Annotated in this window: 46 protein-coding genes and 3 pseudogenes (2 of these 49 only partly in view); 22 read left to right on the top strand and 27 right to left on the bottom strand. The window is 71.4% G+C overall.

Annotated features, from left to right (window positions below; translation table 11 throughout):
• The 6 genes from N8I84_RS32755 to N8I84_RS32730 all read right to left on the bottom strand — a co-directional run.
• Window positions 1-868, bottom strand: the 5' portion of a protein-coding gene (locus N8I84_RS32755) for a sugar phosphate isomerase/epimerase family protein (protein ID WP_263233032.1). It extends 131 nt beyond the left edge of the window; the window shows 868 of its 999 coding nt (coding positions 1-868); it begins with the start codon at window positions 866-868; its stop codon lies beyond the left edge, outside the window.
• A gap of 13 nt (window positions 869-881) precedes the next feature.
• Window positions 882-2,120 carry a Gfo/Idh/MocA family protein gene (locus tag N8I84_RS32750; RefSeq protein WP_263233031.1) on the bottom strand — a complete coding sequence of 413 codons (1,239 nt, stop codon included), beginning with the start codon at window positions 2,118-2,120 and terminating at the stop codon, window positions 882-884.
• 56 nt (window positions 2,121-2,176) lie between these two features.
• Complete coding sequence (locus N8I84_RS32745; protein WP_263233030.1) at window positions 2,177-3,217, bottom strand: substrate-binding domain-containing protein; 1,041 nt, start codon at window positions 3,215-3,217, stop codon at window positions 2,177-2,179.
• Window positions 3,218-3,234: 17 nt separating this feature from the next.
• A complete protein-coding gene (locus tag N8I84_RS32740; RefSeq protein ID WP_263233029.1) occupies window positions 3,235-4,251 on the bottom strand; it encodes an ABC transporter permease in 1,017 nt (338 codons plus the stop codon).
• Complete coding sequence (locus tag N8I84_RS32735; RefSeq protein ID WP_263233028.1) at window positions 4,248-5,765, bottom strand: sugar ABC transporter ATP-binding protein; 1,518 nt, start codon at window positions 5,763-5,765, stop codon at window positions 4,248-4,250. Before N8I84_RS32735 ends, N8I84_RS32740 begins: the two co-directional genes overlap by 4 nt.
• A 121-nt stretch (window positions 5,766-5,886) precedes the next feature.
• Window positions 5,887-7,068 carry an ROK family transcriptional regulator gene (locus N8I84_RS32730; RefSeq protein WP_263234956.1) on the bottom strand — a complete coding sequence of 394 codons (1,182 nt, stop codon included), beginning with the start codon at window positions 7,066-7,068 and terminating at the stop codon, window positions 5,887-5,889.
• Window positions 7,069-7,338: 270 nt separating this feature from the next.
• On the opposite strand from N8I84_RS32730, the gene N8I84_RS32725 reads away from it, so the two are divergent.
• Entirely contained in the window at window positions 7,339-8,166 is an 828-nt protein-coding gene (locus N8I84_RS32725) for an NAD(P)H-binding protein (RefSeq protein ID WP_263233027.1), read from the top strand.
• A 47-nt stretch (window positions 8,167-8,213) separates the two neighbouring features.
• Here N8I84_RS32725 and N8I84_RS32720 read toward each other — a convergent pair whose 3' ends face one another.
• The 4 genes from N8I84_RS32720 to N8I84_RS32705 form a co-directional block, all read right to left on the bottom strand.
• Window positions 8,214-8,891, bottom strand: a complete 678-nt coding sequence (locus N8I84_RS32720; RefSeq protein ID WP_263233026.1) for a GntR family transcriptional regulator — start codon at window positions 8,889-8,891, stop codon at window positions 8,214-8,216.
• 157 nt (window positions 8,892-9,048) lie between these two features.
• Complete coding sequence (locus N8I84_RS32715; protein ID WP_263233024.1) at window positions 9,049-9,996, bottom strand: beta-ketoacyl-ACP synthase III; 948 nt, start codon at window positions 9,994-9,996, stop codon at window positions 9,049-9,051.
• Window positions 9,997-10,147: 151 nt separating this feature from the next.
• Window positions 10,148-10,276, bottom strand: a complete 129-nt coding sequence (locus tag N8I84_RS32710) for an MFS transporter small subunit (RefSeq protein ID WP_263233022.1) — start codon at window positions 10,274-10,276, stop codon at window positions 10,148-10,150.
• Window positions 10,251-11,582 (bottom strand): OFA family MFS transporter, encoded by a 1,332-nt coding sequence (locus N8I84_RS32705; RefSeq protein WP_263233021.1) that lies wholly within the window; start codon window positions 11,580-11,582, stop codon window positions 10,251-10,253. Before N8I84_RS32705 ends, N8I84_RS32710 begins: the two co-directional genes overlap by 26 nt.
• 236 nt (window positions 11,583-11,818) lie before the next feature.
• Between N8I84_RS32705 and N8I84_RS32700 the strand changes: the two genes are divergently transcribed.
• From N8I84_RS32700 to N8I84_RS32675, 6 genes and pseudogenes are all read left to right on the top strand, one after another.
• Window positions 11,819-12,790: a 2-dehydropantoate 2-reductase gene (locus N8I84_RS32700; protein ID WP_263233020.1), complete on the top strand. Its 972-nt coding sequence runs from the start codon at window positions 11,819-11,821 to the stop codon at window positions 12,788-12,790.
• Window positions 12,787-14,706 carry a molybdopterin oxidoreductase family protein gene (locus N8I84_RS32695; protein WP_263233018.1) on the top strand — a complete coding sequence of 640 codons (1,920 nt, stop codon included), beginning with the start codon at window positions 12,787-12,789 and terminating at the stop codon, window positions 14,704-14,706. The genes N8I84_RS32700 and N8I84_RS32695 overlap by 4 nt, the downstream gene beginning before the upstream one ends.
• Window positions 14,707-14,711: 5 nt before the next feature.
• Window positions 14,712-16,534, top strand: a pseudogene (locus tag N8I84_RS32690) (NADH-ubiquinone oxidoreductase-F iron-sulfur binding region domain-containing protein).
• A complete protein-coding gene (locus N8I84_RS32685; RefSeq protein ID WP_263233017.1) occupies window positions 16,531-17,391 on the top strand; it encodes a 2Fe-2S iron-sulfur cluster-binding protein in 861 nt (286 codons plus the stop codon). The pseudogene N8I84_RS32690 and the gene N8I84_RS32685 overlap by 4 nt, the downstream one beginning before the upstream one ends.
• Window positions 17,392-17,398: 7 nt before the next feature.
• Window positions 17,399-18,283 carry a formate dehydrogenase accessory sulfurtransferase FdhD gene (gene fdhD / locus N8I84_RS32680; RefSeq protein ID WP_263233015.1) on the top strand — a complete coding sequence of 295 codons (885 nt, stop codon included), beginning with the start codon at window positions 17,399-17,401 and terminating at the stop codon, window positions 18,281-18,283.
• 250 nt (window positions 18,284-18,533) lie between these two features.
• Window positions 18,534-19,253, top strand: a complete 720-nt coding sequence (locus tag N8I84_RS32675) for an SDR family oxidoreductase (RefSeq protein WP_263233013.1) — start codon at window positions 18,534-18,536, stop codon at window positions 19,251-19,253.
• Between the two features lie 26 nt (window positions 19,254-19,279).
• On the opposite strand, the gene N8I84_RS32670 is transcribed toward N8I84_RS32675, so the two are convergent.
• A complete protein-coding gene (locus N8I84_RS32670; RefSeq protein WP_263233011.1) occupies window positions 19,280-19,807 on the bottom strand; it encodes an isochorismatase family protein in 528 nt (175 codons plus the stop codon).
• Between the two features lie 19 nt (window positions 19,808-19,826).
• Window positions 19,827-20,264 (bottom strand): MarR family winged helix-turn-helix transcriptional regulator, encoded by a 438-nt coding sequence (locus N8I84_RS32665; protein WP_263233009.1) that lies wholly within the window; start codon window positions 20,262-20,264, stop codon window positions 19,827-19,829.
• Between the two features lie 83 nt (window positions 20,265-20,347).
• On the opposite strand from N8I84_RS32665, the pseudogene N8I84_RS32660 reads away from it, so the two are divergent.
• A pseudogene (locus N8I84_RS32660) lies at window positions 20,348-21,263 on the top strand (quinone oxidoreductase family protein).
• A gap of 136 nt (window positions 21,264-21,399) precedes the next feature.
• On the opposite strand, the gene N8I84_RS32655 reads toward N8I84_RS32660, so the two are convergent.
• Window positions 21,400-22,413, bottom strand: a complete 1,014-nt coding sequence (locus tag N8I84_RS32655) for a bile acid:sodium symporter family protein (protein WP_263233007.1) — start codon at window positions 22,411-22,413, stop codon at window positions 21,400-21,402.
• A gap of 186 nt (window positions 22,414-22,599) precedes the next feature.
• Between N8I84_RS32655 and N8I84_RS32650 the strand changes: the two genes are divergently transcribed.
• On the top strand, window positions 22,600-23,463 hold the full coding sequence (locus N8I84_RS32650) for a LysR substrate-binding domain-containing protein (protein ID WP_263233005.1): 864 nt from the start codon (window positions 22,600-22,602) through the stop codon (window positions 23,461-23,463).
• Here the strand turns inward: N8I84_RS32650 and N8I84_RS32645 are convergent, their stop codons facing one another.
• On the bottom strand, window positions 23,464-24,444 hold the full coding sequence (locus N8I84_RS32645) for an Lrp/AsnC family transcriptional regulator (protein ID WP_263234955.1): 981 nt from the start codon (window positions 24,442-24,444) through the stop codon (window positions 23,464-23,466). It abuts the gene before it with no gap.
• A gap of 112 nt (window positions 24,445-24,556) precedes the next feature.
• Between N8I84_RS32645 and N8I84_RS32640 the strand changes: the two genes are divergently transcribed.
• A complete protein-coding gene (locus tag N8I84_RS32640; RefSeq protein WP_263233003.1) occupies window positions 24,557-26,044 on the top strand; it encodes an MFS transporter in 1,488 nt (495 codons plus the stop codon).
• A gap of 329 nt (window positions 26,045-26,373) precedes the next feature.
• Window positions 26,374-28,200: an AMP-dependent synthetase/ligase gene (locus N8I84_RS32635; protein WP_263233002.1), complete on the top strand. Its 1,827-nt coding sequence runs from the start codon at window positions 26,374-26,376 to the stop codon at window positions 28,198-28,200.
• An 81-nt stretch (window positions 28,201-28,281) separates the two neighbouring features.
• Here the strand turns inward: N8I84_RS32635 and N8I84_RS32630 are convergent, their stop codons facing one another.
• Entirely contained in the window at window positions 28,282-29,067 is a 786-nt protein-coding gene (locus N8I84_RS32630; RefSeq protein WP_263233000.1) for a polysaccharide lyase, read from the bottom strand.
• Window positions 29,068-29,689: 622 nt separating this feature from the next.
• On the opposite strand from N8I84_RS32630, the gene N8I84_RS32625 reads away from it, so the two are divergent.
• Window positions 29,690-30,526 carry an aldo/keto reductase gene (locus N8I84_RS32625; protein ID WP_313884309.1) on the top strand — a complete coding sequence of 279 codons (837 nt, stop codon included), beginning with the start codon at window positions 29,690-29,692 and terminating at the stop codon, window positions 30,524-30,526.
• 172 nt (window positions 30,527-30,698) lie between these two features.
• Window positions 30,699-31,391 carry a glycoside hydrolase family 75 protein gene (locus N8I84_RS32620; protein ID WP_263232998.1) on the top strand — a complete coding sequence of 231 codons (693 nt, stop codon included), beginning with the start codon at window positions 30,699-30,701 and terminating at the stop codon, window positions 31,389-31,391.
• 82 nt (window positions 31,392-31,473) lie between these two features.
• Here the strand turns inward: N8I84_RS32620 and N8I84_RS32615 are convergent, their stop codons facing one another.
• Complete coding sequence (locus tag N8I84_RS32615; RefSeq protein WP_263232997.1) at window positions 31,474-32,346, bottom strand: class I SAM-dependent methyltransferase; 873 nt, start codon at window positions 32,344-32,346, stop codon at window positions 31,474-31,476.
• A gap of 123 nt (window positions 32,347-32,469) precedes the next feature.
• Here N8I84_RS32615 and N8I84_RS32610 point away from each other — a divergent pair, with 123 nt between their 5' ends.
• Window positions 32,470-33,246: a phytanoyl-CoA dioxygenase family protein gene (locus N8I84_RS32610; protein WP_263232996.1), complete on the top strand. Its 777-nt coding sequence runs from the start codon at window positions 32,470-32,472 to the stop codon at window positions 33,244-33,246.
• Between the two features lie 29 nt (window positions 33,247-33,275).
• Here the strand turns inward: N8I84_RS32610 and N8I84_RS32605 are convergent, their stop codons facing one another.
• Together N8I84_RS32605 and N8I84_RS32600 are read right to left on the bottom strand one after the other, a co-directional pair.
• Window positions 33,276-34,991, bottom strand: coding sequence for a glycoside hydrolase family 6 protein (locus N8I84_RS32605; protein ID WP_263232995.1), 1,716 nt, complete (start codon window positions 34,989-34,991; stop codon window positions 33,276-33,278).
• Window positions 34,992-35,043: 52 nt separating this feature from the next.
• Window positions 35,044-36,519, bottom strand: coding sequence for a cellulase family glycosylhydrolase (locus N8I84_RS32600; RefSeq protein ID WP_263232994.1), 1,476 nt, complete (start codon window positions 36,517-36,519; stop codon window positions 35,044-35,046).
• Window positions 36,520-36,788: 269 nt separating this feature from the next.
• On the opposite strand from N8I84_RS32600, the gene N8I84_RS32595 reads away from it, so the two are divergent.
• Both N8I84_RS32595 and N8I84_RS32590 read left to right on the top strand, forming a co-directional pair.
• Window positions 36,789-39,704, top strand: a complete 2,916-nt coding sequence (locus tag N8I84_RS32595; RefSeq protein WP_263232993.1) for a glycoside hydrolase family 48 protein — start codon at window positions 36,789-36,791, stop codon at window positions 39,702-39,704.
• 412 nt (window positions 39,705-40,116) lie between these two features.
• On the top strand, window positions 40,117-41,424 hold the full coding sequence (locus N8I84_RS32590) for a vanadium-dependent haloperoxidase (RefSeq protein WP_263232992.1): 1,308 nt from the start codon (window positions 40,117-40,119) through the stop codon (window positions 41,422-41,424).
• A gap of 67 nt (window positions 41,425-41,491) precedes the next feature.
• Here N8I84_RS32590 and N8I84_RS32585 read toward each other — a convergent pair whose 3' ends face one another.
• The gene (locus N8I84_RS32585) at window positions 41,492-42,598 is read right to left on the bottom strand and encodes a helix-turn-helix transcriptional regulator (RefSeq protein ID WP_263232991.1); all 1,107 of its coding nucleotides are present in this window, start codon (window positions 42,596-42,598) and stop codon (window positions 41,492-41,494) included.
• 40 nt (window positions 42,599-42,638) lie between these two features.
• Between N8I84_RS32585 and N8I84_RS32580 the strand changes: the two genes are divergently transcribed.
• Together N8I84_RS32580 and N8I84_RS32575 are read left to right on the top strand one after the other, a co-directional pair.
• The gene (locus tag N8I84_RS32580; RefSeq protein ID WP_263232990.1) at window positions 42,639-43,115 is read left to right on the top strand and encodes a hypothetical protein; all 477 of its coding nucleotides are present in this window, start codon (window positions 42,639-42,641) and stop codon (window positions 43,113-43,115) included.
• A complete protein-coding gene (locus N8I84_RS32575) occupies window positions 43,115-43,576 on the top strand; it encodes a hypothetical protein (RefSeq protein WP_263232988.1) in 462 nt (153 codons plus the stop codon). Before N8I84_RS32580 ends, N8I84_RS32575 begins: the two co-directional genes overlap by 1 nt.
• An 18-nt stretch (window positions 43,577-43,594) precedes the next feature.
• On the opposite strand, the pseudogene N8I84_RS32570 reads toward N8I84_RS32575, so the two are convergent.
• The 3 genes and pseudogenes from N8I84_RS32570 to N8I84_RS32560 all read right to left on the bottom strand — a co-directional run bounded on the left by N8I84_RS32570 (window position 43,595) and on the right by N8I84_RS32560 (window position 45,832).
• A pseudogene (locus N8I84_RS32570) lies at window positions 43,595-44,340 on the bottom strand (class I SAM-dependent methyltransferase).
• Between the two features lie 13 nt (window positions 44,341-44,353).
• Window positions 44,354-44,659 (bottom strand): 4a-hydroxytetrahydrobiopterin dehydratase, encoded by a 306-nt coding sequence (locus tag N8I84_RS32565; protein ID WP_263232987.1) that lies wholly within the window; start codon window positions 44,657-44,659, stop codon window positions 44,354-44,356.
• A 108-nt stretch (window positions 44,660-44,767) separates the two neighbouring features.
• A complete protein-coding gene (locus N8I84_RS32560) occupies window positions 44,768-45,832 on the bottom strand; it encodes an ADP-ribosylglycohydrolase family protein (RefSeq protein WP_263232986.1) in 1,065 nt (354 codons plus the stop codon).
• A 28-nt stretch (window positions 45,833-45,860) separates the two neighbouring features.
• On the opposite strand from N8I84_RS32560, the gene N8I84_RS32555 reads away from it, so the two are divergent.
• Both N8I84_RS32555 and N8I84_RS32550 read left to right on the top strand, forming a co-directional pair.
• Window positions 45,861-46,703, top strand: coding sequence for a helix-turn-helix domain-containing protein (locus N8I84_RS32555; RefSeq protein WP_263232985.1), 843 nt, complete (start codon window positions 45,861-45,863; stop codon window positions 46,701-46,703).
• Window positions 46,704-46,824: 121 nt separating this feature from the next.
• Window positions 46,825-47,688: a helix-turn-helix domain-containing protein gene (locus tag N8I84_RS32550; protein WP_263232984.1), complete on the top strand. Its 864-nt coding sequence runs from the start codon at window positions 46,825-46,827 to the stop codon at window positions 47,686-47,688.
• A 43-nt stretch (window positions 47,689-47,731) separates the two neighbouring features.
• Here N8I84_RS32550 and N8I84_RS32545 read toward each other — a convergent pair whose 3' ends face one another.
• From N8I84_RS32545 to N8I84_RS32525, 5 genes are all read right to left on the bottom strand, one after another.
• The gene (locus N8I84_RS32545) at window positions 47,732-50,449 is read right to left on the bottom strand and encodes a SpoIIE family protein phosphatase/ATP-binding protein (protein WP_263234953.1); all 2,718 of its coding nucleotides are present in this window, start codon (window positions 50,447-50,449) and stop codon (window positions 47,732-47,734) included.
• Window positions 50,450-50,802: 353 nt separating this feature from the next.
• Window positions 50,803-52,665: a molecular chaperone DnaK gene (gene dnaK / locus N8I84_RS32540; RefSeq protein ID WP_263232983.1), complete on the bottom strand. Its 1,863-nt coding sequence runs from the start codon at window positions 52,663-52,665 to the stop codon at window positions 50,803-50,805.
• 161 nt (window positions 52,666-52,826) lie between these two features.
• Window positions 52,827-53,252 carry an OsmC family protein gene (locus N8I84_RS32535; protein WP_263232982.1) on the bottom strand — a complete coding sequence of 142 codons (426 nt, stop codon included), beginning with the start codon at window positions 53,250-53,252 and terminating at the stop codon, window positions 52,827-52,829.
• Window positions 53,253-53,359: 107 nt separating this feature from the next.
• Entirely contained in the window at window positions 53,360-55,444 is a 2,085-nt protein-coding gene (locus N8I84_RS32530; RefSeq protein ID WP_263232980.1) for an alkaline phosphatase family protein, read from the bottom strand.
• Between the two features lie 78 nt (window positions 55,445-55,522).
• The gene (locus N8I84_RS32525; protein ID WP_263232979.1) at window positions 55,523-55,975 is read right to left on the bottom strand and encodes a hypothetical protein; all 453 of its coding nucleotides are present in this window, start codon (window positions 55,973-55,975) and stop codon (window positions 55,523-55,525) included.
• A gap of 85 nt (window positions 55,976-56,060) precedes the next feature.
• Between N8I84_RS32525 and N8I84_RS32520 the strand changes: the two genes are divergently transcribed.
• The gene (locus N8I84_RS32520; protein ID WP_263232978.1) at window positions 56,061-56,834 is read left to right on the top strand and encodes an MBL fold metallo-hydrolase; all 774 of its coding nucleotides are present in this window, start codon (window positions 56,061-56,063) and stop codon (window positions 56,832-56,834) included.
• On the top strand, window positions 56,834-56,990 hold the beginning of the coding sequence (locus tag N8I84_RS32515; protein ID WP_263232976.1) for a DedA family protein. Its footprint extends 467 nt past the window's final position; the window shows 157 of its 624 coding nt (coding positions 1-157); it begins with the start codon at window positions 56,834-56,836; its stop codon lies off the right edge, out of view. The genes N8I84_RS32520 and N8I84_RS32515 overlap by 1 nt, the downstream gene beginning before the upstream one ends.

Raw genomic sequence — 56,990 nt, 5'->3', positions numbered from 1 at the left:
CCTGGTAGTCGATGGAGCGCAGCATCCGGAAGACGTCCTCCCAGGGGACGTCGCCGTGCCCGGCGGACACGAAGTCCCAGCCGCGGCGCGGGTCGCCCCAGGGCAGGTGGGAGCCGAGGCGCCCGTTGCGCCCGTCGAGGCGCTTGCGGGCCTCCTTGCAGTCGACGTGGTAGATCCGGTCGCGGAAGTCCCACAGGAAGCCGACCGGGTCGAGGTCCTGCCACACGAAGTGGGAGGGGTCGAAGTTCAGGCCGAAGGCGGGGCGGTGGTCGACGGCGGCAAGGGCGCGCTGCGTCGTCCAGTAGTCGTAGGCGATCTCGCTCGGGTGGACCTCGTGCGCGAACCGGACGCCCTCCGCGTCGAACACGTCGAGGACCGGGTTCCACCGCTCGGCGAAGTCCTCGTATCCGCGTTCGATCATCGACTCGGGGGCGGGCGGGAACATGGCGACCAGGTGCCAGATGGCGGAGCCGGTGAAGCCGATGACGGTGTCGACGCCGAAGGCGGCAGCGGCACGCGCGGTGTCCGCGATCTCGGCGGCGGCCCGCTGCCGTACACCCTCGGGCTCGCCGTCGCCCCAGATGCGGGCGGGCAGGATGGCCCGGTGGCGTTCGTCGATGATGGCGTCGCACACCGCCTGGCCGACGAGGTGGTTGGAGATCGCCCAGCACTTCAGGCCGTACTTGTCGAGGAGCTGGTGGCGGGAGTCGACGTACGAGGGGTCGGCGAGGGCCTTGTCGACCTCGAAGTGGTCGCCCCAGCAGGCCAGTTCGAGTCCGTCGTAACCGAAGTCGCGGGCGAGGCGGCAGACCTCCTCCAGGGGCAGGTCGGCCCACTGGCCGGTGAACAGGGTGAAGGTGCGCGGCATACGGCAGTCCCCCTCAGACCGCTATGGGCGTGTAGACGGAGTTCTTCTCGGCGCTCTCCTCCACCGCGGCGAGGACCCGCTGGACCTGCAGCCCGTCGGTGAAGGAGGGGTCGGGCGTGGTGCCCTCGGCGATCGCGTGGACGAGGTCGCGGGCCTGGTGGACGAAGGTGTGCTCGTAGCCGAGGCCGTGGCCCGGCGGCCACCAGGCGTCCAGGTAGGGATGGTCGGGTTCGGTGACCAGGATGCGGCGGAAGCCGGCGTGCGCATCGGGCTCGGTGGCGTCGTGGTACGACAGTTCGTTGAGCCGCTCCAGGTCGAAGGCGAGGGAGCCGCGTTCGCCGTTGAGTTCGATGCGCAGGGCGTTCTTGCGGCCGGTGGCGTACCGGGTGGCCTCGAAGGAGGCGAGGGCGCCGGAGGCGAAGCGGCCGGTGAACAGGGCGGCGTCGTCCACGGTCACCTCGCCGGTGCCGTCGGCCGATGCGGCGCTGAGCCCGCTGGTCGGACCGTGGGGCAGGGGCCGTTGCCGGACGAAGGTCTCGGTGAGCGCCGACACGCCGGCCAGGCGCTCCCCCGCGAGGTACTGGGCGAGGTCGACGATGTGCGCGCCGAGGTCGCCGAGCGAGCCGGAGCCGGCCAGCTCCTTGCGCAGCCGCCAGGTCAGCGGGAAGGAAGGGTCGACCAGCCAGTCCTGGAGGTACGACACCCGCAGGTGCCGCAGGGTGCCGATCCGGCCCTCGGCGACCATGCGGCGGGCGAGCGCGGTGGCGGGGACGCGGCGGTAGTTGAAGCCGACCATCGCGCGCTGACCGCGTGCGTGGGCCGCTTCGGCCGCCGCGGCCATCGCCTCGGCCTCCTCCACGCTGTTCGCCAGCGGCTTCTCGCACAGCACGTGCTTGCCCGCCGCGAGCGCGGCCAGCGCGATCTCGGCGTGGCTGTCCCCCGGGGTGCAGATGTCGACGAGGTCGATGTCGTCCCGGGTGATCAGCGCCCGCCAGTCGGTCTCGGCCGCCGCCCAGCCGTGCCGGTCGGCCGCCGCGCGCACGGCGGCCGCATCGCGGCCGCAGACCGCGGCCATCACCGGGCGCAGGGGCAGGTCGAAGACACGGCCCACGGTGCGCCAGCCCTGGGAGTGGGCGGCGCCCATGAAGGCGTAGCCGACCATGCCGACGCGCAGGGGCGGCTTCCCGGCGCCGGTCCCGGCAGGTGCCGGTGTCTCGCTCTCCGCGCCTTCTGACTGCTGCGGCTGTCCCATACGGAAGGTCCTCCTCGTCCTGGTGGTGGTGCGCCGTGGGGGGTGCGGGTGGAGCGTCACCTGAAGCCGGTGGGCATGTAGCGGTCGACGTTGTCCTTGTCGACGACGGCCGAGTAGAGGGTGATGGAGGCCGGGATCTCGTACTCGGCGAGGCCGCCGACGCCCTTGCCCTGGCCGAGGGCGCGGGCGAGGTCGATCGCGGATGCGGCCATGGTCGGCGGGTACAGGACGGTCGCCTTCAGCACGCTGTTGTCCTGCTTGATGGCCTGGAACGCGGACAGCGCCCCGGCCCCGCCGACCATCAGGAAGTCGTCGCGCCCGGCCTGCTGGATGGCGCGCAGGGCGCCCACGCCCTGGTCGTCGTCGTGGTTCCAGAGGGCGTCGAACTCGGGCTGCGCCTGGAGCAGTTGGGCCATCTTGGCCTGCCCCGACTCGACCGTGAAGTCGGCGGCCTGGCGGGCGACCTTCTTGATGTTCGGATAGTTCTTCAGGGCGTCGTCGAAGCCCTGGGTGCGCTGCTTGGTCAGTTCCAGGTTGTCGAGTCCGGCGAGTTCGATGACGCGGGCGTTCGCCTTGCCCTTGAGCTTCTCGCCGATGTAGTGGCCGGCGTTGAGGCCCATGCCGTAGTTGTCACCGCCGATCCAGCAGCGGTAGGCCTGCGGGGTGTTGAAGACGCGGTCGAGGTTGACGACGGGGATGCCCGCGCGCATCGCCTTCAGCCCGACCTGGGTGAGTGCCTTGCCGTCGGCGGGCAGCACCACCAGCACGTCGACCTTCTTGTTGATCAGCGTCTCGATCTGGCCGATCTGCGCGGCCGTGTCGTTGGAGCCCTCGGTGATCTCCAGCGTCACATCGGAGTACTTCTTGGCGCGGCTCTCGGCGTTGTCGTTGATGGCGTTGAGCCAGCCGTGGTCGGCCTGCGGGCCGGCGAAGCCGATGGTGACGTGCTTGCCGGGCTTGTCGCCGGCGGCCGGTTGGTCGTTCGCGGCGGGCTTGTCGTCCTTGACCTCGTTACTCGTGCAACCCGCGAGGAAGGCACCGGCGGAGACGGCGGCGGTCCCGAAGAGCAGTCCTCTGCGACTGGTGTGTGGCGACATGGCGGTGAACCCTTTCCTCAGGTCGTGCTCGCGGTACGGCGCTGGACCAGCACGGCGGCGACGATGATCGCGCCCTTGGCGATCTGCTGGACGTCGCTCTGCAGGTTGTTCAGGGCGAAGATGTCGGTGATCGTGGTGAAGACCAGGACGCCGAGCACGGAGCCGGTGATGGTGCCGCGGCCGCCGGTGAGCAGGGTGCCGCCGATGATCGCGGCGGCGATGGCGTCGAGTTCGTACAGGTTGCCGTTGGTGTTCTGGCCCGAGCCGGACAGGATGATCAGCAGGAACGCGGCGATGCCGCAGCACAGCCCCGACAGCAGGTAGAGGTACAGCCGCTGGCGGCGTACGTCGATGCCGGCGAGGCGGGCCGCCTCCGCGTTGCCGCCGACGGCGACGGTGCGGCGGCCGAAGGTGGTGCGGTTGAGCAGCAGCCAGCCGATGACGGTGACGACGGCGAAGACCAGGACGAGCGGGGGGATGCCGAGCACGTAGGAGTCGCGTTCGCCGAGCTTGAGGATGCCGTCGACGGTGACGATCTGCGTCCTGCCGTCGGTGATCTGAAGGGCGAGGCCGCGCGCGGAGGCCAGCATGGCGAGCGTCGCGATGAACGGGACCATCCCGCCGTAGGCGATGAGCAGGCCGTTGACGAGTCCGCAGCCCACGCCGACGACGACCGCGGTGAAGAGGATGCCCGCAAAGCCGTACTCCTGGGTGGCGACCGTGGTCGCCCACACCGAGGCCAGCGCGACGATCGCGCCGACGGACAGGTCGATGCCGCCCGAGGTGATGACGAAGGTCATGCCGACGGTGACGACGCCGATCACGGAGGCCTGGGTGAGGACGAGCTGGAGGTTGCGGGTGTCGAGGAACTCGTCCGGTTTGGTGATCCCACCGATGAGGACGAGCGCGGCGAGCACACCGAGGAGGGACAGGGTGCGGACGTCGACGCGGCCCACGAGGGAGCGCCAGGCGGGGAGTTCGGCCGCGGGCACCTTGTCGGCGGTGTCCCGAGGCGGGGAGACGGGCTGCGTCATGACACCGGGCTTCCTTCCATGACGAGGTCGAGTACACGGTGTTCGTCCAGCTCACGGGCCGGCGCGGTATGGACGACGCGGCCCTCGCGCAGGACCAGGACGCGGTCGGCGAGACCCAGCACCTCGGGCACCTCGCTGGAGACCAGCAGCACCGCGAGGCCCTCGTCGGCCAGGCGCCGGACGACCGCGTACAGCTCGGCGCGGGCGCCGACGTCGACGCCTCGGGTCGGTTCGTCGAGCAGCAGCACACGGCAGCCGCGCAGCAGCCAGCGGGCGAGGACGGCTTTCTGCTGGTTGCCGCCGGAGAGGGTGCGGATCGGCACGGCCGGGTTGTCGGGCCGCAGGGACAGCTCGCGGGTAGTCGCGCGCGCCGCGCCCCGTTCCGCGCCCCGGTCGATCCAGCCGCCGCGCGAGAAGCGGGACAGGGAGGAGATCGAGACGTTGCGGGTGACGGACTCCAGCATCAGCAGGGCCTGCGCCTTGCGCTCCTCGGGTGCGAGGCCCAGCCCGGCGCGCACCGCGGCGCGCACGCTGCCCGGACGCAACGGGCGCCCGTCGACGAGGACCTGTCCCGCGGTGGGCCTGCGGGCTCCGTACAGGGTCTCCAGGATCTCGGAGCGCCCGGAACCGACGAGCCCGGCCAGGCCGACGATCTCCCCGGCGCGCACCTCGAGGTCGAGCGGCTCGAACTCGCCCTGCCGGGCCAGACCCCGGACTTCCAGTACGGGCGTGCCGTGCGGCGGGGACGCGGACCGCTCGGGGAAGACGTACTCGACGTTGCGTCCCGTCATCAGGGCGACGACGTCGTGGGTCGGTGTGGTCTTCGCCGGCAGTCCGCCCGCGACGGCCCGCCCGTCCTTGAGGACGGTCACCCGGTCGCCGATGCGGCGGATCTCCTCCAGGCGGTGTGAGATGTAGACGACGGCGACTCCGTCGGCGGTGAGATCGCCGACGATTCGGAACAGGTTGTCGACCTCGTCCGGGTCGAGCGCGGCGGACGGCTCGTCCATCACGATGAGCCGCACGTCGTGGGAGAGCGCCCGCGCCATGGACACGATCTGCTGCTGGGCCGCCGACAGCTCGCCCACGAGACGGGACGGGTCGATCTCCGGATGCCCGAGTCGGCGGAGGAGCCCGGCCGTTGACGTCAGCGCCGTCTTTCGCCGTACGACGAAGCCGGCGGCCGTGGGTTCGTGGCCCAGGTGGACGTTCTCGGCCACCGACAGGTGCTCCACCAGGTCGAGTTCCTGGTAGATGGTGGCGATGCCCAGGCGCATGGCCGCGATCGGCGAGCGCAGCGTGACGGGTTCCCCGCGCCAGTGGATGGTGCCGGTGTCGGGCTGGTGGGCGCCGGCGAGGACCTTGATGAGGGTGGACTTGCCGGCCCCGTTCTGGCCGAGCAGACAGTGCACTTCACCGGCGTGGACGTCGAGGTCGACGCCGTCGAGGGCCCGGACCCCGGGGAACGACTTGGTGATGCCGGACATGCTGAGCAGCGGTGGTTCTGGTGCCATGTGGGTTCCCCTCGGCGGACGTGCGGGCCGGTGTCAGGGCGTGCCGCCGGCGCTGGGCAGGCGGTTTCAGGGCAGGGCAGAGCAGGGCGCTGTGCTGGAGTTCCGTATATGCGGCGGTTGCTTACGCGGGTGAGAACAGGTGGTCGCTGATGAGCCGGGCCGCGCCGATGACGCCGGCGTTCTGGCCCAACTCGCCGAGGACGATGGGGAGATTGCCGGTCGCGAGCGGCAGCGACTGGCGGTAGACCTGGGTGCGGATCGCGGCGAGCAGGGTGTGGCCGAGGCCGGTCACCCCGCCGCCGATCACCACGAGGCCGGGGTTGAAGAAGCTGACCAGGCCGGCGATGACCTGGCCGGTGCGGGTGCCGCCCTCCCGGATGAGGTCGAGGGAGGTGGCGTCGCCCGCGGCGGCCGCGGCGGCGACGTCGACGGCGGTGAGGGTGCCGTTCGTCTCCAGGCGGGAGGCGAGTTCGGCCGAGAGTCCCTGGCGGGCGGCCTCCAGCGCGTCACGGGCGAGTGCCGCGCCGCTGAAGTGGGCCTCCAGGCAGCCCCGGTTGCCACAGGCGCACGGGCGTCCCTCGGGCACGGCCTGGATGTGCCCGATGTCGCCCGCGCTGCCCGTCGTGCCGCGGTAGACCTCACCGCCGACGACGATGCCGCAGCCGATGCCGGTGCCGATCTTGACGCAGAGGAAGTCGCCCACGGTGCGGGCGACGCCCGCGTGCTGCTCCCCCATCGCCATCAGGTTCACGTCGTTGTCGACCATGACCGGGCAGCCGAGTTCCTGGCTGAGGGCCTCCCGCACCGGGAAGCCGTCCCAGCCGGGCATGATCGGGGGTGCCACGGGGACGCCCTCGGGGAAGCGGACCGGTCCTGGGACGCCGATGCCGGCGCCGTCGAAGCCCTCGGCCAGGCCGGATGTCTTCAGCTTGGCCGCCATGGCGAGGACTTGCTCGAAGACCGCGACGGGGCCCTCGCGCACGTCCATGGGCTGGTTGAGGTGGCCGAGCACTTCCAGTTCGGCGTTGGTGACCGCGACGTCGACCGAGGTCGCGCCGATGTCGACGCCGAGGAAGCGCAGGTGCGGGTTGAGCCGGATGTTGTGGGAACGGCGGCCGCCGCGCGAGGCGGCGAGTCCGTCGGCCACGACCAGTCCCGTCTCCAACAGCCGGTCCACCTCCACGGCCAGCTTGGACCGCGAGAGGTCCACCTGGTCGCCGAGCTGGGCGCGGGAGTTGGGGCCGCCGTCGCGCAGCAGCTTCAGCAGCCGGGCCTGATGGGCGTTGGCGGGTCGAGCCGTCATCCGTCTCACGAGCCCCTCCCCGCCTCAATCGGCCTGTGCGCGCCGGTTTCCGGCCACTTCTGTGGCTTGCTTTCGGAGGGAACGTAGCAGCGGCTGCCGGGACTGGGAAGAAGTTGCACAGAGATTACCGCCAACTTTCTCCACTCACAGGACAAAGAACGGGGATGCGTAGACGGCGCACTGGTGCCGTCGCGCACCGGCCCGCAGGATGAGCACGCACCACATCGGGGTCGGGCCGTCCGTGGCCCGGCAAGGGGAGAGGGGGACCGTGTGATTCTGGTGACGGGTGCCACGGGGAACGTGGGTGCCGAACTCGTCCGCGTTCTGGCGGAGTCGGGGCAGTCGGTGCGGGCACTGAGCCGCGCCGGCCGGTCGGAGGGCCTGCCGCCGGGGGTGACGGCCGTGGCAGGCGACCTGAACCGGCCGGAGACGGTGCGGGAAACGCTCGACGGTGTACGGGCGATGTTCCTGATGCCGGGCTACGGGGGTCAGCGGCAGATCCTTGCGGATGCGCGGGCGGCAGGGGTGGAGCGGGTCGCCCTGCTGTCCGGGAGGTCGGCGGGCACGGGCGACACGGGCAACGCGGTCGCCGGCTACCTGATCGAGGCCGAGACTGCGGTGCGGAAGTCCGGGCTGGCGTGGACGTCACTGCGGTGCACGAGCTTCATGTCCAACGCGTTGCAGCTGGCGGACCAGATCCGCAAGGGCGACACCGTGCGGGTGCCGTTCCCGGACGCGTACACGACCGACGTCGATCCGTACGACATCTCGCGGGTCGCCGCGCGCGCCCTGCTGTCGGACGAGTGGGCGGGCCGAGCTCTCGAAGTGACGGGCCCCGAAGCGCTGTTGCCCGCCGATCGTGTGCGCATCCTGGGCGAGGTGCTCGGCCGGGACCTGCGGGCCGTCGGCCTCACGAACGAGGAGGCGCGCACCGAGCTGGAGTCCCGCATGCCCAAGCCGTACGTCGACGCCTTCTTCAGCTTCTTCGTGGACGGCACCCTGGACGAGTCACAGGTGCTGCCGACGGTGCGGGAGGTGACGGGCCGGGAGCCGCGCACGTTCCGGGAGTGGGCTCGGGCGCACGCGGACGCGTTCTGACGGCGTTACTCGGTGGGGCGGACGACGCAGAGACCGGCAGCGCCGGACTACGGCCTCGGTCGTTCGTGGTACGAGCGTCGGGTGTGCTCGGTGTGTTCGCGCATGAGCTGGGTCGCGCGCTGTTCGTCGCGGGCGGCGACCGCGGCGATCAGGTCGCGGTGTTCGATCCAGGACTGCTGCCCGCGCTGCCGGGCGACCGGGGTGTAGTACCAGCGCACGCGGCGGTCGACCTGGGCGGCCAGTTCGGCCAGGACGGCGTTGCCGGCCAGTTCCATGATCTTGGCGTGGAAGCGGGCGTTCATCGCGACGGCCCCGTCCACGTCGTCGGCGGCGACGGCCTTCTCGCCCTCCTCGCACAGCGCCTCGAGGGCCTTGATGCTCGCGGCGTTCGCGTTGGCCGCGGCGAGCCGGGCGGCCTCCGCCTCCAGCAGCGTACGGACGGTGAGGAGCTGGTCGGCCTCCTCCTCCGTGGGCTCGTGCACGAACGCCCCCTGGGCGGGCCGCAGATCGACCCACCCCTCGGTGTTCAGCCGCTGCAGCGCCTCGCGCACCGGCTGCCGGGAGACCCCGAGGTGCCCCGCGAGCTCGCTCTCGACGAGGTGCTGGCCCGGCTGGAGGGCACGCGTGGTGATGAGTTCGAGCAACGCCTCGTAGACACGGTCGCGCAACGGGCCCGGCCGCTCCAGCCTGGGCACCGCTCCCTGCGGCAGTCCTGTCGACAACATCGCGGTCCCCCTCCAGTGCAACGGCGGCGCGGTACCCGGAAAGCCAGTATGAATTGTCTTTCGTCTACAGTCTACGGCGCACAAGGGCGGGCCCTGCGGGGAGTTGGCCATGTCACACGGCCGTCCGACTGGCGGACGACGACCCACGAACGGCCGCTCACGGGCAGCGAATCACCTGTCCCGCGTACGAGAGGTTCCCGCCGAACCCGAACAGCAGCACGGGTTCACCGCTCGAGATCTCCCCGCGCTCCACGAGCTTCGAGAGGGCGAGCGGGATACTCGCCGCCGAGGTGTTCCCCGACTCGGTGACGTCACGCGCGACGACAGCGTTCACGGCGCCGAGCTTCTCCGCGAGCGGTTCGATGATGCGCAGGTTGGCCTGGTGCAGCACGACCGCGGCGAGCTCCTCGGGCGCGATCCCGGCCCGTTCGCACACCCGGCGCGCGACGGGCGGCAGCTGGGTCGTCGCCCACCGGTACACGCTCTGCCCTTCCTGCGCGAACCGCGCGGGCGTGCCCTCGATCCGCACCGCGTGCCCCATCTCGGGCACCGAGCCCCACAGCACGGGCCCGATCCCGGGCTCCTCACCGGCGGGGCACGCCTCGACCACGGCGGCTCCGGCACCGTCCCCGACCAGCACGCATGTCGTACGGTCCGTCCAGTCCGTGACATCCGACATCTTGTCGGCGCCGATGACGAGTGCCCTGCCCGCCGCGCCCGCGCGCACGGCGTGGTCGGCGGTGGCGAGCGCGTGGGTGAAACCGGCGCAGACGACGTTGACGTCCATCGCGGCGGGCTGCGGCATGCCGAGCCGGGCCGCGACGCGGGCCGCCGTGTTCGGGGAGCGGTCGACGGCGGTGGAGGTGGCGACCAGGACGAGGTCGATGTCGCCGGGCGCCAGGCCGGCCGCCGCCAGCGCCTTGGCGGCGGCGTGCGCGGCGAGCTCGTCGACGGGCTCGTCGGCTCCGGCGATGTGGCGCGTGTGGATGCCCACCCGGGTCCTGATCCACTCGTCGCTGGTGTCGACCATGCCCGCCAGGTCCTCGTTGGTGAGCACCTTGGCGGGCTGGTAGTGGCCGACGGCGGTTATGCGTGAGCCGTTCATGGGTGGTTCCCCCTCGTTGCCGTGGGTGTCGGGATCCACCAGTCTGATCAGTGACTCACGGGTAGGGCGGCAGGTGAAACGACAGGAATGGGGCGCCCGGCTTGTCGGCTTCCCGCAGTTCTTCGGACGCCCGAGGATGTGCCTCGCAGTGTCAGCCGGTGAAGAGCTGCTTGGCCTTCAGGACGAGCTCGTACAGGCCGTAGCCCAGCGGCGCCCCGACCCACACCCAGGCGAGGGCGATCAGGGGACGCCGGTCAGGCGGGCTGCTCTCGGCGGCCATCGGCGGCCTCCTTCGGTGCGGGGACGTGGTGGCGGGGGTGGACGGGCCGGACCAGCTCGTTGGCGGCGAAGCCGACGACGAGCAGCCCGATCATGATCATGAAGGACAGTCCGTAGAGGGACGACCCGTGCTTTCCGGCTTCCTTCTGGTGGTCTGCGATCCAGTTGACGATCAGCGGCCCGAGGACCCCGGCGGTCGACCAGGCGGTGAGCAGCCGGCCGTGGATCGCGCCGACCTGGTACGCGCCGAACAGGTCTTTCAGATAGGCGGGGATGGTCGCGAAGCCGCCGCCGTAGAAGGAGAGGATCACCAGCGCACAGAGGATGAACAGCGGCTTGGACGAGTCGCCGAACGACGCGATGAGCAGGTACATGATCGCGCCGGCGCCCAGATAGACGCGGTAGACGTTCTTGCGGCCGATCAGGTCGGAGGCCGACGACCAGCCGATCCGGCCCGCCATGTTGGCCGCCGACAGCAGGGCGACGAAGCCGGCCGCCGCGGAGGCCGAGACCGGGGTGGAGGTGTCCGCGAAGAAGTCCGTGATCATGGGGGCGGCCTTCTCGAGGATGCCGATGCCGGCGGTCACGTTCATGCAGAGCACGATCCACAGGCACCAGAACTGCGGGGTGCGCACGGCGCTCCGGGCGGAGACCTGCACCCCTTCGAAGGCGCTCGGCCCGGCGGCCGCGCCTTCACGGTCCTCGCTGCGCGGCACCCGTACCAGCAGGACGCCGAGCGACATGAAGACGGCGTACGACAGGCCGTGCACCAGGAAGGCGAGCGCGATCCCGGAGTGGTCGGAGCCGAAGGACTGGAGCATCTGCGCCGACCACGGTGAGGCGATGAGCGCGCCGCCGCCGAAGCCCATGATGGCGATGCCGGTGGCCATGCCGGGCCGGTCCGGGAACCACTTGATCAGGGTGGAGACGGGCGAGATGTAGCCGATGCCGAGGCCGATGCCGCCGACGAACCCGTAGCCGAGGACGATCAGCCAGTACTGCTGTGTCTGCGCGCCCAGCGCGGAGATCAGGAAGCCGGTGGAGAAGCAGACCAGGGCGACGGTCATGGCCCAGCGCGGGCCGTTGCGTTCGACGAGCGTGCCGCCGAACGCGGCCGACAGCCCGAGCATCACGATGGCGAGCTGGAAGGGCAGCGCGCTCTGGGTGCCGCTGAGGTGCAGGGCGGATTCGAGCGGCGGCTTGAACACGCTCCAGGCGTAGGCCTGGCCGATGGACAGGTGGACGGAGAGGGCGGCGGGCGGCACCAGCCAGCGGCTCCATCCCGGGGGTGCGACAGGAGGGCTCATGATCCCGAACAGTAGGAAGGCGGACGGGAGTTGAGAACCCTGCGGGTCGACCGTATGCGGTGAGCGGTATCCAGGATGCGCCGAACGGTCGTGCCGCCCGGTTTCCGGTGCTGCACGGACCCTTGCCGAGCCAACTTCCATACTGTAGACAATATTTCGTCGACATCCCGTATCGACCCCTCTCCGGCAGTTCTTGCCACCTCCGCGGTACTCCCTCGACCGAACGGAGTGTTCCTGTGAAAGTCGCAGTTCTCGGCGCCGGTGCGATCGGCGCCTACGTCGGCGCCGCGCTGCACCGTGCGGGCGCCGATGTGCACCTCATCGCCCGTGGACCGCATCTGGCGGCCATGAGGCGGCACGGAGTGCGGGTGCGCAGCCCGCGCGGCGACTTCACCGCGCACGCCCACGCCACCGACGACCCTGCCGAGATCGGCCCGGTCGACTATGTGTTCCTGGGACTGAAGGCCAACTCGTACGCGGCGTGCGGGCCGCTGATCGAGCCTCTCCTGCACAGCACGACGGCGGTCGTGGCCGCCCAGAACGGCATCCCCTGGTGGTACTTCCACCGCCACGGCGGCCCCTACGACGGCCGTCGCCTGGACAGCGTGGACCCCGACGGCGCGGTCAGTGCGGTGCTCGCGCCGGAACGGGCCATCGGCTGCGTGGTGTACGCGGCGACAGAACTCGAAGGCCCCGGTGTCGTACGGCACTTGGAAGGCACCCGGTTCTCCGTCGGCGAGCCGGACCGCAGCATCTCCGAGCGCTGTCTGGCCTTCGGTGAGGCGATGCGGGCGGGCGGCCTGAAGTGCCCGGTCGAGCCTGACCTGCGCAGCGACATCTGGGTCAAGCTGCTCGGCAACATCTCCTTCAACCCGATCAGCGCGCTGGCCCGCGCCACCATGCGGCAGATGTGCCTGCACGGCGGCACCCGCAGGGTCATCGAGATCATGATGCGCGAGACGCTCACGGTCGCCGAGGCCCTCGGCTGCACGGTCGGCGTCTCCATCGAACGGCGCCTCGCGGGCGCCGAGCGGGTCGGCGACCACCGCACCTCCACGCTCCAGGACCTGGAGCGCGGCAAACCGCTCGAACTCGACGTACTCCTCGCGGCCGTCGTCGAGCTGGCGGAGATCACCGGCGTCGAGGTGCCCACCCTGCGGACCGTGCACGCCATCTCGGACCTGCTCGCGCTGAGGAGCGCCGCATGAGGAAACGCGAACCGAAGACCTACACCCGGCTCACCCACCCGCTCGTCCGGGACTCCCGGGACGAGCCCTTCCGCCCGGCGACGTGGCAGGAGGCGCTGGACCGCACCGCCCGGGGCCTCACCCGCAACCGCGGCGCGTTCGGCATGTTCTCCTGCGCCCGCGCGACCAACGAGATGAACTACGTGGCGCAGAAGTTCGCGCGGGTGGTGATGGGCACCAACAACGTCGACTCCTGCAACCGCACCTGTCACGCCCCGAGCGTCGCGGGCCTGTCGGCGGCGTTCGGCTCGGGCGGCGGGACGTCGTCGTACGAGGAGGTCGAGCACACCGACGTCATCGTGATGTGGGGCTCCAACGCCCGCTTCGCGCACCCGATCTTCTTCCAGCACGTGCTGAAGGGCATCAGGAACGGCGCGCGGATGTACGCCGTCGACCCGCGTCGCACGTCCACCGCCGAGTGGGCGGAGAGCTGGCTCGGTCTCAACGTCGGCACGGACATCCCGATGGCGCACGCGATCGGCCGCGAGATCATCCACGCGGGCCTGGTCAACGAGGCGTTCGTGGCGCGGGCCACCACCGGCTTCGAGGAGTACGAGGCGCTGGTCGAGCCGTGGACGCTGTCGCTCGCCGAGAAGGTGACGGGCGTACCGGCCCGCGCCATCCGCGAGCTGGCCCACGCCTACGCCCGCGCCGAGCGCGCCCAGCTGTGCTGGACCCTCGGCATCACCGAACACCACAACGGCACCGACAACGTCCGCGCCCTGATCAACCTGTCGCTGCTCACCGGTCACGTGGGCCGCTACGGCTCCGGGCTGCAGCCTCTGCGCGGCCAGAACAACGTGCAGGGCGGCGGCGACATGGGGGCGATCCCGAACCGTCTGCCCGGCTTCCAGGACATCCTCGACCCCGAGGCGCGCCACCGGTTCGAGTCCGCCTGGGACACCGTCATCCAGCCGCACTACGGTCTGAACCTGACGGAGATGTTCGAGGCGATGGAGGAGGGCTCGCTCCGGGCGGTCTACTGCATCGGGGAGAACCCGGCGCAGTCGGAGGCGGACAGCGAGCAGGCCGTGCGGCGGCTGCGGCAGCTCGACTTCCTCGTCGTGCAGGACATCTTCCTGACGAAGACCGCCGAGCTGGCGGACGTGGTGCTGCCGGCGACGGCGGGCTGGGCGGAGACCGAGGGCACGACGACGAACAGCGAGCGCCGGGTGCAGCGGGTGCGGCGTGCGGTCACGCCGCCCGGTGAGGCGCGTGAGGACATCGACATCCTCTGCGACCTGGCGGCACGCCTCGGCCACGAGTGGAAGTACGCCGACGCGCAGGCCGTGTGGAACGAGCTGCGGTCGGTGTCGCCGGACCACTACGGGATGACGTACGCGCGCCTGGAGGAGCACCAGGGCATCCAGTGGCCGTGTCCGAGCACGGACCGGCTCGAACCCACCTACCTGCACGGTCGGTTGTGGGACACGGATCCGGAAAGGCGTGGCGCGCCCGCGCCGTTCGGGATCGTCCGGCACGACCCGCCCGTCGACCTCACCGACGAGCAGTACCCGATCCGGTTGACCACCGGGCGGCGGCTCGACTCGTACAACACCGGGGTGCAGAGCGGCGGTTACGCCTCCCCGCTCCGGCGCGGCGAGTACGTGGAGCTCTGCCCGGAGGACGCCGAGCGCTACGGGGTCGTCGTCGGCGAGGAGGTGCGGGTGGCCTCGCGGCGCGGGTCCGTGGTCGCCCCGGTGTGGGTCGACACCGGCCTCAGGCCCGGACTCGCCTTCATGACGATGCACTTCCCCGACGAGGTGGACACCAACCAGCTGACGATCGAGGCGAACTGCCCGATCGCGGGCACGGCGGAGTTCAAGGCGTCGGCGATCCGGATCGAGAAGCTGCCCGTCGCAACCATCGTGAGGTGACGCAAGTGGACCTGCACTTCGGTGACAGCAAGCCGACGGACGAGGAACGGGCGGCCGTCGACGCCCTGTTGGGCCCGCCGGAGTCCTCGTGGGAGGGCGCCGACCGTACGGACGCCGACCTGAGGTGGGCCCGCGGCGGGCGCGCGGCCCGGGACCGCCGCGACCTGCTGTTGCCGGGGCTGCACGCGCTCAACGACCGGGTCGGCTGGATCAGCGAGGGCGGCCTCGACTACCTGTGCCGGCGGCTGACCGTGCCGCCGGCCGAGGCGTACGGCGTGGCGACGTTCTACGCGATGTTCTCGGTCGGGCCCCGCCCGGCGACCGTGCTGCACGTCTGCACGGACCTGGCCTGCACGGCCGCCGGGGCGGGCGAGTTGTGCGCCGGTGTCGAGGCGCGGCTCGGCCCGGGCAGCGGAGTGAGCGTCGAGCGCAGCCCGTGCCTGGGTCTGTGCGAACGCGCCCCGGCGGCACTCGCGATCAGGGCGGGTGACCCGGTGCGTACGGCGGTGTCGGCGCCGGGGACGGTGGAGGGGCCGTCCTCGCCGCCACCGCGCCCGACTCGGCGCCGGAGGAGCCGGAGGCGGCGATGGCGGTGCCCCAGGCCGGAGACCCGTCGTTGAGGCTGCTGCACCGCGTCGGCGTCGTCGATCCGTCCTCCCTGGACGACTACCGCGCCCGCGGCGGCTACACCGCCCTGCGCCGGGCCTTCGCACTCGGCCCGGCCGGGGTGATCCGAGAGGTCACCGACTCCGGTCTGCTCGGGCGTGGCGGCGCGGCCTTCCCCACCGGCCGCAAGTGGCAGGCCACCGCGTCCCAGCCCGACCACCCGCACTATCTCGTGTGCAACGCCGACGAGTCGGAGCCGGGCACCTTCAAGGACCGCGTGCTGATGGAGGGCGACCCGTACGCGCTCGTCGAGGCGATGACGGTCGCGGGGTACGCGGTCGGAGCGCACCGGGGCTACCTGTATCTGCGCGGCGAGTACCCGCGGGCGCTGCTGCGCCTGGAGCACGCCCTGGCGCAGGCACGCGCGCGGGGCCTGCTCGGTGACGACGTCCTCGGCCAGGGATACGCCTTCGACATCGAGATCAGGCGCGGGGCGGGCGCCTACATCTGCGGGGAGGAGACGGCCCTGTTCAACTCCATCGAGGGGTACCGGGGCGAGCCGCGCTCCAAGCCGCCGTTCCCCGTGGAGAAGGGCCTGTTCGGCAAGCCGACGGTGGAGAACAACGTCGAGACCCTGGTCAATGTGCTGCCGATCCTCACGATGGGCGCGTCCGCGTACGCGGCGATCGGCACGGAGACGTCCACAGGGCCGAAGCTGTTCTGCGTGTCGGGCAGTGTGGAGCGGCCGGGCGTCTACGAGCTTCCGTTCGGCGCCACGCTCGGCGAACTGCTGACGCTCGCGGGTGCGCGGGAGCGGCTGCGCGCGGTGCTGCTGGGCGGTGCGGCCGGCGGTTTCGTACGCCCCGACGAGCTGGACATCCCGCTCACCTTCGAAGGCACGCGAGAGGCGGGCACGACGCTCGGCTCGGGCGTCGTCATGGCCTTCGACGACACGGTTCCCCTTCCTCGGCTGCTGCTGCGCATCGCGCAGTTCTTCCGCGACGAGTCGTGCGGGCAGTGCGTGCCGTGCCGGGTGGGGACCGTGCGCCAGCAGGAGGCGCTCCAGCGGATCGTGGAGCGTACGGGCGCCGACGCCGCCGACGACGTCGCCCTGCTCCGGGAGGTCGGCCGCGCGATGCGGGACGCCTCGATCTGCGGTCTCGGGCAGACCGCGTGGAACGCCGTGGAATCCGCCATCGACCGTCTGGGGGCGTACGCATGACCGCGATACCGCTGGGGGTGCCCCGCAGGCTCGTCGAGTTCACCCTCGACGGGCAGGAGGTCAGGGTGCCCGAGGGCTCGACGATCCTGGACGCGTGCCGTGCCGCCGGGAAGGACGTGCCGACCCTCTGCCAGGGCGACACGCTCACCCCGAAGAACGCCTGCCGCGTCTGCGTGGTCGAGGTGGAGGGGTCGAGGACCCTCGTCCCGGCCTGCTCGCGGAAGGCCGAGCCGGGCATGGAGGTGCGGACCGGCACCGAGCGCACCCGGCACAGCCGGAAGGTCGTGCTCGAACTGCTCGCGTCCTCGGTGGACCTGTCCACCACGCCCGGGGCCGCCGAGTGGATCAAGGAGTACGAGGCGAAGCCGGACCGCTTCGGCCCGGACGCGGCCCGCGTGGACGAGCAGCCGAGGATCGACAACGACCTGTACGTGCGCGACTACGGCAAGTGCATCCTCTGTTACAAGTGCGTGGACGCGTGCGGCGAGCAGTGGCAGAACACCTTCGCCATCTCCGTCGCCGGGCGCGGCTTCGACGCCCGGATCGCCGTGGAACACGACGCGCCGCTGACCGACTCGGCGTGTGTGTACTGCGGCAACTGCATCGAGGTGTGCCCGACGGGCGCGCTGTCGTTCCGGTCGGAGTTCGACATGCGCGCGGCGGGTACCTGGGACGAGTCGGAGCAGACCCGGACCACCACGGTCTGCGCCTACTGCGGTGTGGGCTGCAACCTCACGCTGCACGTGCAGGACAATGAGATCGTGAAGGTCACCTCCCCGCACGACAACCCGGTGACCCATGGCAATCTCTGCATCAAGGGCCGTTTCGGCTACCAGCACGTACAGAACCGGGGCTGATCAGGACATGGGACGAGTCACGGAACGACGCAAGGTGATCCGCATCCGGGACGGGGCGGTCTCCACCCGGCCGGACACGCTGGTCGCCGAGGAGCCGCTGGAGATCCGGCTCAACGGCAAGCCGCTGGCGATCACCATGCGCACACCCGGCGACGACTTCGCCCTCGCCGCCGGGTTCCTGGTCAGCGAGGGCGTGCTGGGCGACCACCGTGACCTGCAGAACATCGTCTACTGCGCGGGCGCCACGGGTGGGGGTACCTCCCGCTCGAGCGGAGTCGAGAGTGGGGGAGGCTCCAACACGTACAACGTGGTGGACGTGAAGACGGCGCCCGGTGTCGCGATCCCGGACATCACGCTGGAGCGCAACGTCTACACGACCTCCTCCTGCGGCCTGTGCGGCAAGGCCAGCCTGGACGCGGTCCGTACGACGGCGCGCTGGCCGATCGCGGACACGCCCCGGGTGCGGGTGGAGCCGGAACTGCTGGCGGGCCTCCCGGACCGGCTGCGCGCGGCCCAGCGGGTCTTCGACCGGACCGGGGGCCTGCACGCGGCGGCCCTGTTCGCCGAGGACGGCGAGCTGCTCGACGTACGGGAGGACGTGGGTCGGCACAACGCGGTGGACAAACTGGTCGGCCGCGCGCTGCAGAACGGGGACCTTCCGCTGTCCCGCGCGATCCTGCTGGTGTCGGGCCGGGCCTCCTTCGAGCTGGCGCAGAAGGCCGTGATGGCGGGCATCCCCGTCCTCGCCGCCGTGTCGGCGCCCTCCTCGCTGGCCGTGGACCTGGCCGCGGAGGCCGGGCTGACCCTGGTGGGCTTCCTGCGGGGCAGCTCCATGAACGTGTACGCGGGCGAGGACCGCATCGCCCTGCGGGCCACGGCCGCCCAGGGCTGACCGCCTCCCCGCGACACGGCGGCGGGGACCCCGGCCGGCGGGGAGCGCCCCCTGCGCCGCCGGGGCCCGCTGTGCCTTCGCGCCCGAAGCAGCGAACCTTTCGCAGGGCGGGATCTCGGGTCGCCCTTTCCGCCGTTCCGGTGGCGATGCCCTGCGGGTTTCGCCGCGTACGGAAGAGGTCTTGGACGGCGAGGTGCCGCCGGACGCAGGCTGAAACCCCCGTCGGACACAGAGGAAAGGGGCATCGGACATGGGCCTGCGAGGACAGCGGATCGTGGTCGTCGGCGGTACGTCGGGCATCGGTCTGGCGGTCGCGGAGGGGGCCGCCCGTGAGGGTGCGGAGGTGGTGGTCGCCTCCCGTCGGCAGGAGAGCGTCGACGCGGCGCTGGAGCGGCTGCCGCCGGGCGCCGAGGGGCGCACGCTCGACGCGACGGACGAGGCCGCTGTGCGCGCCTTCTTCGAGCGGATCGGCGGCTTCGACCACCTGGTCTACACGGCCGGTGAGTCGCTGCTGATGGAGAGCTTCCTGGGGTCCGACCTTCCGCGGGCCAGGCGGTTCCTGGACACCCGGCTGTGGGGCGCGTACACGGCCGTCAAGCACGGCGCGCCCTCGATCCGCAAGGGCGGCTCCGTGGTGCTGACCACCGGGATCGCGGGGCAGCGCCCGTTGCCGGGCACGACCGTCGCGGCGAGCCTGTGCGGGGCGATGGAGTCGCTCACCCGGGCACTGGCCCTGGAGCTCGCCCCGATCCGGGTCAACGTGGTCTCCCCCGGCGTGGTCCACACCGAGCTGTGGCGGGACATGACCGAGGAGGACCGGCGCGGCCTGTTCGAGTCGAGCGCGGCCGCGCTGCCCGTCGGCCGGGTGGGCATGCCGGAGGACGTCGCGGAGGCGTACCTGTATCTGATGCGCGGCAGCTACAGCACGGGCTCGGTGGTGGTCGTGGACGGCGGCGGGCTGCTGGTCTGAGAGCGTGGGGCACCGGCTCCGACGTGTCAGCCGGTCGTGAGCCGCACCTGCGAGGCGGCCACGACCGATCCGAGGCGCGGGAAGTCCAGCCCGACCGACGCCTGGTGCTCGGCGGCGGTGAAGGCGGCCATGGCGTCCTCGACGAAGACGAGGTCGTAACCGAGGTCGGCGGCGGCACGGGCGGTGGACTCCACGCCGAGGTTGGTGGCGATGCCGCCGAACACCACAGTGGTGACGCCCCGTTCGCGCAGGCGCTCGTCCAGGCCCGTGCCCTGGAAGCCGCCCATCGTCCGCTTCACCACCTCGAGGTCCCCGTCCCGGAGCAGGCCGGCCACCAGGCCGCTGCCGGGCGGCTGTTCGGCGACGCCGGGGCGCTCGACGCGGATGAGGACGACGGGAGCGCCGGCCGAGCGGAAGGCGTCCGCCAGCCCCTCGGCCGTGGCGAGGACGTCCGTGCCCTTGCGTGGCTCCAGAGGCAGGGCGACGATGCGGTCCATCAGGTCGACGAGCACGAGGGCCGTGCGCGCCGGATCAAGTGCGTCAGCTGCGGTCATGACGGAACGTTAGCCGCCGTCAGCCGTCCGTACCGGAAATACGGATCAACAAATCCATGAACCGGTCGCGTTCGGCCGGGGAGAGCGGCGCGAGCAGCGTGTCGTTCGCCTCGCGGGCCGCCTTCTCGCAGCGCTTCAGCAGTCGGGCGCCCTCCTCGGTGAGCGACACCGCGTTCTTGCGGCGGTCCCTGGGGTCGGGCTCGCGGAGGACCAGACCCGCCGCCTGCAGGTCGTTGAGGATGCCGACCAGGTCCTTCGGGTCGAGCGCGATGCCGCGGCCGAGGTCGGCCTGGGCGACCGGGGCGAGGTCGCGGACGGCGGAGAGCACCACGTGGTGCCACATCTTCATGCCCTCGGCGGCGAGGGCGTCGGCCACCAGGGCGCGACCGCGGGCGGCGGCGCGGCCGAGGAGCCAGCTCGGCAGGGAGCGGATCGCAGGGAGGGGAGCTTCGGCCATGGCCGAAGCTTAGCGAAAAAACCGTTGGGAACCCCCACGAGTTTGCGATACCGTTGGGACTCCCAACGATAGCTGGAGGTGCGATGCGTCGCGTCCGGTACGAGTCCACCGGCGGCCCCCTGTTCCTGGAGGAGGCACCCGTCCCGAAGGCGGGCCCCGGCGAACTCCTCGTGCGCTGCGAGGCCGTCGGGGTCACGCTGCCCGTCGTGCGCAAGGTCACCGAGGCCGCCGAGCCGATCGCGCTCGGCGGCGAGATCGCCGGCGAGGTGGTCGAGGTGGGCACCGGCGTCACCCGCTTCCGGACCGGCGACCGGGTGACGGGACTGTGCTTCGGACACGGTTATGCCGACTTCGCCGTCCTGCACGAGGCCATGGCCTCTCCGGTCCCCGGTACGGCGAGCGCCGTCGACGCCGTCGCGCTGGTCCGCAGCGGGCTGGTCGCGCTCGGCGCACTTCAGGCGGCACGCCCCGAGCCGGGCGAGTCGGCCCTGGTCACAGCGGCGGCGAGCGGCGTCGGCCATCTCGCCGTGCAGTTGGCCCGGGTGCACGGGGCGTCCCGTGTCGTGGGCGCCGTGTCCGGCGCCGGGAAGGCGGAGTTCGTGCGCGCGCTCGGCGCCGACGAGGTGGTCGCCTACGACACCCCCAGTGGGGTGATCCCGTCGACTACGCCCTCGACGTGGTGGGCGGCGACCTGCTCGGCCCGGCCGTCGCCGCGCTCGCGCCGGGCGGCGGCTCGTCGCGTACAGCTCGGGCGGCGGCACCGTTCAGGCGTACGACCTGCTGGTGGGCGCCAAATCCGTGATCGGCTTCCAGATGGCACGGATCGCCCGCGGGAAGCCCGAGCTGTACGAGCGGTGGCGGCAGGAACTGTGGCGGCTGTTCGCCGAGGGCGCGCTGAAGCCCGTCGTGCACGCCGAGTTCCCGCTGGAGGAGGCGGCGAAGGCGCACGCGGTCATCGAGTCGCGCGGCAACCTCGGCAAGGTGGTGTTGCGCCCCTGAGCCGCCGACGGCCGTCCGATGACGGTCCGGACGTGAGCAGGCCCGCCCGGGACCACCGCGTCTCGGGCACCGAGGGCCTCACGGACCACCGTGTCCCGGGCACCAAAGGCCTCACCGCGGTCGGCGCAGGCGAACCTCAGCCGGAACGTGTCGCCGTACCGACCGCGGTGCGTGACGCCGCGGCCGGCTCCGGGCCGACCGCCGGGCTGTCGGCGTCGTGGGCCCGGCGCTTGGCGATCACCGCGCAGACCATCAGCTGCATCTGATGGAAGAGCATCAGCGGGAGCACGGCGAGGGAGGCCTGCGCGCCGAACAGGACGCTCGCCATGGGCAGCCCGGAGGCGAGGGACTTCTTCGACCCGGCGAACTGGATCGCGATCCGGTCCTCCCGGCCGAAGCCGAGGGCACGGCCGCCGTACCAGGTCAGCGCCAGCATCACGGCGAGCACCGCGGCCTCGACGACGAGCAGGCCGCCGAGCCGGAGCGGGCTCACCTGGTGCCAGATGCCGCGCACCATGCCCTCGCTGAACGCGGTGTAGACGACCAGCAGGATCGAGCCGCGGTCGACGAGCCCGAGCACCTTCTTGTGCCGGGTGACGAACCCCCCGATCCAGCGCCGCAGGACCTGTCCCGCGAGGAACGGCACCAGCAGCTGCAAGACGATCTCGACGAGCGAGTCCGCCGAGAATCCGCCGCCGCTGTCGCCCAGCAGGGCCGCCGCGAGCAGCGGGGTGATGACGATGCCGACGAGGGAGGAGAAGGAGCCCGCGCAGATCGCGGCGGGCACGTTGCCGCGGGCCATCGAGGTGAAGGCGATCGACGACTGGATGGTGGACGGGACGAGGGTGAGGAAGAGCAGCCCGGTGTAGAGGTTGTGCGTCAGGAACACCGGCACCAGGCCGCGGGCCGCCAGACCCAGCAGCGGGAAGATCACGAAGGTGCAGGCGAGCACGGTGACGTGGAGCCGCCAGTGCCGGAGCCCCTCCAGCGCCTCACGGGTGGAGAGCCGGGCCCCGTACAGGAAGAAGAGGAAGGCGATCGCGGCCGTGGAGGCACCGGAGGTGACGCTCGCGGCCGTGCCCCGCGCCGGGACGAGGGCGGCGAGCCCCACGGTCCCCAGCAACAGGAGGATGTACGGGTCGACGGGCATCCGACGCGGCCATCGCAGGCGTTTCACAGTGCTCCACTACTTCGCTGTACGTCCGGGTGAGGGGCACGATCGTGCCCGGTGCGGGGGCACGGTCGTGCCCTCTCCATGGTCCTCCACCGCCCAGCGATCGGGAATCCCGCATACTGCACTGACTCTCATCGCGTTCCACGATAAGCTGGGGGAGCCATGTACGACCCGTCCCACCTGCGCACGTTCCTCGCCGTGGCCCAGACGCTGAGCTTCACGCAGGCCGCCCGGCGGCTGGGGCTGCGCCAGTCCACGGTGAGCCAGCACGTGCGGCGGCTGGAGGACGCGACCGGGCGGCCGCTCTTCCTGCGGGACACGCACTCCGTGGAGCTGACCGAGGACGGCGAGGCGATGCTCGGCTTCGCTCGGCGGATCCTGGAGGTGCACGAGCAGGCGACGGCGTTCTTCACGGGGACCCGGCCGCGCGGCCGGTTGCGGTTCGGCGCCTCCGAGGACTTCGTCCTCACCCGACTGCCGGAGATCCTGGAGGGCTTCCGGTACGAGCACCCCGAGGTGGATCTGGAGCTGACGGTCGAACTGTCGGGCACGCTGCACGAGCGCCTGGCGGCGGGCCGGCTGGACCTGGTGCTGGCCAAGCGGCGCCCGGGGGACCCGCGCGGCGAACTGGTGCGGCACGACAAGCTGGTGTGGATCGGCGCGGAGCGGCTGCGTCTGGACCCTGACCGCCCGGTTCCGCTGATCGTCTACCCGCCGCCGGGCATCACCCGTGCCCGCGCGCTTCAGGCACTGGAGAAACAGGGCCGGCCCTGGCGCATCACGTGCACCAGCGGCAGCCTCAACGGCCTGATCGCGGCGGCCCGCGCCGGCCTCGGCGTGATGGCCCACTCCCGGGGCCTCATCCCTCCGGGCCTGGTCCGGATCCCCGAACGTGCGGGCCTGCCGGACCTGGGTGAGGTCGACTTCGTCCTGGTGCACGGAGAGCGACAAGGCCCCGCCCACAGCGCGGCCCAGGCACTGGCGTCGACGATCCTGGCGGGCGGCGACCGGCTGCACCGGCGATAGTCACCGCACCGGCCGCGGATACGTGAGCTGCTTGACCCTGCGCAGGAACGGCGTCACCTCCACGTGCTGGACACCGTCGAGGTGCCCCAGGGGGCCGCTCAGATACGCATAGAGGTCCGCCGTGCTCCTCGCCAGGGCGCTCGCCACGATGTTCGAGGTGCCCGCCGTCGCGGAGGCGTGGGCGATCCGGTCGTGGCCGGCGAGCGCCTCACCGACCGAGTGCAGGGCGGCGGGGGCGGCCGTGATCCACAGCATCGCGGCGACGGGAAACCCCAGGAGCTCGTTGTCGAACTCCACGTCTATGTACACGGCGCCGGAGGCGATCAAGGACGTCAGACGGCGCTTGACGGCGGACTCCGAGCGACCGGTGGCGCGCTGCAGTTCCGGGTGGCCGGCGCGCCCGTCCCGCTCGAGGACGGCCAGCAGGGGCTCGTCCTCCGGGCCGATGCGTGCCGGTCCCGGAACGGGTGCCGTACGGGGGCGGAGGGCGGCGATCTGGTCGGCGGTGAGGACGCCGAACTTGCGCACCCAGCCGTGGACGCCGCCGTAGAACCGGTGGAGCACCTGGTGGGCGCGGATCTCCAGCACGCTGGGGGTGCGGGGCAGCTTGCCGAGCAGCAGGTCGTCGTGGTCGCCCTGGCTGCGCGGCCGGGTCAGACAGAGCACCTCGGTACCGCCGGAGGTGAGCCCGACCCAGTTGGTGTCGGGGCGCTTGGCGAGCGCGTCGCCTATGGCCACCGCGCTGTCGGGCGTGCACCGGACCCGCAGCATCCACTGGTCGTGACCGAGCCGGTGGGCGTCGCGGATCGCCACGACCCGCAGCCCGCCCTCGGCGCACAGCCGCCGGTAGCGGCGCGCGACGGTCTGGTCGGAGACGTCGAGGACGGCTGCGATCCGGCTGAAGGAGGCCCGGCCGTCGATCTCCAGCGCCGACAGCAGTTGCAGATCGAGCGCATCGAAGGTGTCGGATTCCATCCGCATCATGGCTTCCCCCGTCGGATTCCGGCGCTCGGATGCCGATGACCCCGTGATCGGCTGCGCCCGCGCCCATCGTACGAACGTCTCGCACACATCGGACAGAAAGCAGGGGGACATGCGTACATGGGGGCCGCTCACGGCGGTGTGCCTGGGCACGTTCATGTTGTTGCTGGACGTGACGATCGTGGTCGTCGCGCTTCCGGACATGGCGCGGTCGCTGCACACGTCGCTGAGCGATCTGCAGTGGGTGGTCGACGGGTACGCGCTCGCGCTGGCCGCCCTTCTTTTGGGAATGGGGGCCGCCGCCGACCTTCTGGGACGTCGCCGGGTGCACGTCGTGGGTGTGGTGCTGTTCGCGGCGGCGTCGCTGCTGTGCGGGCTCGCCTCCGGGCCGGTGGCACTGGTGGCGGCGCGTGCGGTGCAGGGCGTGGGAGCGGCGGCGATGTTCGCGACGACCCTGCCCTTGCTCGGCTCGGTCTACCAGGGGCGGCAGCGGTCGGCGGCGCTCGGGGTGTGGGGCGCGGTCAGCGGTGCCGCAGCGGCGGTCGGTCCGGTGCTCGGCGGGGTGCTCACCGAGGGCCCGGGCTGGCGGTGGATCTTCTTCGTGAATCTGCCGGTGAGCGTGCTCGCGGTGGCGCTGACCCTGCGCGTGGTGCCGGAGTCGCGGGGTCCGCGCGGAATGAGCGTCGACTGGGCGGGCACGGTCACCTTCGCCGCCTTCGCGGGCGGCACCACGTACGCGGTGGTGCGGGCCGGGGAGGACGGCTGGACCTCGTCGCCGGCGCTCGGGGCGTTCGCGCTGGCCGCGCTGGCCCTGGTGTGCTTCGTGCTGGTGGAGCGGCGGGTGGCGCATCCGCTGCTCGACCTGTCGCTGCTGCGCAAGCCGGCGTTCGTGGGCGTGATGGTGGGGGCGCTCGCCTTCAACGGGGTGGCGTTCGGTGTGACGCCGTACCTCTCGATCTGGATGCAGACGCTGCTCGGGATGAGTCCGGTGCGCGGCGGGCTCACCCTGCTGCCGCTGACGGTCGCCGCCATGGTGGTCGCGGTCCTGGCCGGGCGGCTGCTGCACGGGGCGCCGGCGCGGCTGACCATCGGGGGCGGGCTGCTGCTGACGGCGGCGGGGTGTCTGTGCCAGGCCGTCCTGGACGCGGGCTCCGGCTGGGTGGTGCTGGTGCCGGGCTTCGTCCTGGTGGGCGTGGGCACCGGGTTCGTCTCACCCACCGTCGCCGGGGCCGCGCTGGCCGCGGTAACACCCGAGCGGGCGGGCATGGCCGGGGGTGCGGTGAACACCGTGCGGCAGCTCGGGTACGCGCTGGGGGTCGCCGTCTTCGGTACCGTCCTGACCTCGCGGATGGGCGACACGCTGCCGCACGAGGCGGCCCACACCCTGGCGGGCGGCGGAGCCGGGGCTCTGCGCGGCACGTTCTCGGGACACGCCCTGCGCACCGCCTTCGCCTCGGGACTGAACGCGGCGCTCGTGACGGCCGGCGTGGTGGGGCTGGTCGCGGGGGCGGCCGTGCTGGTTCTGGTGCGACAGCCGCGGGACCGAGTGACAGGATCGGCGCCGGGGACGCAGAAGAAGACAGTGGTACGGCAGGGATGACCGCCGGGGGCGGTGGCCTGCGGAAGACCCCGGCCACCGCCCCGCCCTACTCGCCAGTAGGGCGTGCGGCGCGGTAATCGCCCCGTACAGATTCCGTGGAGATTACGGAACCGGAACCTACGCCGCCGTAAGCGATTCTGTCCGCCCCTTCCCTTTGTGCTCGCATTTTCCATGGCTGACCTGTGCGTTTGTGAGAGGTTCCGGGGTTTCCAGCCCTCTCCCGCCCGACCCCTGGGTGGGGTAGCTTTCACGGCGCTGTGCGGAGCGCCACCAGTGAGCCTGACCGGCTGGAGCACCCCGCAGGCGAACCAAGGAGCCGGGAGCGGGGATTGCGCGAGTTCACCAACCCTCCGTTGGCGTCGGCGCCGCCGGTGGGCGGCCTGGCCGATGTCGTCTTCGAGTATGCCCGGGAAGATCCGCTCCGTGTCTCCCTCGGCCGCAAGGACGAGCAGGGCCGGTGGCGCGATGTGACCGCCGCCGAGTTCCGCGACGAGGTGATGGCGCTCGCCAAGGGACTGCTGGCCCAGGGCGTCCGCTTCGGGGACCGCGTCGCGATCATGTGCCGTACGCGCTACGAGTGGACCCTCTTCGACTTCGCGCTGTGGGCGATCGGCGCCCAGGTCGTCCCCGTCTATCCCACCTCGTCGGCCGAGCAGGTCTTCTGGATGCTGCACGACGCGCAGGTGGTGGCCGCGATGGTGGAGCACGAGGACCACGCGATGACCGTCGCCACGGTCATCGACCGGCTGCCGCAGCTGCGCCGGCTGTGGCAGCTCGACGTGGGCGCCGTGCAGGAGCTGTACGACGCGGGCGCGCACATCGAGGACGAGGTGGTGCACCGGCACCGGCAGGCCGTCACCCCGGAGACGGTGGCCACCGTCATCTACACCTCCGGCACCACCGGCCGCCCCAAGGGCTGTGTCCTCTCGCACGGCAACTTCATGTTCGAGGCCGACACGGTCATCGAGCGCTGGGAACCGGTGTTCCACTCCAAGCGGGGCGACGAGGCGGCGACCCTGCTGTTCCTGCCTCTGGCGCACGTCTTCGGGCGGATGGTCGAGGTCGCGGCCATCCGCGGCCGGGTCAAGTTCGGCCACCAGCCGCAGCTGAACGCGGCGGCGCTGCTGCCCGATCTCGCCGCGTTCAGACCGACGTTCTTCCTCGCCGTGCCGTACATCTTCGAGAAGGTGTTCAACGCGGCCCGCCGCAAGGCCGAGAAGGAGGGCCGCTCCGGGCCGTTCGAGAAGGCGGTCGAGGTCGCCGTGAAGTACGCGGACGCGATGGAGGCCAAGGCGTGGGGCACCGGCCCCGGCCCGTCGGCGGGCCTGCGCATGCAGCACCAGTTCTTCGACAAGGTCGTCTACTCCAAGATCCGCGCCGCGATGGGCGGCCGGGTACGGCACGCGATGTCCGGCGGCTCGGCGATGGACCGCCGGCTCGGCCTGTTCTTCGCGGGCGCCGGCGTGCACATCTACGAGGGCTACGGGTTGACGGAGTCCACGGCGGCGGCGACCGCCAACCCGCCCGAGCGCACCCGCTACGGCACGGTCGGCCAGGCGATCCCCGGCACCACCGTGCACATCGCGGACGACGGCGAGATCTGGCTGCGCGGCGCCCATGTCTTCCAGGGCTACCTCAACAACCCCAAGGCGACCGACCAGACCCTCCACGACGGCTGGCTCGCCACCGGCGACCTGGGCTCACTCGACGAGGACGGCTATCTCACGATCACGGGGCGCAAGAAGGAGATCCTGGTGACCTCCGGCGGCAAGAGCGTCTCGCCCGGGCTGCTCGAGGAGCGCGTACGGGACCATCCGCTGGTCGCGCAGTGCATCGTCGTCGGCAACGACCGCCCCTATGTCGCCGCGCTCGTCACACTGGACTCGGAGGCCGTGGAGCACTGGCTGCAGATGCAGGGCAAGCCGAAGCTGTCCCCGGCCCAGATGGTGCGCGACCCGGACCTGGAGACGGAGGTGCGGCGCGCGGTGGTCGCCGCGAACACGCTGGTCTCACAGGCCGAGTCGATCCGTACGTTCCGCATCCTCGCCCACCAGTTCACCGAGGAGCACGGGCTGCTCACGCCGTCGCTGAAGCTGAAGCGCAAGGCCATCGAGAACGCGTACGCGAACGAGGTCGAGGCCCTGTACCGGACCTGAGCCGGCACAGCGCCCCTCCCGCTCGGACCGGGCACTCGATGCGCATCGTTCTGACGGGGTTCTCCAGGCCACCGCCGCTCGTCAAGCCAGTTGGTAGCCGCGGAGATCGGTGATCAGGAGGTAGGTGTCCTGCAGGGACCCTGAGGTGTCGCCCAGGGAGCGGTAGATGCCCCACTTGGGCCGCACCCGGTCGGCGAGGAAGGTGTCGACGCCTGTCTTCGACTTGTCGATGACAGTGGTCGAGCCGCTCTTGAGGATCCAGCGGACCGAGCCCGACGAGCCGTCGCCGACCTTGATCTGGAAGTCGACGTCGGTCCATTTGTCGTGCAGCGGCTCCAGGTTGGTCCGGCCGACCAGGATGTCGTCGATCGCCAGCTTCAGCTCGATGGTCTGCACGCCGTTCACGCGCCGCAGCGACTGCACGACGATCGGGGAGGTGCCGGTGCCGGGCTGCTTCATCTGCATGATGTGGGTGAAAGTGGTGGTCGCCTTCAGGGAGCCGGGGATGTACATCGAGTACGTGATCCGCCAGGTCTGTCCCTCGGTCCACTTGAGGTAACTGCTGCTGCCCGTGCGGAGCCCGGTGACCTCCTGGCGCTGCCTGTCGGTCGATGTGTCGCGGTCGACCGTGTGCATGTTGAAGCGCCAGTTGTCGCCGGTGGCGAAGATGTGCGGGTGCCCGGCCGGGTGGGAGTCCGCGCGGTCGTCCTCGACGGTCTCGAAGGCGCCGAGGCCGTCGTCCCTCGCCGAGGGGGACCACTTCAACCGCCAAGAGGCCGCTCGCGCCGTGGCCGTCGGCAGACCGACCGCCGCGGCCGCCGTGCCGCCGAGGGCCGCGTTCAGCAGGGTTCTTCTGGTGGGGTTCATGACTGTTCACCTCGCTGCGCAGGGATGTGTCGTACCGAGCTGCTCGTTCGTGATCGGAAGGCGCCCAGCCCCGTGGAGGCCGTCGGTGGCCAGGGGGCGGGTGACGTGGTCCGCATGCGGTGGCGGTACGCGTGCGGTACGGCTCGGCGGCCTCCCGGCCGGGGAGCCGGACCGGCCAACTCCCGTGCGCATGCGAGGAGTTGCCCTCCGCGGGTCACCATGCCCTGGCGCCCCGGTCAGTCAGGGGCGGCCTGCCGGGCCCCTTTCCTCCGATGTTTCTGCAGAGCCCTGTCCCAGCGGACAGGCTCTGTACGCCTTGTCGTTCATGTGTGCGTACCTGCTTTCCAGCGAGTGGGGGGTCGGGGAGCCCGGGCAGAGCCAGGCAGGCAGGCGCGTTGTTCACATGTATGCACTGAGTTCAGCAATGCGTTCGGTGCCGCGATACAGAGTCGCGGGCCGGCGTGACTCGGTCAATGGTCCGGACCGATGAGGTCGGATCCATTTCCGGCCAATGTGCGGTTGCCGTCGAGACTCGACGGGGAACCCGCCGGTGAGGAATGCACGTAAGGTGGTGATCGTTGACGATAGGAGCACCACCCGACGACTGAAGGATCGAGAGCTCGTGAGCAGCAAGGTCCCCCCGATCATCCTGAACAACGGCGTCGAGATGCCCCAGCTGGGCTTCGGCGTCTGGCAGGTGCCGGACGCCGAGGCGGAGAGCGCGGTCACCACCGCCCTGGAGGCCGGATACCGCAGCATCGACACAGCGGCGATCTACGGCAACGAGGAGGGCGTCGGAAAGGCTGTCGCCGCGTCCGCCATCCCCCGCGAGGACCTCTTCGTCACCACCAAGCTCTGGAACAGCGACCACGGGTACGACGCCACGCTGCGCGCCTTCGACACGTCGCTGGAGAAGCTCGGCCTGGAGTACGTGGACCTGTACCTGATCCACTGGCCGCTGCCGTCCCGGGGTACGTTCGTCGAGACGTACAAGGCCTTCGAGAAGCTGCACGCGGACGGCCGCGCCCGGGCGATCGGCGTCTCCAACTTCCTTCCGGAGCACCTCGAGACGCTGATCGAGGCCACCTCCGTCATCCCGGCGGTCAACCAGATCGAGCTGCACCCGCACCTGCAGCAGCACGCCGCCCGTGAGTACCACGCGGAGCAGGGCATCGCGACCGAGGCCTGGTCGCCGCTCGGCCAGGGCAAGGGCCTCCTCGAGGTGCCGGCGATCGTCGCCATCGCACAGAAGCACGGCCGCACCCCGGCCCAGATCGTGCTGCGTTGGCACGTGCAGCTCGGCAACATCGTGATTCCGAAGTCCGTGACCCCGGCCCGGATCAGGGAGAACATCGAGGTCTTCGACTTCTCACTGGACACCGAGGACATGGCGGCGATCAGCGCGCTGAACGAGGATCGCCGCCTCGGCCCGAACCCGGCCACGTTCGACATGGGCTGACCGAAGACTGAACGACGCGCCCCGGACCGCCGCGACGGCGGCTCCGGGGCGCGTCGCTGTCCGCCCAGGGCACTGAGGGCGAGAAAGACAGGGACTTGACGCGCGCATGCAGACGGGTCCACCTTGTACGGCACCCGGTAAGGAAACTTTCCTAACAGAAGGGTACCCCACAGTGCGCACTCGACCACTGACCCTCGCCGCGGCCGCCGGCGCCGCACTCCTCGCCACCGCCCTGCTCCCCGCGAACGCCTCCGGAGCCGCCCCCAGGAACGCGCAGGAAGGCTCGGTCAGCGCGGCCGACCTCCTCGCCAAGGTGACGTCCTGTTCGCAGATATCGAACGGCAAGTACAAGACCGACGACGAGACCTCGGCCACCGTCCCCGTGTGCGGCAAGAACGGCGCGGTGTTCTGGAAGGCCGACATGGACGTCGACTGCGACGGCCAGGTCACCGGCAAGTGCAACGGCGACACCGACCCCTGGTTCCAGGACGACACCGCGTTCCACCAGTCCGACGGCAAGCCGCTGCGCGCCGACTCGCTGCCGTACGTCGTCGTGCCGAGCGCCGGCAGCATCTGGAAGTACTCCAGCTCCGGCATCAAGGGCGGCGGCGTGGTCGCCGTGATCTACAACAACAAGGTCGAGTACGCGGTCGTCGGCGACACCGGCCCCACGAAGATCATCGGCGAGGCGTCCTACGCCACCGCGAAGGCGCTCGGCATCGACCCCGACCCGGCGACCGGCGGTGCGGACTCCGGCGTGACGTACATCCTGTTCAAGAACTCCCAGGTGTCACCGATCGAGAGCCACAGCGCGGCGGTGTCCCTCGGTGAGTCGCTGGCCAAGCAGTTCATTCGGAACAACTGAGCCCGTGATGCCGGGCGCCCGCCACAGGACGCCCGGCACACGCCCGTCGGGCCGGCCGATCGGTCGTGGGGCGCTCTCCAGGTCAAGCCTTGACGGCCGTGTGCATGGTGTGCGCTTGCAGCACGTAGATATCCGGGCGGTGGTACAGGCTCGCCTTGTCGTCCGGGTCCAGGAGGCGGTCCAGGGTCGCGCGGTCCGTCGCGTCCAGGCCGTCCGCGAGCTTGTCGCGACGGCGCTGGAACTCGGCGACGACACAGCTGCGGGCCTCGTCGGAGAGCGGGGCGGAGAGCTCGAACAGGAAGGTGCGGGTCACCGGTACGCGCAGCCCGACGGAGGTCATGAGCGCGGCCCAGTCCTCGGTCTCCGCGACCGCGCCGGGCAGCTCCTCGCGCATCACGGTGAACCGCTCGGTCTCCACCGCGTCCAGCCGGGCCTCCAGACCGGGGCGTCCGATGCCGATGTCACGGGGGAGCCAGCGCGGGGGCAGGCCGCCCTCCAGCAGGGCCAGGACCCCGCCGGGAGCGAGACGATCCGCGAAAGCGGCGAGTGCCGCGCGCTGGTCACCGAGGTGGTGCAGGCTGCGACTCGCCCACAGCAGGTCCACCGGGTACTCCAACTCGTCGAGGGCATCCGGGAGTTCACCGGCCAGAGTGGTGAAGCGGTCGGCCAGCCCCAGCCGGGCGGCCCGCACACGGGCGCGTTCCAGCAGCGGCTCGGAGCCGTCGGCCGCCACGACCCGGGCGTCGGGGAAGGCCTCGGCGAGGACGCAAGTGACGGCTCCCGGTCCGCTGCCGGCGTCGACGATCAGCCCCGGCCGGGCACCGCGCTCTCCCAGCCAGCCCGCGATCCGCCGGTACATGGGGGTGAGCAGTTCGGCCTGCGACTCCAGCAGCGGGGCCATCGTGGCCCAGTCCACGTCGGCGTGCGCGTGATGGTCGTGGTGCTCGTGCGCCATGGTGGTCACCCTCTCTTCTCGGTGCCGTCAGCCTGCGCCGACGCACCGTGAGGGGGCCACTTCTGTTGCCGGTACGGCAAAAACGGGGTGCGCCACCGCCGACCGGTCGCCGACGATGGCCCCATGGACGACCGGATGGTGCAGCGCTTCATCGAGGACGGATTCGTCAAGATCGAGGGCGCTTTTCCGCCGCGGGTCGCGGAGGACTGCGCCCGGCTGCTGTGGAAGGAGACGGGCTACGACCCCGACGACCCCGGCACCTGGAAGGACCCGGTGGTCTGGGTGGGCGGCATGGCCCAGGGGCCGTTCGCGGCAGCGGCCAACTCCGGGGTTCTGCACGAGGCGTTCGACCTGCTGGTGGGTGAGGGACGCTGGGTGCCCCGCTACTCCCTCGGCAGTTTTCCGCTGCGATTCCCGCACGGGGAGGAGCCGGACGACGCGGGCTGGCACATCGAGGGGAGTTATCTGCCCGAGGGTGTCGAGACCCGCTGGTACCACACCAACCTGCGCTCGCGCGATCGCGCCCTGCTGATGCTGTTCCTCTTCTCCGAGGTGACCGAGCAGGACGCGCCCACCCGCATCCGGGTCGGCTCGCACCTCGACATCCCGCCCGTCCTTGCGCCGTACGGCGAGGAGGGCGTGTCCATGCTGGAGATCGCCCCGCAGGTCGTCGGGGCCTCCGCGCACCGCCCGCTCGCTCACGCCACCGGCAGCCCCGGCGACGTCTACCTCTGCCACCCGTTCCTGGTGCACGCGGCCCAACCGAACCACGGCATCCGTCCCCGCTTCATGGCCCAGCCGCCACTGGTACCGGCCCTCCCCTACGAGCTTCAGCGGCCGGACGGCGACTACTCACCGGTCGAGTCCGCGATCCGCCGGGGTCTGTCCCTGGAGGGCTGACCCCGGCGGATCACCTGGGCGTCATCGCGTCACGGCAGAGGCGGGTAGGCGTTCTGCATGAGCTGCCGGAACTGGGCCGAGAACCAGTGCCCGGACAGCGGTGCGTTCGGCAGGGCGCCCGACATGTTGTTGTTGTTCCGTGCGTTGCCCGTGTACGTCGGGTCGCACATCCGGTCGAAGCCCTTGCCCTCGTCGTTCGGGATCGCCGAGCTGGAGCCGTCGGACTCCCCCGGCGGCTTCATCCACACGTAGGCGTCGATACCGGCGGCCGGATTGGCCTGCGGGCGCTCGCCGAGTCCGGCGCCCGCCTGGTTGCACCAGTTGCCGGTATTGATGCGCCGGTCGTAGCGACCGCCGTTGACGTACGCGTCCACGTCCGTCCTGGGACCGGGTCCGGTGGGCCGTGCCGAGCCGCCCCAGCCGTTCCGGGACGTGTCGATCAGCATCCCGATGTTCGAGTTGAAGCCAACCGAGACGAGCTTGTCCCGGAAGGCCTGCGCGTACGACAGCTCGTCGACGTACCGGTTCCAGTCCACCCACTTGGACTGGCGCACCGACGTGCCGTTCACGGTGTCGTTGATGGTGAAGTTGTCCTCCTTCAGGGCGCTGTAGTTCGCCGTGTTGGTGATGAAGCCCGCCACGTCGTCGACCGTCGCGCCCTCGCTGGTGGCCGCCTGCTTGAGCAGGTCGGCCGTCGGGGCGAAGTTGTCGTCCCAGCCGAGCCAGCCGTGGTGCCCGGCGTCCACGTAGTTGTAGACGTTCGGGATGGCGCCGAGTTTGGCGAGCGCGTAGCCGACGCCCTTCACGTAGTTGCCGTTGGCCTTCATGGTGTCGCACTGCGGAACGGCCGTGGCGCGGCTGCCGGTGTTGGTGATCAGGTTCGGCAGCGAGTCGAGCTCGACGGTGGTGACGATCCTGAGGGAGGCGTACTTGGGGTCGGAGAGGATCGCCGCGATCGGGTCGATGAACTGCGTCTTGTACTTGTCGATCTCCGTCGGGCCCAGCTCGCCGTTGGACGCCAGGGCTGAGCAGTCCCGTCCCGGCAGGTCGTAGACGACGAGTTGCACGACCTCCTCGCCGCTGCCCTTCTGCTTCAGCGCCTCGTCGAGGTGCGCGCGCAGGCCCATGCCGCCGTTCACGCCGTTGATCGCGGCGATGCGGTCGAGCCAGACGCCGGTGGGCTGGTTGGAGACGCGGGTGCCGCCCGGCTCGGCGGCGGCGTGCGCGGACCACTCGGGGTTCACGTACACCTTGGCGCCCGCGTACGGGTTGTCGACGCGGCTGCCCGAGCCGCCGCCGCTGCCGCCTCCCGTTCCCCCGCCGTTGCCGCCGCCCGCGTCGACGTTGCAGGTGGCCCCGTCGAGCGTGAAGGTCGCCGGGACCGCGTTCGTGCCGCTGTAGGAGGCGTTGAAGCCGAAGCTGACCGAACCGCCGGTCGCCAGCGAGCCGTTGTAGCTCTCGTTGGCGGCGGTGACGGCGGCCCCACTCTGGCTGATCTGCGCGTTCCAGCCGCTGGTGACTTTCTGGTTGCCTGCGTACGACCACTTCACCGACCAACTCGACTTGGCGGTCGAGTTGTTGGTGACGATTACGGCGGCGGTGAATCCGGTGTCCCACTGGTTCTGCACCTTGTAGTCGACGGTGCAGGGGACGGCGGCGTGCGCGGGGGTGGCGACGACCGCGGTGCCGGTCGCACCTGCGACGAGGGCGAGGGCGGCCAGTAACGATGTTCTCGTACGACTCATGAGTGCGGGTTCCTGTCTGGTCGTGAACTGTGTGGACTGCGAACTGGGTGGACTATCCGTTGAGGGCGCGCAGGTGGTCGCGCAGCCCGATGCCGTACGACGTGGGCGTTCCGTCGTAGTTGGAGATCAGGGACGGCCCGGAGGAGCAGTCCCAGGTGTTCCAGGTCCAGCCGAGGTAGGACAGGTTCCGGTCGTCGAACCACTTCATGACCTGGTCGACGAACCCGTGCGAGCAGGTGTTCTCACCGATCTCCCCTGCCACCAGCGGCACCTGGGCCGCGACCGGGGCGAGCGTGGAGTTCCAGCAGCTCTCGCTCGAACAGGTGTTGAAGTTGTAGACGTGGTAGGCCGCGACGAGATTGCCCGCCGGGTCGCTGGGCCGGTACGTCAGCCACTGGCTCAGGTCGTTGGAGTACGCGAGCCCCCCGGCCAGGATCACGTTCTCGGCCCCGGTGGAGCGCACCGCGTCGACCAGGTCCTGCATGCCGGCGACCTCGTAGGAGATGCCGGGGCAGGTGCCGCCGTCCTTCCAGCACTTCCAGGCGTCCGTCACGCTGGAGGTCGCCCGGTCCGGATACGGCTCGTTGAACAGGTCGAACGCCACCGCCTGGTCGTCCTTGAACGTGTCGGCGACCGACGACCAGAAGGACGGGGTGTACTGGGCGTCCGGCATCGGCTTCTGGCAGGTGGCGTGCACGTCGGAGCAGCCCGCCGAGTTGCCGGTGTACTGGCCGTGGGTCCAGTGCAACTCGACGATCGGCGTCATGCCGCGCGCCTCCACGCGGGCCACCAGGTCCTTGACGGCCTTGATGTAGTCGGCACCCGCGTACTCCGGCTTGACGTTGGAAAGACCCAGCCAGCACTCCTCGTTGAGCGGGATGCGGACCGCGTTCGCCTTCCAGTCGGCGATCGCCTTGATCGCAGCGTCGTCCACCGGGCCGTCGAAGATGCCGTAGCCCTGCACGCACATGAACTCGCCGCCGGACCGGTTCACGCCGAGCAGGCGACGGGCCTTGCCGGCGGCGTCCACGAGCTTGTTGCCCACGACGTGCAGGGCCGGGGCCGATCCGCTCGCCGGGGGCTCGGTCGGGGGCGGCGTGGGCGTCGGTTCGGAGTCGACGTTGCAGGTCGTCCCGTTGAGCTTGAACACCGTCGGGACGGCGTTGCTCCCCGACCAGGAGGCGAGGAACCCGGCGCTGACGCTCGCGCCGGTTGCCAGCGAGCCGTTCCAGCTCTCGTTGGTCGCGGTCACCGTCGTACCGGACTGGGACCACTTGGCGTTCCAGCCCTGGCTGACCTTCTGACCGCCCGCGAAGTCGAAGGTGAGCGCCCAACCACTCACAGCTGCACGGTTGTTGGTGATCTTGACGGCGCCTTGGAAGCCGCTGTCCCACTGGCTCGTGACGGAGTACTCCACAGTGCACGCGGGTGCGGCGCCCGAGGCCGTGACCACCGGGACGACCACGCTGCCGACGACGGCGACCGCGCCGGCCACGAGTAAGAGCGCTGAACGAGGGGGGTGTCGCATGAGCGAGTCCTTGCAGCTCGGGCGCGCCCCTGACGGACGCGTCGACTGATGGAGTCGCTCCCACTGGTGCCGGTGAAGGTAGCGCCAAGTGACGGCAAAGAACAGAGGAGCCGCTGACTTTCCTTCAGCGGACCGTGTCGAATCTTTTCGACTCTTCAAGCACCTTGACCCCTCTTGACCCCCTCTCCAATATGGGAGCGCTCCCACTGGTTCAAGGCTTGTTGCTCCTCCCCCCACCTCTGCTCCGAGCCGCAAGGAGGAACCAGCACATGGCCCAAAGACGCAGACGCCGCGTGGCGCGGCGGCTCTGGACCGCCGCCGTGGCGGCCCTCGCGCTCCCCGTGACGATGCTCGCGAACGGCACGACTCCCGCCCATGCGGCGGCAGTCCAGTGCAGCGTCGACTACAAGACCAACGACTGGGGCTCCGGCTTCACCGCGGACCTCACGATCACCAACCGGGGCACCGACGCCGTCAACGGCTGGACGCTGACGTACGACTACACGGGCAACCAGACGCTGAGCAACGGCTGGAGCGGCACCTGGTCCCAGTCCGGCAAGTCGATCACGGTGAAGAACGCGTCCTGGAACGGCACGATCGCCGCCGGGGCCGCCGTGAACACGGGCGCCCAGTTCACGTACAGCGGCACGAACGCCACGCCGACGAACTTCGCCGTCAACGGTACGACCTGTGCGGGCGCGCACCAGCCGCCGGTCACCGTGCTGACCAGCCCGGCAGCCGGCGCGGTCTACACCCAGGGCGACGCTGTTCCGCTCGCCGCGACGGCGGCCGCCGCCGACAACGCGACGATCAGCAAGGTCGAGTTCTACGACGACACGACGCTGCTCGGCACGGACACGAGCACGCCCTACTCGCTCTCGGTCTCAAGCTTGACCGTGGGCAGTCACTCCCTCGTGGCGAAGGCGTACGACAGCCTGGGCGCGTCGGCGGAGTCCACGCCGGTCGGCATCACGGTCGCCTCGGGTCCCGCCGTGGCGGCCTCGCCGACCCAGCTCGGCGTCCAGCAGGGCAAGACGGGCACGTTCGGCGTCACGCTGTCGAAGCAGCCGAGCGCGAACGTGACGGTGTCGGTCGCCCGCACGGACGGCAACACCGGCCTGTCCGTCACCGGCGGCTCCTCGCTCACCTTCACGCCGTCCAACTGGAACACGGCCCAGACGGTGACCATCACGGCGGACGCCTCCGGTACCGGATCGGCCACCTTCACGGCCTCCGCGACCGGTTACACCAAGGCCACGGTGACCGTCACGGAACTGGCGGCCACGAAGGCGTACGACGCCCGTTTCCTGGACCTCTACGGCAAGATCACCAACCCGGCGAACGGCTACTTCTCCCCCGAGGGCATCCCGTACCACTCGGTGGAGACGCTGATCGTCGAGGCGCCGGACCAGGGCCATGAGACGACGTCGGAGGCGTACAGCTATCTGCTGTGGCTGCAGGCCATGTACGGGAAGGTGACGGGCGACTGGTCGAAGTTCAACGGCGCCTGGGGTCTGATGGAGAAGTACATGATCCCGACCCACGCCGACCAGCCGGCCAACTCCTTCTACAACGCCTCCAAGCCCGCGACCTACGCCCCCGAGCTGGACACACCGAACGAGTACCCGGCCAAGCTCGACACGTCGGTCTCCGTCGGCTCGGACCCCATCGCCGGCGAGCTGAAGAGCGCGTACGGCACGGACGACGTCTACGGCATGCACTGGCTGCAGGACGTCGACAACGTCTACGGGTACGGCAACGAGCCCGGCAAGTGCGAGGCGGGCCCGACCGCCACCGGACCGTCGTACATCAACACCTTCCAGCGCGGTCCGCAGGAGTCGGTGTGGGAGACGGTGCCGCAGCCGACCTGCGACTCCTTCAAGTACGGCGGCAAGAACGGGTACCTCGACCTGTTCACCGGCGACTCGTCGTACGCCAAGCAGTGGAAGTTCACCGACGCTCCCGACGCCGACGCGCGCGCCGTGCAGGCCGCCTACTGGGCGGACGTGTGGGCCAAGCAACAGGGCAAGGGCGGCGATGTCTCCGCGACCGTGGGCAAGGCCGCGAAGATGGGCGACTACCTGCGCTACGCGATGTACGACAAGTACTTCAAGAAGATCGGCAACTGCGTCGGAGCCTCGTCCTGCCCGGCGGGCACCGGCAAGGACGCCTCGCACTACCTGCTGTCCTGGTACTACGCCTGGGGCGGCGCCCTGGACACCTCCGCGGGCTGGGCCTGGCGCATCGGCTCCAGTCACGTCCACGGCGGCTACCAGAACCCGCTCGCCGCGTACGCGCTCAGCTCCTACGCCGACCTGAAGCCCAAGTCGGCCACGGGCGCCTCGGACTGGTCCAAGTCGCTGCAACGGCAAATGGAGTTCTACCAGTGGCTGCAGTCCTCCGAGGGCGCGATCGCGGGCGGCGCGACCAACAGCTGGCAGGGCCGGTACGCGACTCCGCCGAGCGGCACCTCCACCTTCTACGGCATGTACTACGACTGGCAGCCGGTCTACCACGACCCGCCGTCCAACCAGTGGTTCGGCTTCCAGGCCTGGTCGATGGAGCGGGTCGCGGAGTACTACCAGCAGACGGGGAACGCCACGGCGAAGGCGGTTCTCGACAAGTGGGTGAAGTGGGCGCTGTCCAAGACCACGATCAACCCGGACGGCACGTACCGGATTCCCTCCACGCTCCAGTGGTCGGGCCAGCCGGACACCTGGAACCCGTCGAGCCCGGGCTCCAACGCCGGGCTGCACGTCACGGTCGCCGACTACACCAACGACGTGGGCGTGGCCGCGGCGTACGCCAAGACGCTGACCTACTACGCCGCCAAGTCCGGTGACGCGACGGCGAAGTCCACGGCCAAGGCGCTGCTGGACGGCATGTGGAGCAACTACCAGGACAACCTGGGCATCGCCGTCCCGGAGACCCGCGCCGACTACAACCGCTTCGGCGACACGGTGTACGTGCCGAGCGGCTTCAGCGGCACGATGCCGAACGGCGACGCGATCAACTCCTCGTCCACCTTCACGTCGCTGCGGTCCTTCTACAAGAACGACCCGGCCTGGTCGAAGATCGAGGCGTATCTGAAGGGCGGTGCCGCGCCCTCGTTCACGTACCACCGGTTCTGGGCCCAGGCGGACATCGCCCTCGCCATGGGCTCGTACGCGGAGCTCCTCGAATAGCCCCGCCAAGCGCTCCACGCGAAGGGCGGTGCTACGGCTGCGGGCCGTCTGCGGCTGGTCGCGCGCCCCTGAAGGGGCGCGGTGGTTCACCGCGCTCCGCCGGAACCGCTTGAAAGCTCCGGGTGCGCGGCCTCGTCACCTGCCGACGAGGCCACCTGGCCGGGCGGCCCTCACCCGCACGGGGGGCCGCCCGGTCGTCACGCCCTCCTCCGTGCAGGAAGGACCCCACCGTGCGAAGAACCCGCATCCTCACGGCCGTCCTGGCGCTCGCCGCCGGCCTGCTCGCCGGCACCCCGCCCGTACCGGCCGCTCCCGCCCCCAGCCCGGCGCTTGACGACCGGGGCGTGTGCCGTGCGCACGGCACACGCCCCCAGCGGCGTGACCATGCGCACGCCGGATGGTTATGCCGGTCATGGAAGCTTCTCGTTCCCGCAGGTCCGCCGCCCTCGGCGCCGTCACCTCACTCCTGCTCCTCGTCGTCACCGTCCTGGCCGGGTCCCCGGCGACCGCCGCCCGTCACTCGGTCCCTTCGGCGGACCCCGCGGCGATCCGCGCATGGAACTCCATCGCGACCGACACCATCGCCGCCAACCTCGGCCCCTCCCGCCCATCGGGGCAGGCGGTCGTCTGGCACGGGTTCGTCTCGGCCGCCGTCTACAACGCCGTGGTAGGCATCCGGGGCGACTACGCCCCGTACAAGGGGCAGGAGCGCGGCCCCTCCACCGCATCGCCCGAGGCGGCGGCCGTGGCCGCCGCGCACCGTGTCCTGCTCACCTACTTCCCCGCGTCCCGGGCCGGGCTCGACGCCGCCTACGCAGACTGGCTCGCCAGGATTCCCGACGGCGCGGCGAAGACACAGGGCGTGGACTTCGGACAGCGCGCCGCCGACCGTCTCATCACCCTGCGCGAAGGCGACGGCCGGGACGCGCCCGTGCAGTTCACCACCCCGCCGGCGCCCGGTGTCTGGCGGCCCACCCCGCCCGGCCACCTGCCCTTCATCGACCCCTGGCTCGGCAGGCTGCGCCCGATGCTGCTGCTCTCCCCCGACCAGTTCCGTCCCGGCCCGCCGCCCGCCCTGCACTCGGCGCGCTATGCCCAGGACCTGAACGAGGTGAAGAGCATGGGCGCGAAGACCGGCTCGCCCCGCACCGCGCTCCAGACCGAGACGGCCCTGTTCTTCGGGGGCAGTCTGGTGACACAGATCCAGGCGGCGCTCAGGGACTACACCGACCGGCACCACCTGGGCATCGCCGAGACGGCACGCGTGTTCGCCGCGGCGAACACGTCGGCGACCGACGCCGTCATCACCGCCTGGGACGCCAAGCTCCGGTACGCGCGCTGGCGGCCCATCACCGCCGTCCAACTGGCCGACACCGACGGCAATCCCGCGACCCAGGCCGACCCGCAGTGGCAGCCGTTGCTCCTCACGCCGCCGCACCCTGACCACCTCAGCGGCCACACCACGGTCACCGGCGCGGTGACCCGGACCCTCAGCGGAATCCTCGGCACGACACGGCTGGACCTGAACATCCCGTCCGAGATCACCGGCACCACCCGGCACTACGCATACGCCGACCAGCTCGACCAGGACATGATCGACGCGCGTGTGTGGGCCGGAATCCACTTCCGCTCGGCGGACGCGGCCGGGGCCCAGGCGGGCAAGCGGATCGGCACCTGGGCGCTGACCCACTATTTCCAGCCGCTGCGCCCGCACCGCTGATCCGGGGCGCGTGTCGTACCAGCGACGCGCCCCCGGAAACGCCGGGGCACGGAGATCGAACAGCAGATCACCGAGAAGCCGGGCCCCGCGGGCTCAGGCCGCCTGACGGCGATGGCCGGTCAGGCGGCCTGAGCCGTGTTGCAACCGGCCCCCGCACCCCAGCTTCTTCATCGGCAGCAACATGCCCACTCCGCCCCGACCCACCGTCTACACACCCTGAGCCCGGCGACGGCTCGTACCTCCGCACCAGCTCGGACACCGTCCGGGCGATCCGCCGGCGCAACTCCTCGGGTTCCAGGACCTCGATGTCCGCGCCCAGGCTCAGGAACTCGCCGTGCGCGTGCTCGACGGACTCGATCGGTACGGTGGCCAGAGTCCAACCGTCGGCCGTCTCACGGCCGTTGGCTTCGACCGCCCTTGCCGCCGATCCGGTGAGCCGCGCCCCCGGGGCCAGCCGGACGACCGCCTCGCCGCGGTACAGCCGGTCGTGGAAATCCCGTTGGTACGCCGCCCAGTACGCGGCCAGATCGAAGTCCTCGGGGACGGTGAACTCCTCGTCGCTCGAACTGAGATCGAGGATCTGGTCGACGCGGAAGGTGCGCGGTCCCGGCCCGGCGACGACGTACCAGCGCCCCGCCTTCAGTACGAGTCCGTACGGCTCCAGACGGCGCTCCACATCGGTGGGCTCGCGCCAGCGCCGGTACAGGACGTGCAGCACGCGGCTGTTCCAGACGGCGGCCGCGACGGCAGGCAGAAACGGGGCCTCGTCGGCGTCCGCGTACCAGCCGGGGGCGTCCAGGTGGAAGCGGGCGCTGACCCGGTCGGCGTGCACGCGCAGTTCGGGCGGCAGTGCGGCGCGGACCTTGAGCTGGGCGGCGGCGAGGACGGAGCCCAGTCCGAGTGCGGCGGCCGGCCCTGGCGCGCCGGACAGGAACAGGGCTTCGGCCTCGCCCGCGGTCAGTCCCGTGAGGCGGGTGCGGTAGCCGTCGAGCAGCCGGTAGCCGCCCGCGTGCCCGGCGTCGCCGTAGAGCGGAACGCCCGCGGCGTGCAGCGCCTCGACGTCCCGGTAGACGGTGCGCACCGAGACCTCCAGCTCCTCGGCGAGCTGGGCGGCGGTCATCCGGCCGCGGGTCTGGAGCAGCAGCAGGATGGAGACGAGCCGACTGGACTTCACTGACACAGGATGTCAGGGAACCGGCCTTAGCGTCCCTGGCATGGCCTTCAGGGAGAAACTCCTCACCGTGCCGCCGCCGATCGAGGTGGCGGGCCGTTGGATCAAGCGCTACCACGTCACAGCCGACCCGGCCGGCATCGCGCCGGACGTCGAGAAGGCGGCGTACGCGATGCTGCCCCAGCTGCTGCCCGAGCCGGACGCCACGCCGCCCGCGACGTTCGTCGTGCTGCACCGGGGCGAGGACGACGGCGCCTATCTGAACGCGTACAGCTGGGTGTGGGACAACGTCCTGCACTTCCGTGGCGCGGCGGCCGGCCAGCCCGTGCTCGGCTGCCCGGACCGGGACACCGCTCATTTCGTCCTGACCGAGCGACCGTGGATCGGCTGCGTCTGGGAACTGCCGCCGGTTCTGCACGAACGGGACGCCTGGGTACGGCATCTGCTCGCACCCGACGTCCCTGATCTCAACGCCTACCTGACCGATTCGCTGCCCGAGGGCACGACAGGAGACCGCTGATGAGCAGCCCGCACGACTTCGACTTCCTCCACGGCGAGTGGCAGGTGCTCAACCGCCGCCGGACCGACTTCCTCGACCCCGGCAGCCACTGGGAGGAGTTCACGGCGACGAGCCGTTGCCGGCCGCTGTTCGACGGGGCGGCGAACATCGACGAGATCGACATGCCGCACCTGGGGTCGAAGGGGCTCACCCTGAGGCTGTTCGACCGGGAGACCGAGCAGTGGTCGCTGAACTGGTCCTCCAGCACCAGCGGAAAGCTGTTCCCGCCCGTGATCGGGCGGTTCGACGGCGACCGGGGTGAGTTCCACGGCGACGACACATACGACGGCAAGGACGTGCGGGTCCGGTTCGTGTGGTCGGGGGTCTCGCCCGCCGCCGCCCGCTGGGAGCAGGCGTTCTCGGTGGACGACGGGGAGACCTGGGTGACCAACTGGGTCATGGAGTTCAGCAGGCGCGCCTGAGGCCACCGGGCCGCCTCGTCAGGGTCCGGTCTTGCGGAACGCCCGCAGGGTGAACACCGGGTCGGGGCGCGGCCGGTCCTGGTCCGGGAGTGCCACGAGTTCGCCGGCGATCCGTCCGGTGAGCGGGTCGTCGGGGGCCAGCGTGACGAACCAGCCGCGGCGCAGGTCCGCCAGGGTGCGGCGGGGGCTGCGGCCCTGGCCGGTCCCGGCGAAGCGGGCCTCGCCGGCCGGGACCAGGCCGCAGGCGGCGGCGTGCGCCGCGACCGCTTCGGCGGCGTCTTCCGCGGGCCGGCGCGGGCGGGGGCGAGCACGGCGTCGATGTCGCTGCCCACATTGTGGGAGGCGGCCTTGTCGACGGTGGTGACGTGGACACCGCCCGGCCGCAGCACCCGGGCGCACTCGGCCAGCACGCTCCGCACCGCGTCGGGACCGTCCAGGAGATGCAGCAGCCACACGCTGGTGACCGCGTCGAACGTCCCGTCCGCGAACGGCAGTCGGCGGCTGTCGGCGAGGACGACGGCACCGGGCAGCCGGCCGACGGCCCGGCACGCCATCCCGTACGCCAGGTCCGCGCCCACGACCCGCAGCCCGGGCCGCGCGGCCGCGAGCCGCCGCGTGACGATGCCCGTGCCGCAGGCCACATCGAGGAGTCGGCCGGCACCCTCGGGTACCAGTGCGAGCACGGCGTCGGCCGCCGCGGCGGCCCGGGGTTCACCGCCGCGCAGGGCGTCGTACTCCGCGGCTTCCTTCTCGTAGTCCAGCACGTGCGGGGACCGCTCAGTGCGCGCCGTGACCGGGCGCCAGTTCCTCGACCCTGCGGGCCAGTTCGAAGTCCCGGTCGGTGACAGCGCCGCCCGCGCTGTGCGTGTTCACCGTGAGGGAGACGGTGTTGTAGCCGAGGGTGAGGTCGGAGTGGTGGTCCAGCTCCTCCTGCACCTGGGCGATGTGCACGACCATCGCGGTCGCCGCGAAGTGCGTGCCGAGCCGGTAGGAGCGGGCGATCCGGTCGCCCTCGAGGGACCAGCCGGGCAGCTCCGCCAGCCGGTCCTCGATCTCCTTCTGCGACAGTGGTTCGACGGGCATGACCTGGCTCCTTCCGTACGACCGACGCGGGGACGGCCCCACCCTGTCACATCCCCTCCGTACGGCCCCGTACGCGCGGCCGTGGCCCTCAGCTGTGCCGCGGGACTCTCAGCGTCCTGCGCACTCCGCGGCGAAGTCGTCCGCCAGGACCGTCGTCTCGGCCCGTCCCTCGACGCGCTCCAGCCACTCGTGCGGCAGCCCGTGGTCGCCGTGGCGGGCGCCGAGGAGGTTGCCGCAGACGGCGCCGATGGAGTCGCTGTCGCCGGAGTGGTTGACGGACAGCAGCAGCGCCTGCCGGACGTCGGGCTCGACGAGGGCGCAGTACACGGCGATGGCCAGGGCCTCCTCGCCGATCCAGCCCCCACCGAGCGTCTGCACCTTCTCCGCGGTCGGCGCACCCTCGGCGGCCAGGTCGAGGGCGCGCCGCAGTGCGGCCGTGGTCTCCTCGTGGCCGGGGTGACGGGCGAGCAGGCGCAGGGCGCGCAGTACGGCGCCCTCCAGGGAGTCGCCCTCCACCAGGTGCGCGACCATCGCGGCGAAGGCGCCCGCGGAGTAGTAACCGGTGGGGTGGCCGTGGGTGGTCTGGGCGCACAGCGCGGCCATCAGGAACGCGGTGTCGCCGGGCACCCGGGCGAGACCGAACGGCGCCGAGCGCATGACCGCGCCACAGCCCTTGGAGTCGGAGTTGACCGGGCCGGGGCGGCCCAGTGCGTCGCCGGGGTCGGGCACGAAGTCCTGGGCGAGGCCTGAGAGGCAGGCGTTGCCGGGGGCGCGGCGCGCGTACAGCCACCCCTGTGCGGCGAGTCCGGCGGCGCCGGCGGGCGGGCCGGGCAGGCGCTGGGTGTCGAACCAGCGGCCGTAGGCGTCCCGTACCAGCCGGGGCCAGCCGCCGCCGATGCCCTTGTGGCGCTCGCGCTCGTGCGCCTGCCGCAGGCCCTCCACCGTGAACAGGGTCATCTGCGTGTCGTCGGTGACGCGGCCCACGGCGCCCTGCCCGTCGGGTACGAGACCGGTGACGCCCTTCGCGCCGTGCGCGGCGCGGATTCGGTCCAGGGAGGCGAATTCGATCGGGTACCCGAGGGCGTCACCGATCGCGCCGCCGAGGAGGGATCCGCGCACCCTGGCCCGGTAGATCGCGGTCGCCTCCCAGGACGGGTTCAGCCGGTCGTCCATGCATCACTCCTCGACTACGGTCATCGGTATGACCATTGTCGCGACCTCACCCGCCGCCCCCTCCCCCACCCCCTCGGAGCAGGGGATCGGTCCGCTGCTGCGCGGGTGGCGGGAGCGGCGGAGGGTCAGTCAGCTGGAACTGGCGCTGCGGGCGGGCTCGTCGGCGCGGCACATCAGCTTCGTCGAGACGGGCCGGTCGCGGCCCAGCGAGGAGATGGTGCTGCGGCTCGCCGAACATCTGGAGGTGCCGGTACGGGAGCGCAACGCGCTGCTGCTGGCGGCGGGTTACGCCCCGCACTACCCGGAGACACCGCTGGACGACCCGTCGATGGAGGCGCTGCGGGCGGGCGTGGAGCGGCTGTTGCAGGGCTACGAGCCCTATCCGGCGCTGGTGGTGGACGCGACGTACGACGTGGTGGCGGCGAACCGGGGGATCGCGATGTTCCTGGAGGGCGTCCCGGACCACCTGCTCACCCCGCCCTTGAACGCGATGCGTCTGACGCTGCATCCGCAGGGCCTGGCGCCGCGGATCCGCAACCTGGTCGAGTGGCGCGGCCACCTGCTCGCGCAGATGGAGCGCCAGATCGCGCTGCAGCGCTCGCCCGCCCTGCGCGCGCTGTACGAGGAGGTGGCGGCGTACCCGGTCCCGGACCGGAGCGAGCCCGCGTCCGGACCGGGCGAGGAGGCGGAGGAGGTCCCGTACTTCGCGCTGCCGATGCGGATCGAACACGAGGGCCGGGTGCTGTCCTTCGTGTCGTCCATCTCCACCTTCAACACCCCGATGGACGTGACGGTCGCGGAACTGGCCATCGAGACGTTCCTGCCGGCGGATCCGGCGACGGTGAAGTACCTCCAGTCGCGAGGAACATGACGGCTCATCGGTAACCGGCGGTACGCCGCCGTCCGTGCACTCGAGTGTTCTCCGACCCCGTGAGACTCACCCGGGAACATGTCACACTGCTCGCGTACTTCGGCGCGTGGGGAGGCGTGGCGTGAGTGAGCGGCGGGCTGCGCCGACCGTCGGGCAGGTGGTGCTCGGCCGGCGGCTTCAGGAGCTGCGGGATGCCGCGGGACTGAAGCGCGAGGAGGCGGCGAAGGTGCTGCGCGTCGCCCCGGCGACCGTGCGGCGCATGGAGACCGCCGAGGTCGCGCTGAAGATCCCGTACGTGCAGGTGCTGCTGACGACGTACGGCGTGCCCGAGGAGGAGATCGCCTCCTTCGTGCGGCTCGCCGAGGAGGCCAACCAACCGGGCTGGTGGCAGCGGTACCACGACGTGCTGCCGGACTGGTTCAGCCTGCACGTCAGTCTGGAGGGCGCCGCCCGCATCATCCGGTCCTACGAGCCGCACTTCGTGCCCGGGCTGCTGCAGACCGAGGACTACGCGCGTGCCGTGCTGGAGGCCGGGACGGTCGGGCAGGGCCGCCCCCAGGACATCGAACGGCATGTGGCGCTGCGGCTGGCCCGGCAGAAGCTGCTCACCGGGGAGAATCCGCCCCACCTGTGGGTGATCATGGACGAGACGGTGCTGCGGCGCCCGGTCAGCATCCGCTCCCAGGTGATGCGCGACCAGCTCGGCCACCTCCTGGAGGCCTCCGAGAACCCGGCGATCACGCTGCAGGTGGCCGAGTACGACTCCGGCCCGCACCCGGGGACGTACACGCCGTTCGTGCTGTTCCGCTTCGCGGAGCCGGAGCTGCCCGACATGGTCTACAGCGAGTACCTGACCGGCGCCCTCTACCTCGACTCGCGCACCGAGGTGGCCCTGCACCTGGAGGTCCTGGACCACATGTCGGCGAAGGCGGCCTCCGTGACGCGCACGCGGGAGATCCTGCGGGAGTACCGCGACAGGTTCTGAGCCGGCACCGCCCGAGGCGCCACCGCCCCGCCCGGCGGCCCGGTCACGGCAGTTCCTCCGCCCACATGTCCAGCAGGTCCGCGTCCGAGTCGGGCGCTGTCCGCGCGGGGGTCCCGCCGGCTCCGGGGAGCGCCTGCTCGGCCCAGATGACCTTGCCCTGGGGCGTGTAGCGGGTGCCCCAGCGCTCGGTCATCCGCGACACCAGGAACAGACCCCGGCCTCCCTCGTCGGTCGTCGCCGCGTACCGCAGGTGCGGTGAGGTGCTGCTGCCGTCGGCCACCTCGCAGACCAGCGTCCTGCCGTCGTGGATCAGTCGCACCCGGATCGGCGGGGAGCCGTAGCGGATGGCGTTGGTGACGAGTTCGCTCAGGACGAGTTCCATGCCGAAGCCGAGTTCGGCAAGGCCCCACTCGTCGAGCTTGCGGGACAGGGCGACGCGCATCCCGGCGACGGCGGACGGGTCGGGCGGCACGTCCCAGTCGGCGATCCGGTCGGCCGGCAGCGCCCGGGTACGGGCGATGAGCAGAGCGACGTCGTCCTTGGGCCGTCCGGGCAGCATCTGGTCCAGCACGGCCTGGCAGCTCTCCTCGGGCGAGCGCCCGGGGTGGCCGGCGAGCACGGCGCCCAGCATCTCCATGCCCACGTCCAGGTCGCGGGTGCGGTCCTCGATGAGGCCGTCGGTGTAGAGCACGATCTGGGTGCCCTCGGGGAGTTCCAGCTCGGCCGTCTGGAAGGGCATGCTGCCGAGGCCGAGCGGGGGTCCGGCCGGCAGATCGGGGAAGGTGACGTCACCGTCGGGGTGCACCAGCGCGGGCGCCAGGTGTCCGGCGCGTGCCATGGCGACGCGGCGCGCGACGGGGTCGTAGACGGCGTAGAGGCAGGTGGCGCCCATGATGCCCGCGGCCGTCTCGCTGCCCGCCTCGTCCTGGTCGATGCGGCCGACCAGGTCGTCGAGATGGCTGAGCAGCTCGTCGGGCGGCAGGTCGAGGGAGGAGAAGTTGTGCACCGCGGTCCGCAGCCGTCCCATCGTCGCGGCGGCGTGCAGTCCGTGACCGACCACGTCGCCGACGACCAGCGCCACCCGGCTCCCGGGCAGCGGGATCACGTCGAACCAGTCGCCGCTCACGCCCGACTGGGCGGGCACGTAGCGGTAACCGACCTCGAGGGCGCTCTGCTCGGGCAGGGCCCTCGGCAGCAGGCTCCGCTGCAGGGTGACCGCCAGGGTGTGCTCGCGGGTGTAGCGGCGGGCGTTGTCGATGCTGACCGCGGCCCGGGCCACCAGCTCCTCCGCCAGTGACAGGTCCTCCTCGTCGAAGGGCTTCTGCTGGGTGGAGCGCCAGAAGTTGGCCATGCCGAGGACGACACCGCGGGCCTGGATCGGGGCGGCTATGAGGGAGTGGATGCCGTAGTCCACGACCTCCCTGGTGCGCTCCGGGTCCTGCGCGTGCCAGCCCGCGGCGGTCGCCAGGTCGGTCACCAGCTCTGCGCGGCCGGTGCCGAAGCCGCGTGCCTGGGGCGTGGAGGGCACGAAGTCGAGCAGCCGGCCCCTCTCGTAGAGCGGGTGGTCGTCCCGCACGCCGCGCACGGCGGTGCGGCGCATGTCCGTGGCCGTGGGGCCCGGCTCCTCGCCGTGCAGCACGGCGTCGGCCAGGTCCACGGTGACGAAGTCCGCGAAGCGGGGGACGGCGACCTGGGCCAGCTCGTCGGCGGTGCGGACCACGTCGAGTGTGGTGCCGACGCCCAGTCCGGCGTCGTAGAGCAGCTTCAGCCGCTCCCGCGCGACCTCCGCCCTGCCGGACACCGCCTGGAGCTCGGTGGAGTCGCGCAGGGTCACCACCGTGCCCTTCGGGCCTCCGTCACGGTCGGTGGGCCGCTGGTTGACCGCCAGCAGCCGTTCCCCGGCGAAGACCACCTCGTCGGTCGCCTCGCGCCCGGAGACCAGCAGCGCCACCGTCGCGGGGTCGAGGGCCGCCAGGTCCGGCACGTGCTGTCCCTCGGCGTCCAGGGGCAGTCCCAGCAGCCGCCTGGCCTCGTCGTTGGCCAGCAGCAGCCGCCCGTCGCCCCCGATGATGAGGACTCCTTCGCGCACCGAGTGCAGCACCGCGTCGTGGTGCTCGTACATGCGGGTCATCTCGTCCGGGGCCAGGCTGTGGGTCTGCCGTCGCAGCCGCCTGCCGACCAGTGCCGTGCCGCCGGTGGTCACCAGGAGCGCGCCGGCTCCGGCGCCGAAGATGATCGGGAGTTGCCGGTCCACCTCGTTGGTCACGTTCTTGACCTTCAGACCGGCGGAGACGAGGGCCACCACCTTGCCCTGGGGATCGTCGACGGGAACGGTGGCCTGGACTTCCTCGCCGAGCGGGCCGTGGACGCTCTCGGTGTAGACCTTCCCGTCGAGCGACGGGCCGATCGTGCCCACGAACCGGTGGCCGATCCGGCTCGGCAGGGGGTGGGTGTAGCGGATGCCCTTGGTGTTCATGACCACGATGAAGTCGACACCGGCCGACTTGCGCCCCTCCTCGGTGAGGGGCTGGAGCACCTTCGTCGGATCGGGAGTGCGCAGCGCCTCCAGGATGCCCGGAGAGTGCGCGAAGGTCTGCGCGACGGCTATGGAGCGGCGCTTGGCCTCGGAGCCGGTGTCCCGCTTCGACTGGAGCACCAGGGCGACCACGGCGCAGACCACGAGCAGCACGACCAGCGCCACCTGCAGGACGAATACCTGTCCGGCGACGCTTCGTGGACTTTTGCCGATCAAGGACCGCATCGATATGCGCCGAAATCGAGCGGTTCCGCTCGCCATGCGACATTTCTAGCACAGCGTTCCCTGCGGTCCGCCGGGCCGACGGGTTCGCGCCGGATCCCAGGCCGCCGTCAACGGGCCGCACGGCCCGGCCGCCGGGTGCCCCGTCGGGCTCGTACGGCCGCCCCCACCTGTACAAACGCCGGCCCGTCGGGCGATCTCCAGGGCTGTCCCGCCCTCGCCGGATCAGCCCGCGCTCCCCACGAAATCCCCACACCGGGTCGGCCGGAAGATCCTCGCCGCGGATCCGGACGGACGGCGCGGGCGGCACGCGAACCCGCCTGTGCGGCAGGTCGCCGGGAGCCGGGCGGGGGCTCTCAGGCAGCGCCCCCCTTGGCGTCCCTGTCCTCGTCGACGATCTCCGCGTCCACCACGCCCTCTTCGTCCTGCGGTGCCGAGTGCTGCCGGGTGCCTTCCGCGGACGTCTGCTGGGACTGGGCGTACATCGCCTGGCCCATCTTCTGGCTGACCGTGGCGAGCTTGTCCACCCCGGCCCGCAGGGCAGCCGTGTCGGCGCCCTCCTTGAGCAGGTCCTTCAGCTCGGCTACCGCCGCGGTCACCTCGCCCTTCGTGTCCGCCGGCACCCGTTCCCCGTTCTCCCGCAGGAAATTCTCGGTCTGGTAGACGAGCTGCTCCGCCTGGTTGCGCGCCTCCGCCACCTCCCGGCGCCTGCGGTCCTCGTCGGCGTACTGCTCCGCGTCCCGCATCATCCGGTCGATCTCGTCCTTGGGGAGCGCCGAGCCGCCGGTCACCGTCATTTTTTGTTCCCGGCCCGTCGCCAGGTCCTTCGCCGAGACGTGCATGATCCCGTTGGCGTCGATGTCGAAGGTCACCTCGATCTGCGGCACCCCGCGCGGCGCCGGCGGCAGCCCGGTCAGGTCGAAGACGCCGAGCTTCTTGTTGTACGCGGCGATCTCCCGCTCACCCTGGTAGACCTGGATGCCGACCGAGGGCTGGTTGTCCTCGGCGGTCGAGAAGATCTCCGAACGCTTCGTGGGGATCGTCGTGTTGCGTTCGATCAGCTTGGTCATGATGCCGCCCTTGGTCTCGATGCCGAGGGACAGCGGGGTCACGTCGAGCAGCAGCACGTCCTTGACGTCGCCGCGCAGGACACCGGCCTGGAGGGCCGCGCCGACGGCCACGACCTCGTCCGGGTTGACGCCCTTGTGCGGGTCCTTGCCGGTGAGTTCCCGCACCAGGTCGGTGACGGCGGGCATCCGGGTGGAGCCGCCGACGAGGATCACGTGGTCGATCGCGGAGAGCTCCACGCCCGCGTCCCGGACCGCCTGGTGGAAGGGCGTCCGGCAGCGGTCCAGCAGCTCTGCCGTCAGCTCCTGGAACTGCGCGCGGGTCAGCCTCTCCTCCAGGTGCAGCGGACCCTCGGCGGAGGCGGTGATGTAGGGCAGGTTGACGGTCGTCTCGGTGGAGCTGGACAGCTCGATCTTGGCCTTCTCCGCGGCCTCCCGCAGCCGCTGAAGCGCCATCTTGTCGGCACCGAGGTCGATGCCGTACTGGCCCTTGAACCGCTTCACCAGATGGTCGACGACCCGCTGGTCCCAGTCGTCGCCGCCGAGGTGGGTGTCCCCGTTGGTGGCCTTGACCTCGATCACTCCGTCGCCGATCTCCAGCAGGGAGACGTCGAAGGTGCCGCCGCCGAGGTCGAAGACGAGGACGGTCTGCTCCTCGCCGCGGTCGAGCCCGTACGCGAGGGCCGCCGCCGTCGGCTCGTTGATGATCCGCAGGACCTTCAGCCCCGCGATCTCCCCGGCCTCCTTGGTGGCCTGCCGCTGGGCGTCGTCGAAGTAGGCGGGCACGGTGATCACGGCATCCGTGACGTCCTCGCCCAGATACGCCTCGGCGTCCCGCTTCAGCTTCTGCAGGACGCGCGCGGACAGCTCCTGCGCCCGGAAGCGGGTGCCGTCCACGGAGCCCTGCTCCGGGAAACGCCAGTGCGCGTCGCCCATGTGCCGCTTCACCGAGCGCGCGGTGCGCTCGACGTTCGTCACGGCCTGCCGCTTGGCGACCTCGCCGACGAGCACCTCGCCGTTCTTGGCGAAGGCCACCACCGACGGTGTGGTCCGCGCGCCCTCGGCGTTGCTGATGACGGTGGGCTCACCACCCTCGAGGACGGCCACCACCGAGTTCGTCGTCCCCAGATCGATCCCGACCGCACGTGTCATCGCCGTCCCCTTCCGCAGGGCGCTTCCCGTTCTCCATCACAAATCTTGAGTGGCCCCGCGTCAATGTGCGCGCCGGAGCTCTCCATGTGATGCCGGGTACCCGGAAACGACGGTGCCGCGCCCCCTCGGCGGGAAGCGCGGCACCTTCGGGAACGTGGGGCTCAGGCGAGCTTGGCGTCCAGCGTGATCGTCGTGCCGGCCAGGGCCTGGCTGACCGGGCAGTTCTTCTTGGCGTCCTCGGCGGCGGCGACGAACGCGTCGTTGTCGATACCGGGGACGGTGCCCTCGACGGTGAGGTGGATGCCCGTGATGCCCTCACCCGGCTGGAAGGTCACGTCGGCCTTCGTCTCGAGCTTGGTGGGCGGGGTGCCGGCGCCGGCCAGGCCGTGCGACAGCGCCATGGAGAAGCAGCTGGAGTGGGCGGCGGCGATCAGCTCCTCGGGGCTGGTCTTGCCGTTCGCGTCCTGGGAGCGCGAGGCCCACGTGACCGGCTGCTGGGCGATGCCGGAGGAGTCGAAGGTGACGACGCCGTTGCCCTCGAGCAGGTTGCCTTCCCAGACGGTGTGAGCGGTGCGCGTGGTTGCCACGGTTCTTCCTTTCGATGGGGTCCCGATGCCGGGTTCCGTGGCTCCCATCCGATCACATCCGGCCCCCGCGAACCCAGTTCCCCGCCGCGTCGGCGTCCGTCCCGTCGTCAGGCGGCGCGTTCGTCCTCCTCCTCGGCGGCGGCCAGCGGCACTTGGGGGCCGTCGCACTCGTACAGCCAGCGGCGGAAGACCTGGTGGACCTGCTCGGCGCCGACCAGTTCGGTGCCCTCCTCGGCCGGGGCGGACAGGTCCACCGGCCACAGCAGGAAGGGCCGGCCCTGGGCACCGCCGAGCCCGCCGTGCGAACCGATCTGCTCCTCGAACGCCAGGACTTCGCCCTCCTCCGGGTCGTACCAGGAGTTGACCATGATGTCGGGGGCGTGCGGGAAGGAGTGCGTGCGGCGCACGGCGTCGGCGGCACCCGGCCCGAAGCCGGCGAGCGGGCCGGTCTCGTCGGCGAGCCGGTCCACCGGGATCTCGGCGCCGAACGCGCCCAGCACCACCCCGCCGTGCTCCTCGCTGCGGACCAGGAGGAAACCGACGCCGGGATGGTTGGCGAGCGTCGACAGCAGCGCGGGGTGCCGGCGGTCGATCTCCTCCTTGCTCATCCGGTGCGGCACGTCGGGGAAGGAGACGAGCCCGAGGTTCCCGGAGGCGAGCACGATGGGCTCCGAGTGGCGGCGGGCGGCCCTGTGGTGCTCGGTCTTCTCCTCGACGGGCCGGCGCAGCGCGGCGCGTACGGCGGCACGAGCCTCGGCCCCGCTGTGAGTACGCTCCACCTTGCGCGGCACGTGCAGCCCGCAGCCGGCCCGCACCAGGTCGGCGAGGCCGAGCCCGTACCGGGTGCGGAAGGTCTCGCCCGGACTCTGTCCGTGGTCGGACAGGACGACGATCCGGTACGGGCGCGGAGCGTGCTCGGCGACCTGCGCGAGCAGCGCGAGCGAGCGGTCGAGCCGGTGCAGGACCTTCTCGGCGTCGCGGCTGTGCGGTCCCGAGTGGTGGGCCACCTCGTCGTAGGCCACCAGGTCCGCGTAGACGGCGCTGCGTCCGGCGAGCATGTCGCCGATCACCGCGGCGACGACCACGTCCCGTTCGACGACGGTGGCGAAGGCCCGCACGAAGGGGTACAGGCCGCCGCGGCCCACACGCGGTCGCTGTCGCTTCAGCCGGGCCCGGGTGGACTGGCCGATCTCGCGGGCGACCTCGGCGGCGAACGACATGGCGGTGCGGACGGCATTGGCCGGGTCGCTGAAGTACGCGAAGTAGCCGGCGCGTGAGCGGTTCTCCCTGCCTCGCCGGGCGGAGACGGACAGCACCAGGGCGAGCTGGTCGGCACCACCGCTGAACAGGTTGCCGCGGCTCGCGCCGTCGACGGTGAGCAGGCCGCCGTCGCCGGTCCGCTCGACGGCGCGGCGCTGGAGTTCCGCGGCGCTCGTCGGACGGTTGCACACGACGACCTCGCGGGTCTCCTTCTCGTACCAGCGGAACGCGGGGACGTCGTGGTTGGAGCCGTGCAGGATGCCGAGTTGGCTGGCGCCGGTCTGGCTGGACCAGTCGGTGCGCCAGGCGGTGAGCCGGTGGCTGGGGCCGCCGTCGCGCGGGCCGAGCCAGGAGGCGACGGTGGGCATCAGGCCCTCGGCCACGGCCGCCCGCAGCACGTCGTGTCCGACGCCGTCGAGCTGGACGAAGACCGCGCCCGGGGTGACACGGCCGGAGTGTCCGTCGCCGCGTCTGCGGCGGCGGTCGGCGAGCCGGTACAGCCTTCTGCGGTACGCGTCGTCGTCCCGTACGGCGAGGGCGGCACCGGTGGCCGAGGCGACGGCGGACATCGCGGCGGCGACCACCACCGCGGTCTCGGGGGCGGCCTCCGCGTCGCCGGAGGGGTTGACGCGGAGGGCGACGAGCAGGAGGGAGCCGTTGAGGAAGAAGACGAGGAGGCCGAGGACGAGGGCGGGGACGAGCAGCAGGAGCCGTACCAGCAGGGGCCACACCAGGGACGACAGCAGACCGAAGACACCGGCGCCGGCGGCGGCCGTGACGGCTATGCGGGTCGTGCTGTCGCCGCCGGGGGACTGCAGCCGGAAGTCGGGCAGGACGGCGGCGAGGACGAGCATGGTGCCGGTGGAGGCGGCCCACACGGCGACACTGCGCCCCACACCGCTGAGCAGCTTCCGCCAACGCCCGTGCCCCACGCCCAGCTCACCTCACGTCATGGCCCTGCCGCCCTCTCGGATGCGCCCCCACCTTGTCACAACGCCGGGAGCCCCCCGTCAGCGGCCGTCGTACCCGGCCGTCGGCAGCGACAGGCGGCGGTGGATCCGGGCCTTCATCCCGGCGTCGTACGACGGTTCCGCGCGGCCGACCGTCTCGACGCGGACGCCTCGCCGGGCGCACTCCGCGGTGAACTCGTCCACCGAGGTCAGGGCGCGCTCCAGGACACGGCGGCTGGGGGCCACGAACAGGTCGACCAGACCCGCCTCCACATCCGTCCACAGCGCGCAGTGGTCGGGGCGCAGGCCGCGGACGAGGAGTTCCCGCGTCACCACGTAACCGCGCTCCTCCGCCCAGCGCGCGCACATCGCGTGCTGGCTGCGGGAGTCGACGAGGAAGGGTTCCGCGTCCAGTTCCTCGAGCGGCGTCAGGCTGGCGATCGCCGTGACCCGGACCGTGCCCGGCCGGCCGCGGGCGTCGCGCGCGCCGGCGATGCCGTGCGCCTCTCCCATGGGGTCCCCCCTCACCTCAGGGTTTCCCCGCCGACCCTACCCCTGCCCGTAGGCTCGGGGGGAGTCGCGCGAAGGAGGCAATGGAGTGCCGGTGGAGGTCACGTGGTGGGGTCACGCCACCTGCACGGTCGAGGACTCCGGCGTACGGGTGCTCACCGATCCCCTGTTCGCGCGCCGCCTCGCGCATCTGCGGCGGCGCCGGGGCGCCCCGCCGCCGCCCGAGGCCGCGGTGGCGGACGTGACGCTGGTGTCGCATCTGCACGCCGACCATCTGCACGTGCCGTCGCTGGCCCGTCTGGCCCCGGGCACCCGGGTGCTGGTGCCGCGCGGCGCCTCCGCCCAGGTGCCGGGGCTGCGCAGGCTGGGCCGGCTGCGGCTCACGGAGGTGGCGCCCGGGGACCGGGTACGGATCGGTGACCTGGTCGTACGGGTGGTGCCCGCACGGCACGACGGGCGGCGGCTGCCGGTGGGGCCGCACCGCTCCCCCGCGCTCGGGTTCGTCGTCGAGGGGGAGGCGCGGACGTACTTCGCCGGGGACACCGGTCTGTTCCCGTCGATGGCCGAAGAGGTCGGGCCGGTCGACGTGGCGCTGCTGCCGGTCGGCGGCTGGGGGCCGTACCTCGGCGAGGGGCACCTGGACGCGGGGCGCGCGGCGCAGGCGCTGGCCCGGCTGATGCCGCGCAGCGCGGTGCCGGTGCACTTCGGCACGTACTGGCCGATCGGGATGGACGCCGTGCGCCCCCACGAGTTCCACGCCCCGGGCGCCGAGTTCGCCCGCCTCGCCGCGCGGTACGCGCCGGGCGTCAGGGTGCACCTGCTGTCCCACGGTGAGAGCGTCCGCCCGGAGGTCGCCCGGTGATGTACCTCGCCGCAGCGACCACCCTCGTGCCCACGGAGTCCACGCAACAGGCCGTCGGCTATCCGTCGTTGTTCCTGCTGGTGCTGATCGGGGCGCTGGTGCCGGTCGTGCCGACAGGGGCGCTGGTCAGTTCCGCGGCGGTCGTGGCCTTCCACC

It is taken from the genome of Streptomyces cynarae, from assembly GCF_025642135.1.
Taxonomy (GTDB): Bacteria; Actinomycetota; Actinomycetes; order Streptomycetales; family Streptomycetaceae; genus Streptomyces; species Streptomyces cynarae.
The sequence above is the reverse complement of the archived record's forward strand: the minus strand, read 5'-3'. Positions and strand labels throughout refer to the sequence as shown.

What these genes read in the sequence shown, in the direction of transcription:
- N8I84_RS32750 (WP_263233031.1), bottom strand. Translation starts at nt 2,120, where the DNA reads ATGGGACAGCCGCAGCAGTCAGAAGGCGCGGAGAGCGAGACACCGGCA.
- N8I84_RS32745 (WP_263233030.1), bottom strand. Translation starts at nt 3,217, where the DNA reads ATGTCGCCACACACCAGTCGCAGAGGACTGCTCTTCGGGACCGCCGCC.
- N8I84_RS32740 (WP_263233029.1), bottom strand. Translation starts at nt 4,251, where the DNA reads ATGACGCAGCCCGTCTCCCCGCCTCGGGACACCGCCGACAAGGTGCCC.
- N8I84_RS32735 (WP_263233028.1), bottom strand. Translation starts at nt 5,765, where the DNA reads ATGGCACCAGAACCACCGCTGCTCAGCATGTCCGGCATCACCAAGTCG.
- N8I84_RS32730 (WP_263234956.1), bottom strand. Translation starts at nt 7,068, where the DNA reads ATGACGGCTCGACCCGCCAACGCCCATCAGGCCCGGCTGCTGAAGCTG.
- N8I84_RS32720 (WP_263233026.1), bottom strand. Translation starts at nt 8,891, where the DNA reads ATGTTGTCGACAGGACTGCCGCAGGGAGCGGTGCCCAGGCTGGAGCGG.
- N8I84_RS32715 (WP_263233024.1), bottom strand. Translation starts at nt 9,996, where the DNA reads ATGAACGGCTCACGCATAACCGCCGTCGGCCACTACCAGCCCGCCAAG.
- N8I84_RS32710 (WP_263233022.1), bottom strand. Translation starts at nt 10,276, where the DNA reads ATGGCCGCCGAGAGCAGCCCGCCTGACCGGCGTCCCCTGATCGCCCTC.
- N8I84_RS32705 (WP_263233021.1), bottom strand. Translation starts at nt 11,582, where the DNA reads ATGAGCCCTCCTGTCGCACCCCCGGGATGGAGCCGCTGGCTGGTGCCG.
- N8I84_RS32695 (WP_263233018.1), top strand. Translation starts at nt 12,787, where the DNA reads ATGAGGAAACGCGAACCGAAGACCTACACCCGGCTCACCCACCCGCTC.
- N8I84_RS32685 (WP_263233017.1), top strand. Translation starts at nt 16,531, where the DNA reads ATGACCGCGATACCGCTGGGGGTGCCCCGCAGGCTCGTCGAGTTCACC.
- fdhD (WP_263233015.1), top strand. Translation starts at nt 17,399, where the DNA reads ATGGGACGAGTCACGGAACGACGCAAGGTGATCCGCATCCGGGACGGG.
- N8I84_RS32675 (WP_263233013.1), top strand. Translation starts at nt 18,534, where the DNA reads ATGGGCCTGCGAGGACAGCGGATCGTGGTCGTCGGCGGTACGTCGGGC.
- N8I84_RS32670 (WP_263233011.1), bottom strand. Translation starts at nt 19,807, where the DNA reads ATGACCGCAGCTGACGCACTTGATCCGGCGCGCACGGCCCTCGTGCTC.
- N8I84_RS32665 (WP_263233009.1), bottom strand. Translation starts at nt 20,264, where the DNA reads ATGGCCGAAGCTCCCCTCCCTGCGATCCGCTCCCTGCCGAGCTGGCTC.
- N8I84_RS32655 (WP_263233007.1), bottom strand. Translation starts at nt 22,413, where the DNA reads ATGCCCGTCGACCCGTACATCCTCCTGTTGCTGGGGACCGTGGGGCTC.
- N8I84_RS32650 (WP_263233005.1), top strand. Translation starts at nt 22,600, where the DNA reads ATGTACGACCCGTCCCACCTGCGCACGTTCCTCGCCGTGGCCCAGACG.
- N8I84_RS32645 (WP_263234955.1), bottom strand. Translation starts at nt 24,444, where the DNA reads ATGCGGATGGAATCCGACACCTTCGATGCGCTCGATCTGCAACTGCTG.
- N8I84_RS32640 (WP_263233003.1), top strand. Translation starts at nt 24,557, where the DNA reads ATGCGTACATGGGGGCCGCTCACGGCGGTGTGCCTGGGCACGTTCATG.
- N8I84_RS32630 (WP_263233000.1), bottom strand. Translation starts at nt 29,067, where the DNA reads ATGAACCCCACCAGAAGAACCCTGCTGAACGCGGCCCTCGGCGGCACG.
- N8I84_RS32615 (WP_263232997.1), bottom strand. Translation starts at nt 32,346, where the DNA reads ATGGCGCACGAGCACCACGACCATCACGCGCACGCCGACGTGGACTGG.
- N8I84_RS32610 (WP_263232996.1), top strand. Translation starts at nt 32,470, where the DNA reads ATGGACGACCGGATGGTGCAGCGCTTCATCGAGGACGGATTCGTCAAG.
- N8I84_RS32605 (WP_263232995.1), bottom strand. Translation starts at nt 34,991, where the DNA reads ATGAGTCGTACGAGAACATCGTTACTGGCCGCCCTCGCCCTCGTCGCA.
- N8I84_RS32600 (WP_263232994.1), bottom strand. Translation starts at nt 36,519, where the DNA reads ATGCGACACCCCCCTCGTTCAGCGCTCTTACTCGTGGCCGGCGCGGTC.
- N8I84_RS32595 (WP_263232993.1), top strand. Translation starts at nt 36,789, where the DNA reads ATGGCCCAAAGACGCAGACGCCGCGTGGCGCGGCGGCTCTGGACCGCC.
- N8I84_RS32590 (WP_263232992.1), top strand. Translation starts at nt 40,117, where the DNA reads ATGGAAGCTTCTCGTTCCCGCAGGTCCGCCGCCCTCGGCGCCGTCACC.
- N8I84_RS32580 (WP_263232990.1), top strand. Translation starts at nt 42,639, where the DNA reads ATGGCCTTCAGGGAGAAACTCCTCACCGTGCCGCCGCCGATCGAGGTG.
- N8I84_RS32575 (WP_263232988.1), top strand. Translation starts at nt 43,115, where the DNA reads ATGAGCAGCCCGCACGACTTCGACTTCCTCCACGGCGAGTGGCAGGTG.
- N8I84_RS32565 (WP_263232987.1), bottom strand. Translation starts at nt 44,659, where the DNA reads ATGCCCGTCGAACCACTGTCGCAGAAGGAGATCGAGGACCGGCTGGCG.
- N8I84_RS32560 (WP_263232986.1), bottom strand. Translation starts at nt 45,832, where the DNA reads ATGGACGACCGGCTGAACCCGTCCTGGGAGGCGACCGCGATCTACCGG.
- N8I84_RS32555 (WP_263232985.1), top strand. Translation starts at nt 45,861, where the DNA reads ATGACCATTGTCGCGACCTCACCCGCCGCCCCCTCCCCCACCCCCTCG.
- N8I84_RS32545 (WP_263234953.1), bottom strand. Translation starts at nt 50,449, where the DNA reads ATGCGGTCCTTGATCGGCAAAAGTCCACGAAGCGTCGCCGGACAGGTA.
- dnaK (WP_263232983.1), bottom strand. Translation starts at nt 52,665, where the DNA reads ATGACACGTGCGGTCGGGATCGATCTGGGGACGACGAACTCGGTGGTG.
- N8I84_RS32525 (WP_263232979.1), bottom strand. Translation starts at nt 55,975, where the DNA reads ATGGGAGAGGCGCACGGCATCGCCGGCGCGCGCGACGCCCGCGGCCGG.